General features: G+C 37.0%; 33 protein-coding genes and 1 pseudogene. 23 read left to right on the forward strand and 11 right to left on the reverse strand.

Features of this window, described 5'->3' with window-relative positions:
* Positions 1-43: 43 nt before the first annotated feature.
* From ACFSRZ_RS05385 to ACFSRZ_RS05395, 3 genes are all read right to left on the reverse strand, one after another.
* Positions 44-8,503, reverse strand: a complete 8,460-nt coding sequence (locus ACFSRZ_RS05385) for a YDG domain-containing protein (protein WP_379665505.1) — start codon at positions 8,501-8,503, stop codon at positions 44-46.
* 182 nt (positions 8,504-8,685) lie between these two features.
* Positions 8,686-9,255, reverse strand: coding sequence for a phage tail protein (locus ACFSRZ_RS05390; protein ID WP_379665506.1), 570 nt, complete (start codon positions 9,253-9,255; stop codon positions 8,686-8,688).
* Positions 9,256-9,281: 26 nt separating this feature from the next.
* Positions 9,282-9,851, reverse strand: a complete 570-nt coding sequence (locus ACFSRZ_RS05395; RefSeq protein ID WP_379665507.1) for a phage tail protein — start codon at positions 9,849-9,851, stop codon at positions 9,282-9,284.
* Positions 9,852-10,107: 256 nt separating this feature from the next.
* On the opposite strand from ACFSRZ_RS05395, the gene ACFSRZ_RS05400 reads away from it, so the two are divergent.
* From ACFSRZ_RS05400 to ACFSRZ_RS05415, 4 genes are read left to right on the forward strand one after another with little or no spacing between them, the layout of a single operon-like run.
* Positions 10,108-10,689 (forward strand): HupE/UreJ family protein, encoded by a 582-nt coding sequence (locus ACFSRZ_RS05400; protein ID WP_379665508.1) that lies wholly within the window; start codon positions 10,108-10,110, stop codon positions 10,687-10,689.
* A 45-nt stretch (positions 10,690-10,734) separates the two neighbouring features.
* Positions 10,735-11,166, forward strand: coding sequence for a deoxycytidylate deaminase (locus ACFSRZ_RS05405; protein ID WP_379665509.1), 432 nt, complete (start codon positions 10,735-10,737; stop codon positions 11,164-11,166).
* Entirely contained in the window at positions 11,153-12,727 is a 1,575-nt protein-coding gene (locus tag ACFSRZ_RS05410) for a S41 family peptidase (protein ID WP_379665510.1), read from the forward strand. The genes ACFSRZ_RS05405 and ACFSRZ_RS05410 overlap by 14 nt, the downstream gene beginning before the upstream one ends.
* 15 nt (positions 12,728-12,742) lie before the next feature.
* A complete protein-coding gene (locus ACFSRZ_RS05415) occupies positions 12,743-13,501 on the forward strand; it encodes a UDP-2,3-diacylglucosamine diphosphatase (RefSeq protein ID WP_379665511.1) in 759 nt (252 codons plus the stop codon).
* Here ACFSRZ_RS05415 and ACFSRZ_RS05420 read toward each other — a convergent pair.
* The 4 genes from ACFSRZ_RS05420 to ACFSRZ_RS05435 all read right to left on the reverse strand — a co-directional run bounded on the left by ACFSRZ_RS05420 (position 13,498) and on the right by ACFSRZ_RS05435 (position 19,331).
* Positions 13,498-14,775, reverse strand: a complete 1,278-nt coding sequence (locus ACFSRZ_RS05420; RefSeq protein WP_379665512.1) for a pyridoxal phosphate-dependent aminotransferase — start codon at positions 14,773-14,775, stop codon at positions 13,498-13,500. The genes ACFSRZ_RS05415 and ACFSRZ_RS05420 overlap by 4 nt on opposite strands.
* A gap of 70 nt (positions 14,776-14,845) precedes the next feature.
* On the reverse strand, positions 14,846-15,601 hold the full coding sequence (locus ACFSRZ_RS05425; protein ID WP_379665513.1) for a hypothetical protein: 756 nt from the start codon (positions 15,599-15,601) through the stop codon (positions 14,846-14,848).
* A 24-nt stretch (positions 15,602-15,625) separates the two neighbouring features.
* A complete protein-coding gene (locus tag ACFSRZ_RS05430; protein ID WP_379665514.1) occupies positions 15,626-16,447 on the reverse strand; it encodes a hypothetical protein in 822 nt (273 codons plus the stop codon).
* Positions 16,448-16,463: 16 nt separating this feature from the next.
* The gene (locus ACFSRZ_RS05435) at positions 16,464-19,331 is read right to left on the reverse strand and encodes a TonB-dependent receptor (protein WP_379665515.1); all 2,868 of its coding nucleotides are present in this window, start codon (positions 19,329-19,331) and stop codon (positions 16,464-16,466) included.
* Positions 19,332-19,632: 301 nt separating this feature from the next.
* Here ACFSRZ_RS05435 and ACFSRZ_RS05440 point away from each other — a divergent pair, with 301 nt between their 5' ends.
* From ACFSRZ_RS05440 to ACFSRZ_RS05510, 15 genes are all read left to right on the forward strand, one after another.
* Positions 19,633-20,622, forward strand: coding sequence for an AAA family ATPase (locus ACFSRZ_RS05440; RefSeq protein ID WP_379665516.1), 990 nt, complete (start codon positions 19,633-19,635; stop codon positions 20,620-20,622).
* 63 nt (positions 20,623-20,685) lie between these two features.
* The gene (locus tag ACFSRZ_RS05445) at positions 20,686-21,015 is read left to right on the forward strand and encodes a hypothetical protein (protein WP_379665517.1); all 330 of its coding nucleotides are present in this window, start codon (positions 20,686-20,688) and stop codon (positions 21,013-21,015) included.
* A 3-nt stretch (positions 21,016-21,018) separates the two neighbouring features.
* Positions 21,019-21,888, forward strand: a complete 870-nt coding sequence (locus ACFSRZ_RS05450) for a DUF58 domain-containing protein (RefSeq protein WP_379665518.1) — start codon at positions 21,019-21,021, stop codon at positions 21,886-21,888.
* Between the two features lie 4 nt (positions 21,889-21,892).
* Entirely contained in the window at positions 21,893-22,837 is a 945-nt protein-coding gene (locus tag ACFSRZ_RS05455; RefSeq protein WP_379665519.1) for a hypothetical protein, read from the forward strand.
* Positions 22,824-23,831, forward strand: coding sequence for a vWA domain-containing protein (locus ACFSRZ_RS05460; RefSeq protein WP_379665520.1), 1,008 nt, complete (start codon positions 22,824-22,826; stop codon positions 23,829-23,831). Before ACFSRZ_RS05455 ends, ACFSRZ_RS05460 begins: the two co-directional genes overlap by 14 nt.
* Entirely contained in the window at positions 23,831-24,871 is a 1,041-nt protein-coding gene (locus ACFSRZ_RS05465; RefSeq protein WP_379665521.1) for a VWA domain-containing protein, read from the forward strand. Before ACFSRZ_RS05460 ends, ACFSRZ_RS05465 begins: the two co-directional genes overlap by 1 nt.
* 10 nt (positions 24,872-24,881) lie before the next feature.
* The gene (locus ACFSRZ_RS05470; protein ID WP_379665522.1) at positions 24,882-25,682 is read left to right on the forward strand and encodes a tetratricopeptide repeat protein; all 801 of its coding nucleotides are present in this window, start codon (positions 24,882-24,884) and stop codon (positions 25,680-25,682) included.
* 32 nt (positions 25,683-25,714) lie between these two features.
* On the forward strand, positions 25,715-27,505 hold the full coding sequence (locus tag ACFSRZ_RS05475; protein WP_379665523.1) for a BatD family protein: 1,791 nt from the start codon (positions 25,715-25,717) through the stop codon (positions 27,503-27,505).
* 1 nt (position 27,506) lies between these two features.
* Complete coding sequence (locus ACFSRZ_RS05480; protein ID WP_379665524.1) at positions 27,507-28,265, forward strand: tetratricopeptide repeat protein; 759 nt, start codon at positions 27,507-27,509, stop codon at positions 28,263-28,265.
* Positions 28,266-28,324: 59 nt separating this feature from the next.
* Complete coding sequence (locus tag ACFSRZ_RS05485) at positions 28,325-28,630, forward strand: hypothetical protein (protein ID WP_379665525.1); 306 nt, start codon at positions 28,325-28,327, stop codon at positions 28,628-28,630.
* A 77-nt stretch (positions 28,631-28,707) separates the two neighbouring features.
* The gene (locus ACFSRZ_RS05490) at positions 28,708-30,288 is read left to right on the forward strand and encodes a SulP family inorganic anion transporter (protein ID WP_379665526.1); all 1,581 of its coding nucleotides are present in this window, start codon (positions 28,708-28,710) and stop codon (positions 30,286-30,288) included.
* Between the two features lie 11 nt (positions 30,289-30,299).
* On the forward strand, positions 30,300-31,103 hold the full coding sequence (locus ACFSRZ_RS05495) for a universal stress protein (RefSeq protein WP_379665527.1): 804 nt from the start codon (positions 30,300-30,302) through the stop codon (positions 31,101-31,103).
* A 36-nt stretch (positions 31,104-31,139) separates the two neighbouring features.
* Positions 31,140-31,766 carry a carbonic anhydrase family protein gene (locus ACFSRZ_RS05500; RefSeq protein ID WP_379665528.1) on the forward strand — a complete coding sequence of 209 codons (627 nt, stop codon included), beginning with the start codon at positions 31,140-31,142 and terminating at the stop codon, positions 31,764-31,766.
* A 12-nt stretch (positions 31,767-31,778) separates the two neighbouring features.
* The gene (locus tag ACFSRZ_RS05505) at positions 31,779-32,423 is read left to right on the forward strand and encodes a DUF2490 domain-containing protein (RefSeq protein WP_379665529.1); all 645 of its coding nucleotides are present in this window, start codon (positions 31,779-31,781) and stop codon (positions 32,421-32,423) included.
* A gap of 107 nt (positions 32,424-32,530) precedes the next feature.
* The gene (locus ACFSRZ_RS05510) at positions 32,531-34,402 is read left to right on the forward strand and encodes a SulP family inorganic anion transporter (protein ID WP_379665530.1); all 1,872 of its coding nucleotides are present in this window, start codon (positions 32,531-32,533) and stop codon (positions 34,400-34,402) included.
* Between the two features lie 3 nt (positions 34,403-34,405).
* Here the strand turns inward: ACFSRZ_RS05510 and ACFSRZ_RS05515 are convergent, their stop codons facing one another.
* Both ACFSRZ_RS05515 and ACFSRZ_RS05520 read right to left on the reverse strand, forming a co-directional pair.
* Complete coding sequence (locus ACFSRZ_RS05515; RefSeq protein ID WP_379665531.1) at positions 34,406-34,798, reverse strand: hypothetical protein; 393 nt, start codon at positions 34,796-34,798, stop codon at positions 34,406-34,408.
* A gap of 20 nt (positions 34,799-34,818) precedes the next feature.
* Positions 34,819-35,355 (reverse strand): CvpA family protein, encoded by a 537-nt coding sequence (locus tag ACFSRZ_RS05520; RefSeq protein WP_379665532.1) that lies wholly within the window; start codon positions 35,353-35,355, stop codon positions 34,819-34,821.
* A 75-nt stretch (positions 35,356-35,430) separates the two neighbouring features.
* Between ACFSRZ_RS05520 and ACFSRZ_RS05525 the strand changes: the two genes are divergently transcribed.
* From ACFSRZ_RS05525 to ACFSRZ_RS05540, 4 genes are all read left to right on the forward strand, one after another.
* Positions 35,431-36,687 carry a Y-family DNA polymerase gene (locus ACFSRZ_RS05525; protein ID WP_379665533.1) on the forward strand — a complete coding sequence of 419 codons (1,257 nt, stop codon included), beginning with the start codon at positions 35,431-35,433 and terminating at the stop codon, positions 36,685-36,687.
* 5 nt (positions 36,688-36,692) lie between these two features.
* Entirely contained in the window at positions 36,693-37,115 is a 423-nt protein-coding gene (locus ACFSRZ_RS05530; protein WP_379665534.1) for a LexA family protein, read from the forward strand.
* 14 nt (positions 37,116-37,129) lie between these two features.
* Positions 37,130-38,254 carry an aspartyl protease family protein gene (locus ACFSRZ_RS05535; RefSeq protein ID WP_379665535.1) on the forward strand — a complete coding sequence of 375 codons (1,125 nt, stop codon included), beginning with the start codon at positions 37,130-37,132 and terminating at the stop codon, positions 38,252-38,254.
* Between the two features lie 81 nt (positions 38,255-38,335).
* Positions 38,336-40,156 (forward strand): M61 family metallopeptidase, encoded by a 1,821-nt coding sequence (locus ACFSRZ_RS05540; protein WP_379665536.1) that lies wholly within the window; start codon positions 38,336-38,338, stop codon positions 40,154-40,156.
* A 798-nt stretch (positions 40,157-40,954) separates the two neighbouring features.
* Here ACFSRZ_RS05540 and ACFSRZ_RS05545 read toward each other — a convergent pair.
* Together ACFSRZ_RS05545 and ACFSRZ_RS05550 are read right to left on the reverse strand one after the other, a co-directional pair.
* On the reverse strand, positions 40,955-42,067 hold the full coding sequence (locus ACFSRZ_RS05545; protein WP_379665537.1) for a redoxin domain-containing protein: 1,113 nt from the start codon (positions 42,065-42,067) through the stop codon (positions 40,955-40,957).
* A 97-nt stretch (positions 42,068-42,164) separates the two neighbouring features.
* A pseudogene (locus tag ACFSRZ_RS05550) lies at positions 42,165-42,355 on the reverse strand (transposase); the annotation flags it as partial.

The following is a 42,355-nucleotide window of genomic DNA, read 5'->3' on the forward strand; positions in this document are numbered from 1 at the left end:
TCATGATTGTTCTCTTTGGGTGTTTGTGAATCATTTTGCTTTATTAATAATTAATGTATAACCATCCGCGGAGAGGTCTACCTCCATCTCCTAGATCTATTACATAGATATAAGGTCCAACAGGTAATCTGTTTTCTAATCCGCTATTGTTGATCTGATTCGACACTGCTTCCCAGTCATTTTGATATCCTTTCTTCTTAAACACAAGCTTACCGGATCTACTATACACACTTACCGTATTATTAGGGAAAGCTGTAATATTCTCAATCACCCATCCGTCGTTTACTCCATCTCCGTTTGGAGAGAATCCATAACTTCTGGTTTGTTCTATTGGAGCACGACATGAACTATTGTCTGTATCCAAACTATCAATAATTCCATCTCCGTCACAATCCTGATCAGAGTCAGATGTTCCGTCTCCATTTACATCATCATCACAGAAGTCTGCAATACCGTCGTTATCGCTATCTACTGTATCGATTGTAATTGTAAATGGTGCTGAAAGATCTCCGGTGTTTCCTGCAATATCTGTAGCTCTTGCTGTAATATTATAGGTTCCGTCTGCCAAGGTTGTTCCTGTGTAGTCGAACTCAAAGAATCCGTTATCTCCAGTAACAACTGTTCCCACTGAAATTGCTTCAACAAATACCTCTACAGTAGACAATGCTTCTGCTGTTCCAAAGATCTCTAAGGTATTATCTCCCGTTGTAGCTACCGTACCACTACATGTAAACTCAGAAATGTGAGTAACAGTTGGTGGGTTTGGCGGAATATTATCGTATTCGATCATAAATTGTGCAGCTTCATTCCCGTTAGTTGCTGCATCTTCTGCTACGTTTTCTGCGATATCTACTGTGATATCTCCAGCTGCTGTTGGCGTGATCATTACTGCATATACACTTGCACTTGTTGCTATAAAGTCACTTAGCGTTCCATTAACTATAGCAATATCAGCCATCTCAAATCCGGTTACATCTTCACTAAATACTATATCAAGAGTAAATGGTGCATTTACCGGGCTTGCTGCCGTTGTACTCATAGCAATCGTAGGTCTAGTTGCATCATACAATACAGAAAACTCATTAGAAACTTCGTTACCGTTTGTTGCTGCATCTTCTGCTACGTTTTCCGGAACTAATACAGTAACTCCTCCATCAGCTGTTGGTGTGATGGTTGCTGTATATACAGATCCTGTTCCTGCAAAGTCACTTGCTGTTGCATTTCCTAAGTCTAGATCTGCCATTTCAAATCCGGTTACATCTTCACTAAATGTGATCGTTACGCTAAATGATGTATTTGTTGGATCTGGCACACCTGAAGTGATTACAACAGTAGGTCTTGTACCGTCGTAGTCTATTTCAAATACATCTGATCCTTCGTTACCATTTGTTGCAGCATCTTGAGAAACATTCTCTAGAACCTCAACTGTAACTACACCGTCAGTTGCCGGAGTAATTGTAGCTGTATATACAGATCCTGTTCCTGCAAAGTCACTTGCTGTTCCGTTTACTGCTGTAATATCAGCTAATTCAAATCCGGTTACATCTTCACTAAATGTGAACGTTGCTGTGAAAGCTCCGTTGATCGGGTTTGCTGCTGTTGAAGTAATTGCAACTGTAGGTCTTGTAATATCATATTCTACAGAGTATTGAGTTGCTGCTTCGTTTCCATTAGTCGCTGCATCTTGTGCTACATTTTCTGCAACATCTATGTTTACTGCTCCATCCAATTCAGGAGTAATGAAAACTGTATATACAGAGGCACTAGTTGCGTTGAAACTACTTGGAGTTCCATTTTCTACTTCTATATCTGATATATCGAATCCTGTAACATCTTCATTAAACGTAATCGTTGCAGTAAATGATGCATTAGTTGGATCTGGTGCATCTGAAGTAATTACTACTGTAGGTCTTATATCATCAAATGAGATACTGAACTGTCCTGCCTGAATATTTGGGTTTCCGGCAATATCATTTGCAGATCCTGCATTAACATCTACTGTAATATTAGCATTCACATTAACTGTTGGAGTGATCAATGCTGAGTATTGACTTGCTGAAATCACCATAAAGTCACTAGCAGCACCATTTCCTACAACCAAGTCACTAATGTCAAACCCGGTTACATCCTCATTAAAGTTAAAGTCTACTGTAAAGGCTCCATTAGTTGGGTTTGCCGCAGTTGTAGACATTACAAGCAGAGGCGATGTTCCATCATAATTGATACTGAATATAGATTCTTCGTTGCTATTGTTTGCATTGTCTTCTACTGTATCATCTTCCAATGTAACAGATACTGCCCCATCTGTAGTTGGTGTAATTGTAGCTGTATATACAAGACTAGATACCATTGTGAAATCACTAATCGATGCATTAACCAATGTAAGGTCAGCAGCTTCAAAAGATGCTAGTTCTTCACTAAACGTAAATGTTAATGTAAACGGTCCGTTTGTAGGGTCAGCTGCACCAGTTGTCATTACCAAGGTAGGTCTTGTAATATCATAAGTGATTGTTACAGTATTTGACGCTTCGTTGTCGTTTGCGTTTGACGATTGATCTTGCAATACTCCTGCTGCAATACTCACATCTACATCACCATCAGTTGTTGGTGTAATCAAAATGCTATATGAAACTGCATTCAATTGATTGAATACACTTGCTGTTCCATTAGTCACTGTAATATCAGTAAGATCAAAATTAGTTACAGCTTCTGAGAACAAAATGTTTACCGTAAACGGAAGGTTTGTTGGTGAACTTGCTGTTGTACTCAAAGTTACTGTTGGTGCAGTAATATCTTCTGTAACAAAATTCCATGCTGTATTTCCTGTAATAGCATCGTTTCCTTGGTTTGATGAATTCTCAAACGCTCCTGCCGGTACTTCTACATAAATATTTGTTTCACTTGGCAAATCGCTACTTGGATCTATGGTAACTACATTGTTGTTGATAGTTACTTGAGATCCTGTTACATCTATTGATTCAATCGTACTGTCGTCTCTATCGTCCTTGATCAAGATGTTTCCAGTTCCTTTAAATACATTCTGGTTATAGGTCATGGTCAAGTTTGCTCCAATTACAACATCTACTGCATCATCTGCAGGTGTAGTTGCTGTTAATACCGGAGCATCATCATCATTAATGGTTACTGTAGCTCCGTCTGTGATATCAATATTACTCGCAGTTACTGTTGTTGGAACTAGATTGTCCATAGAAACAGTGAAGTTTTCAGTTTCTTCACCAATTGCATCGTTTCCAATGGTAATAGTTACTGTTTGTGTTTCTCCTGCATTTCCTGCAAACGTCTCCGTTCCAGAAGTTACTGCTGTATAGTCGCTTCCTGCTGTTGTAGCTGTATTGTCAGCTGTACTAACATCTACAGTAAATCCTCCATCTACAGCATTGTTTAGAGTTAGGGTAACTGTAGCTGATCCGTCAGATTCTCCAACAGTTACATCTTCAATTGTAACCGTAGCGGTATCATCATTATCGATTGTTACTGTTGCTCCGTCGGTAATATCAACAGATAGACCTGTTGCTGCCAAATTACTTTGACTTACAGTTACAGTCTCATTTGCTTCAACCTTGGTATCAGTCGTTGGAGTAACCGTAAAGGTTTGCGTTTCTCCTGCATTTCCTGTAAATGTCAATGTTTGACTAGTTACTGCTGTATAATCACTATCAGCTACCGTTGCTGTTCCGTCAGCTGTACTCACATCTACAGTAAACCCTCCTTGAACAGGATTGTCTAAAGTTGCAGTTAAAGTAATCGCTCCATCATTTTCATTTCCACTTACATCTTCAATCGTTACGGCAGCACTATCATTATTATTAATTGTATAGGTATGACTTGTGTTTGCTCCTAAAGTTGCGTTGGTAGGATTTGATAAGGTAACGATTACTGTTTCGTCAGCTTCCAAAATCATATCATCTACAATACTGGCAATTGTTATATTCCCACTATTGTTTCCACTATTAATGGTTAATGTTCCATCAGCCAATACAAAATCACTACCTCCAGTTGCTGTACCTGAAATTGCATAGTCAACCGTAATGGTAGTAGTAGCAGTAGCATTTAAGTCTACCTGCAAATTCGCACTACTTACACTTTCTGCACCATTGCTGCTTGTTGAATTGAAAGCTATTGTTGGTAAAGAAATATCTGCTGATAAAGTAGGTTGTGTTAAGCTATAGTTTCCAGAGTCTGTTCCTGAAATGGTATATCCGGTAGTTGAAATACTAATGTTTGTTCCCGGTCCTGCAGAAGCAAAAGTAAATACTGGTGAACCTCCAATACTTACATCATCCGCTCCAATCACTCCGCTTAACGTAGCGGTTCCTGAAGCTGTTGCCGCTGTGGTTCCGTCATATACTTTATCATCTCCTGTTAATCCTACAACCGTTAAGGTTGCTGTTGTAATATCTGCGGATAATGTGGGCTGTGTTAAGGTATAATTTCCAGAATCCGTTCCACTCAAACTAACTCCTGATGTGTTGATCGTAATTCCCGTTCCTACATTGGCACTGGCAAATGTAAAGACTGGTGTACCCGATAAGATTACATCATCGGCTCCTATAATTCCTGATATAACCGGTGTTCCTGTAGCTGTAGCTGCTGTGGTTCCGTCATATGCCTTGTTATCTCCTGTTAAGCCTACTACGGTTAAGGTAGCTGCTGTGATATCTGCTGATAAGGTAGGTTGTGTTAAGGTGTAATTTCCTGAATCCGTTCCACTAATGGTGTAACCTGTAGTATTGATCGTGATTCCTGTTCCTACATTCGCGCTTGCAAACGTAAATACCGGAGAACCTCCTAAACTCACATCATCCGCTCCAATGATACCGCTTAAGGTAGCCGTTCCTGTTGCTGTTGCCGCTGTGGTTCCATCATATACTTTGTCATTTCCTGTCAATCCTACAACCGTTAAACTTGCTGCTGTGATATCTGCTGATAAGGTAGGTTGTGTTAAGGTGTAATTTCCTGAATCCGTTCCACTAATAGTATAACCTGTGGTGTTGATCGTGATTCCTGTTCCTACATTCGCACTTGCAAACGTAAATACCGGTGAACCTCCGATGCTTACATCGTCTGCTCCAATCACTCCACTTAAGGTAGCAGTTCCTGTTGCAGTTCCTGCCGTAGTTCCATCATATACTTTGTCATTTCCTGTCAATCCAACAACCGTTAAGGTAGCTGCAGTGATGTCTGCAGATAATGTTGGTTGTGTTAAGGTATATTTTCCTGCATCGGCTCCACTTAATGTGAATCCTGATGTCGTAATCGTAATTCCTGTTCCTACATTGGCACTTGCAAAGGTATATACCGGAGATCCACTTAAACTTACATCATCTCCTCCGGAAACTCCACTTAAGGTAGCCGTTCCTGTTGCTGTTCCTGCTGTAGTTCCATCATACACTTTGTCATTTCCTGTTAATCCGGTAATGGTTACGGCTATTCCTGTAATATCTGCTGATAAAGTAGGTTGTGTTAAGCTATAGTTTCCTGAATCTGTTCCACTAATGGTGTAACCTGTAGTGTTGATCGTGATTCCTGTTCCTACATTCGCACTTGCAAACGTAAATACCGGTGAACCTCCTAAACTCACATCGTCCGCTCCAATCACTCCGCTTAAGGTAGCCGTTCCTGTTGCTGTTGCTGCTGTGGTTCCGTCATAAGCTTTGTCATTTCCTGTCAATCCAACAACCGTTAAGGTTGCTGCTGTGATATCTGCTGATAAGGTAGGTTGTGTTAAGGTGTAATTTCCTGAATCCGTTCCACTAATAGTATAACCTGTGGTATTGATCGTGATTCCTGTTCCTACATTCGCACTTGCAAACGTAAATACTGGTGAACCTCCAATACTTACATCATCTGCTCCAATCACTCCACTTAAGGTAGCAGTTCCTGTTGCAGTTCCTGCCGTAGTTCCATCATATACTTTGTCATTTCCTGTTAAGCCCACTACGGTTAAAGTAGCTGCAGTGATATCTGCTGATAACGTTGGTTGTGTTAAGGTATAATTGCCTGATTTCGTTCCGCTAATGGTGTAACCTGTGGTGTTGATCGTGATTCCTGTTCCTACATTCGCGCTTGCAAACGTAAATACCGGAGAACCTCCTAAACTCACATCATCCGCTCCAATCACTCCACTTAACGTAGCAGTTCCCGTTGCTGTTCCTGCGGTAGTTCCATCGTATACTTTATTGTTTCCTGTCAACCCTACAACAGTTAAAGTAGCTGCAGTGATATCTGCTGATAAGGTAGGTTGTGTTAAGGTGTAATTTCCTGAATCCGTTCCACTAATAGTATAACCTGTGGTGTTGATCGTGATTCCTGTTCCTACATTCGCACTTGCAAACGTAAATACCGGTGAACCTCCGATGCTTACATCGTCTGCTCCAATCACTCCACTTAAAGTAGCAGTTCCTGTTGCAGTTCCTGCCGTAGTTCCATCATATACTTTGTCATTTCCTGTCAATCCAACAACCGTTAAGGTTGCTGCAGTGATGTCTGCAGATAATGTTGGTTGTGTTAAGGTATATTTTCCTGCATCGGCTCCACTTAAAGTGAATCCTGATGTCGTAATGGTAATTCCTGTTCCTACATTGGCACTGGCAAATGTATATACCGGAGATCCACTTAAACTTACATCATCTCCTCCGGAAACTCCACTTAAGGTAGCCGTTCCTGTTGCGGTTCCTGCGGTAGTTCCGTCATATACTTTATTATTCCCTGTCAATCCGGTAATAGTTAACGGTATTGCAGTTGTTGTTACGTCTACTTTTGTAGGGCTGGTTTGAAGATTCGGGCTTCCTTCATCATCTTCTGCAGCCACATATACATCATATGCTGTTCCTCCTGTCAAACTTGTAACGCTAAAATCGTGAGTAAATCCTCCTGAATTGACGGCCTGATTGCCCGAGGTGACCTGTCCGGAGCCCCCACTTCCTGTTCCTGCTTTGACTTCTGCAGAGGTTGGTGCTGTCGCACCATCTGCGACGACGACGTAATAAATTGTTCCTGCTTCATCAATATCTGTACTTAAAGTAAAGCCGGTTTGTGTAACTGAAGAAGAGCTTGGTGTACTATTTTCAAATGCCGGAGGTGTTGTGTCTGAAGCAATAACTCCATTTCCGGTGAAATTAATTACAAAAGGATCATCGTTAGGGTCATCAGTATCAATACTAAGAGATCCAGCGGTAGCTCCTGCTCCTGCCGGTTCAAGACGTACATTAAAGGTCGTAGTTCCCGATGCTGAAGTTACAGTATTACCAGGCTGACTAGTTACCGAATATCCTGTTCCTGTTGGGCTTAAAGGAGTGGTTACTGCTAAGTCTGTAGCCCCTTGAAGGTTGGTGATCGTAAAAGTTACTGTTGAGTTACTACCTACGGTAACATCTCCAAAATCATAAGTACCTCCATTCAGAATAGGGGTTGCACTCTGTGTAATTGTCATGGTTTGCGACCTAGTTGCCTGAGTAGTACTTCCTCCTGTAGTTTCATAGGTTTCTACTCCTGAACAATCATTGTATGCATATACTATGAAGTGATAGGTAGTTGCGGGATTTAACCCTGTTATTGTAACACTCGGTGAGGCTGAGGTTCCAAAATAAATGGCCTGTTGCCCGGAGCCATTCCAACTTGTATCTGCTGTAGGTTCATCCCCGTCACTGGGCGCTGTAAAACTAGCCGAAGTATTCATGTAGATGGCATATCCATCTGCACCTCCTGCAGGTGCTGTAAAACTATTGAACGATAACGAAGTACTACTGGCTGGTCGCGTAACTATTATTGTCGTTACCTGAGCTGTAGGCGCTGTACAAGGTGGTGAAAAAGCACTTCCTGTAAAATTTGAAACGACACTACCACTATGTGTATAATCTCCAAAAACCCAGTTGGTTCCTGTATTATAGACTTGAGTTAAACAATCTCCTATGGTACTGTTACACGTAGTAAGACCTGTATATCTTCCTTCTCCTGAGAAAGATAAAATTTGGCTTGAAGATAATCCTGTTCCTGAACTATTAAAAGGAACTCCATCGCTTCCTTCAGTAGCTGTTAAAAAAGTTCCCGGTGAGGCTCTTGTTCCTGTAACGGCAACAAAATCTTCTGCTGAACCTAAATTAAATCCTGCATCTACCTCATCTACTGTTCCTAATGAGGCAGATTCTGTTGCTCCATCTGCATCATAAATGCTGATGACCGTTCCGGCAGAAATAGTACTTCCTGTATTGTTTTCCCATAAAAGATCTCCTTCTCCAGTTCCAAAACCGGTTCCATTCCACTCTTCGTCTATAAAACGAATTTGTGTTCCGTTGGGAGCATCATCTAAGAGGATAAAAGAAAATCCATCTTCTTCTCCTGAAGAACCATCATCAGCATGGTAAGCTACAATGGCGATATCACCTGCGGCATCAATGGAGCCGTTCTGGTCTTGCGCAAAAGTTTGATTGTAAAAAAATATCGTTAGGGCAAACGATACAATTACACGAGTAATTTTGTTCATAGTTTTGTTTGATTAGTATAACTGTCCTTTTCAAAATTCGAGGGCGGTTAAAATTAAGAAAAAAAGGGGTAACTCCTTTAGAACCACATTAAAGAATCTTAAAAAAATAGGTGTTTTTACCTATGAAACATAAAAAATGCCAGAAGGAAACTTCTGGCATTTTACACATATCTAATTAGTTTTTAGCTTCTTGACGGATAATACCCTTCCATAGCAATGATATAATTGATTGCTAAATATGGCTGAATATTTGTATGCCATTGGCTTCCACCAGTAGGTAAATTGGTAATTGAAGTACCTATTACAGGTGCTGTAGCTCCATAATATCCGTTTGGAGCAGATGTTGTATATAAATCATCTCCTGTATTTGCCAAAACTCCTGCTGCCGGACTTGTAGAATCTGCATCTCCATCTGTAGTATTTACAGGAATGTGAGCTGCACCTTCAACAACCGATGCCAAGTGTGTATGAGAAGGAATTTGAAGCTGAGTCAATGTTACTGTTTCAACTCCTCCTCTTTGTCCTAAGACATAGTTAGATAATCCAGGTCCGTGTCTCGGTCCTATGGCAACTCTACCTCGTAAATCAGGTAAAGCAAACGTAGTTCTTCCATCTCCTCCATAGGTTGTTCCTAATAAAGAGAACAACGCCGTATGGCTATTGATAGCTAATAGTTGTCCATCGCAATAAGCCCAACCCCTAGGGGCAAAGTTTCCTGCGAAAATCATAATCGATGCCAACATTGGATCCATAATGTAATAAATTTTAAGGTTAATAATTAACTTCTAGATGGGAAGAATCCAACTGTAGCAATGATGTAATTGATTGCTAAAAATGGCTGAATATTTGTATGCCATTGATTTCCTCCTGTCGGTAAATTTGTAACAGTAGTTCCTGTTACAGGAGCTCCTTCCGGATACGTTCCGTTTGGAGCAGATGTTGTATACAAATCATCTCCCGTATTTGCCAAAACTCCTGCTGCCGGACTTGTAGAATCTGCATCTCCATCTGTAGTATTTACAGGAATGTGAGCTGCACCCGGTGCTACACTTGCAAGGTGCGTGTGCGAAGGAATTTGAGTAATGTTTAACGTTACTGTTTCAACTCCTCCTCTTTGTCCTAAGACATAGTTAGATAATCCAGGTCCGTGTCTCGGTCCTATAGCTGCCCTACCTCGTAAATCTGGTAGGCCAAACGTGGTTCTTCCGTCTCCTCCATAGGTTGTTCCTAACAGAGAAAACAATGCTGAATTCTGATTAATAGACAATAGCTGTCCATCGCAAAAGAGCCAGCCCCTCGGAGCAAAGTTCCCAGCGAAAATCATAATTGATGCCATCATTGGATCCATAGTGTAAAGTATTTAAGGTTAATAAATAAAGTTTCCGTTTTTGTCTAAAATTTATCCCCTTCTCAGTGTGTTATTGCTCTTTTTTTTAATGCAAAAAAGTAGCAACAAGGCAAGGGATATCAAACTTAACTTTATGATCTATGGTTTTTTAGGAAGTAAATACGCAATCCACAAAACAGGTAGAAATACCTACAAATATATTTTCGAGTTTATTGTCGTTACTCTTTCATATATTTGATGCTATCAATTTTTCACCATGGATGATTTTATACTATATTTTAGATTAGGCCTAGAACATGTTCTTGATTTTAGTGCCTACGACCATATTTTATTTTTGATCGTTTTGGCTGTAGTTTTCAGCTTTAACCAATGGAAAAAGGCTGTTTGGCTTATTACTTTTTTTACCATTGGTCATACGCTAACACTGGCTTTGGCCGCTTATGGAGTCATCAACATACGAGTAGATATCATTGAGTTTTTAATTCCTGTTACCATCTTTATTACAGGGCTTGCCAATGTAGTTCGTGTTAACAAAGCCTCTACAGGTAAAGAAAAAATCAATTTGTTTCTCGCCTTGTTCTTCGGACTAGTACATGGTTTAGGGTTTTCCAATTATTTCCGTTTGATGATTGGTCAAGAAGAAGATAAACTCTTACCTTTATTAGAATTTGCTCTGGGAATTGAAGCTTCTCAGGTCATTATAGTTTTTGGAATTTTAATTATTGGCACACTCCTTCAAAATTTCTTCAGAGTTACCAAACGCGATTGGGTTTTGGTGGCTTCATCTATTGTTATTGGATTTACCATTCCAATGATGATCGAACGAGTTTTTTGGTAAATAATTAACGTTCTTGTTTTTTAAATCTCTGTATTTTTAGCTTTCATGAATTCTAAACAACTCAAATACGACAAAGCCTATCTGAGAATGGCTTATGAGTGGGGGAAATTATCGCACTGTGAACGTAAACAAGTAGGTGCATTGATCGTAAAGGGTAGAATGATCATCTCTGATGGTTTTAACGGTACACCCACAGGTTTTGACAATTGTTGTGAGGATGAAGAGGGACTTACCAAATGGGAAGTGCTACATGCCGAGGCAAATGCTATTTTAAAAGTAGCCGCCTCAACTCAGTCTTCAGAAGGAGCAACTTTATACATCACACTTTCTCCTTGCAGACAATGTAGTAAACTCATTCATCAGGCAGGAATTAAAAGAGTGGTTTACTCTAGATCTTACAGAGATACCAGCGGTTTAGAATTTTTAGAAAAAGCAGGTGTAGAACTTACGTATTTACCAATAGATGAACAAGAATAACATTCCCATATATCTATCTCTAGCAACCGTACTAGGTATCTTAATTGGTACTTTTTTTAGCGGAGGCTCTAGTGGATTATCTTTGAATAGCGGCTCTAAAAATGAAGCCAAGATCAAGCGTTTGATGGATTATATTGAACGCGATTATGTTGATGATGTTAATACCGACAATCTTTTAGATGAGGCTATTACTCAAATGCTGGGAAAACTAGACCCTCATTCTGTATACATTCCAAAAGAGAACTTGCAAGCTGTTCAGGAAAACATGCAAGGAAATTTTGTTGGGATTGGAGTTCAGTTTCGAATGATCAACGACTCCATCACTGTAATTCAACCGATGAAAGGTGGTCCTAGTATCAAAGCCGGTATCAAGGCAGGAGATCGCATCATTGCAGCTGATAAAGACACTCTTTCAGGGAAAAAACTAACAAGTAATGACATTCCTAAATTTTTAAAAGGTCAGTCCAACACCAATGTAAAACTTCAGGTGTATAGAAAAACCAATGATTCTTTGTTTACTGTAGACATTAAAAGAGGGAAGGTAAACATTAAGAGTGTTGATCTTTCTTATATGGTAAATAATCATATTGGGTACATCAAATTAGATCGTTTTGCCCGTAATACGTATCGAGAGTTCAAATCTGCGCTAACAGAGTTGAAAGATCAGGGAATGGAAGACCTTATCTTAGATCTACGTGGTAATGGCGGAGGTTTTGTAGATATTGCTACCCGAATTGTTGACGAGTTCTTAGAGGATGATAAACTCATTGTTTTCACTAAAAACAACAAAGGAAAAATTGACAAATCTTATGCCTCTGCAAGAGGAGATTTCGAAAAAGGAGGGTTGTACGTACTTATTGATGAAAACTCTGCTTCTGCTTCCGAAATTGTTGCCGGAGCTTTGCAAGACAACGACAAAGGAACCATTATTGGACGTCGTTCTTTCGGTAAAGGTTTGGTACAAATAGAAATGGATCTGGGTGATGGATCTGCTGTTCGTTTAACAACTGCCAGATATTATACCCCTACAGGAAGATCTATTCAAAAGCCTTATTCTAAAAACGGAGATGACAGCTACTATAAAGATTATCAAAAGAGAATTAAAAATGGTGAGCTGTTAAGTCAAGACAGCATTCCTGTTGTAGACTCACTACAATACACGACTCCTAAAGGGAAGGTTGTTTATGGTGGTGGTGGAATTATTCCCGATGTTTTTGTTGCAGTAGACACTACTGCTTATTTAAACAACTTTTACTTTAGAACAGCTAGCAATTTTGCTTTTGATTATGTAGACAAGAATCGAAAAGAGATCACAGAAAAATGGACTTTGGATAATTTTGTGGAGAATTTCGATAAAGACGATACTGTTTTTCAATCTTACTTAGCTAGAATAAAAGAAATCAATACATCAAATTCTTATCGCACTATAGAAACCTTACGCAGATACATAAAAGCCTCTATTGCAAACGAATTGTTTGGCGATGTTGGCTTCTACAGGATTATTCATACAAACGACAAAATGCTTCAAAAGGTTTTAGAATTGGATTCTAAAAAGGAATAGTGTTACTTTGTAGTAATGATTACAATTCAGACTTCTGAAAATAAGAAGATATACTTTGCCTCTGATCAACATTTAGGGGCACCTACTCCAGAAGCTAGTTTACCTAGAGAAAAAAAGTTTGTTTCTTGGTTAGACACCGTAAAAGAAGATGCCGAAGCTATTTTCTTATTGGGAGATCTCTTCGACTTTTGGTTCGAATACAAGACAGTAGTTCCAAAAGGGTTTGTACGTGTTTTAGGAAAACTTGCAGAGATTAGAGATTCCGGAATTCCCATTTACTTTTTTGTAGGAAACCACGATTTATGGATGCGTGATTATTTTGACAAAGAGCTAAACATTCCTGTCTATCATCAACCACAAGAATTTGAGATTAACGGAAAGCTTTTTTTAATTGGACATGGAGATGGTTTAGGCCCTGGAGACAAAGGCTACAAACGAATGAAAAAGGTTTTTACCTTTCCTCTTTTTCAGTGGATGTTTCGTTGGTTGCATCCGGATTGGGGTGTAAAATTAGGGCAATACCTTTCTGTTAAAAACAAATTGATCTCTGGAGATGAAGATGCTCAGTTCTTAGGAAATGATAACGAATGGCTGGTTCAATACTGTCACAGAAAACTCACACAAAAGCATTACGACTTTTTCATTTTTGGGCATAGACACCTTCCTTTAGATATCAGCCTAAATGACAAAAGCAAGTACATCAACCTTGGAGATTGGATCAAGTACTATACGTATGGTGAGTTCATGAAAACCTTTAAACTGAAAGAGTTTTAATCGGTTTTTAGCGCATTTACAAATTTTACCAACTGATATACTCCCTTGTACATGTTTGGGCATTCTTGCTTAAGAAAATCGATATTTACAGTTCCTTTTTCTCGATAAGCCATCATTGCTTTTGTTCCATCAAAATCTACAAAAGCCAAACGAAAGAACAGCTCATTTTCTTGAAACCCAAAATCGGATGCCGGTAACAAAGCCACTTGGTATTCTTCTAATAAATAAATTGCCAGCTCTTTACTTGTGCGTATTCCTAAAGCGTTGATCTGGTCTTGAAACTGATCAAACCCAATCATCATATAAAAAGCTCCTCTCGGGTTTGTACATGTAATACGATATGCTGTTAATTGCTGAAAGATAAATGAAGAAACTCCTGATAGGATAACAGAAGCTTCTGAAACGTATTTCTGTATATCTTCGGAATACTTATATGCTTTCACAGCAGCATATTGTACAGGTGATGCTACACAGCTAAAGGTTTCACTAAACAAAGAGCGATATACCTTAGTTAACGAAGCAAATTCCTTTGGCAAAACCATATAACCTAATCGGTATCCTCCTGCAGAAAACACCTTGCTTAACCCTCCAAAAACAATCGTTTTTTCCGGATAGTATGAAGAAATACTACAGGCGTGATCCTTGTCAAAATTGACCTGAGAGTAAATCTCATCAGACAACACAATAATTTCATGTTTCCTACAAGCCTCAGCTAGTTCTTTGTACTCTTCATCGGTATAAATAGCTCCCGTTGGATTGTTAGGTGAATTAAGGATCAAGATGTATTGCTCTTGCTTATCATGTTCCTGAATAAACTCTTCTAACCCTTGCGCAGTAAGTTTGAAATCATGCTCAATACTTGTTTCTAGGATTGAGTATGCTCCTCCTTTGGATTTGATTTGCGGAATGTAGCTTACCCAGCTTCCTTTCGGAATCAAAAAATGGCCTTCAAAAATAAGAATGGATTGATATAGTAATTCTTTACTTCCAGGTCCAATAAAAATCTGCTCTTTCTCTGCATTGATTCCTTGATTTTTTGATAAAAATTCAGATACCTGAGATCTTAATTCTTCAAGTCCGTCAACAGGCAAATAATGATTATTTGTTGCGTGGTCTTTGAGTTCGTTAACTATTTCGTCATGAATTGGAAAAGGCGATTGTCCAAACCCAAAATGATTGATTGTTTGTCCTTCTTTTCTCAACGCTTTTACCTTTTCGTTGATCTCCAAGGTTGCAGAAGGTTTTAAGCTAAAGATGTCTTTATTGATCTTCATTTTATATTTATGGTATTAAAAAAGAGGCTGGAAAACCAGCCTCTTTCTTTATTGTATACTTAATAATTTATTAAGCTGGGTCTTCTGTAAAGATTGAATATGAAATATTTCCGTCTCCATCAGTTGATTTCGTAAACCAAATCGCATTTCCATCAGCAGTTACGTTAATGTTGGTTGTTAACACTCCAATAGCAGTTAACATCTCAACAGTAACAGCTTCTGGTGCTGCAGCTCCGAAATACTGGAAGAAGATCGCATAGTTTCCATCAGGAAGCGGAGAACCTTCTAATACTTCTGTATTGGTTACTCCAAGACTTGTATCGATCCAAGCGAAAGTACTTCCCCAAGCAGCTGTCATTGGCTGTAATCCAACATCCAAATCTGAAGTTCCCGGCCACGTGATTGTAGCAACAAATGTTCCTTGCTTAGCAATCGTAGCTGAGTTACTACTTGATACTACTGCATTAATATCTTGAGCAGCTCCATTGATAATGGTAAATCCAGTTAATACAACTTCGTGAGAATTCTCATCTGCTGCAAATGTAATTGGAATGGTTGCTGTAGAAGTTCCTGTGTTTAACGTTAGAGCTTGCTCTACACCATCAACAGTATAGAAAAGTCTAGACAACTCTGGAATTACATCTGTAAAGTTAATTCCTAACTGATATACTGTTGTATCGTCTGGTACTGCAATAATACCTGTTCTATTTAACCCAATAACTAGGTCTCTCTCATTGCTTACTACCGGATCATCATCATCTATAGCACAACCTGTAAATGTGAACACCGCTAATACTAATAAGCTTAATTTATATATATGTTTCATGTTTTTTAGTTTAGTTAGTTTGGATTATATATTGATAAGATATCTAACACCTGTAGCGGTAGTTTCCTTCGTTACTTTAATCCAGATAAAATCTGTTAACTCTGATAAAAGAAGTTCACTCTGCCCGTCAGGGAAAGTAACTACTAAAGTACATGCTACTGAATATGGCGGAGTAACATTAAAGTTATCTACACCAATATAGTATTCTCCATCTCCTAAAGCACCTGGCATTGTCATTGTTTCAGGTTGACCGAACCAACTAAAATCGATGTTAGGGTTACCTCCAGCAAATCCTGGCTCATCTCTTAAATAAAGATCCAAATCTTCAGATCCTGCCCAATCTAATCTGATTGCTACATCTCCGGCAATTGTATCTACAATTAATGGTAATGTATCGAATACATTAGAAGTTCTAGAACTCCCATCATACGTTAGGTACAATGTAGGAGAACTAGGGTATTCTACATTTGCAATAGTAAATGTATTTACCTCACCTGCAGAATCATTTTGTCCATCATCAGTAAATGTAACTGTTACATCTGCCGAAGTACTTCCTGCAGAGATTACAACAGAGCTAAAGCTAGCCTCTGCCGATCCATCTGAAGAAGACATTGCAAAACTTACAGTAGCGTCTGCTGCCAAAGCTTCGCTTAACGTAACTGTATAGGTAACAGTTCCTCCGTCTTCTAGCAACAACATTCCGTCATTACTATCTGTAAATCCAATATTTACTTGATTAGAATCAGTAAAAGTTCCTGGATTTGTGATACTATCTACATCATCTTCGCCACATGAAAATATAAGTGCCAAAGAGAAGAAATAGATGATATATTTTAAATTTTTCATTTGTTTAATTTTTGAATTACAGTTTAAAGTTTAATCTTCCAAAGATCGTTCTACCATTGATTCCAAACTGAGAAGTAACACGTGGATAGATAAAGTTGTTTCCACTTGTTAAGTTAGATGGTGTCTCATCTGGGTAAACGTCAAAAATATTGCTCGATCCTACAGTAAGTGATAAGTTATCTGTAAGGTCGTATCCAAATGAAAGATCCGTAATTATCTTCGAACCAAACTCTTGGTGATCTCCATCAGGGTTAAATACTGATCCAAAGAATGAATTTCTTACAAATACATTCCATTTATCAGCCTGAAGTAAGTGTCCTAAGTTCGCTTTAACTCTTGGTTGAGCTAATTCTAAGAAATAAGATTCCCTCTCTCCAAAGTAAGTATCGATTTGACTCGCTAATTGTTGAGAAGCGTGAATGTCATCTACTCTGTTTGTTTTTGCATAAGAGAATGCAAAATCACTAGTTAATCTTAAGTCAGAGATATTTGCTCTGTGAGAGATCACAATATCAATTCCTTTTGTTTCGGTATCAATAGCATTTGCAAAGAAACGTGCTCTTGTAGCATTTGCTTGATCGAACAATGTCTGTAATTCACTAGCCGTGTCTGGTCTAGAGAAGTTTCCTGTTAACACTACTCTATCTTCGATTCCAGTATAGAATCCGTCAATAGTTAACGTTAAGTTTGCATCAGGGATTTTAGCTGTAAATCCTAAGCTTGCACTAAAAGATTCTTCCTCTTTTAATTGTGGAATTCCTAAAATGCTTGCAATTCTACTATCGTTAGAGAATGTTCCTACTTCATTTGGAATACCGTTGATGAAGTTTGTACTAGTAGCGTTAAAGTTTTGTTGGTGTAATGATGGTGCTCTAAATCCTGTACTTGCAGCAGCTCTAAAGTTTAAGTTCTCACTTAATTTTACTCTGGTTGCCAACTTCCAGTTTAATGTAGATCCAAAATCACTATAATTCTCATATCTAAGTGCTCCAGAAACTAACCAAGTCTCAGAAAGATCTGCTTCAACATCAGCATAGAATGCATAACTGTTTCTGTGTGCGTTTCTTTCGTTCTCTGGTCTAAATCCTGGGAATACTTGAATTCCTCCCGGTCTTGCATTTCCAAAGAAATCTACTACTTGAGTAGCTGCAGACCCATCCCAAATGTTTCCGTTAATATCATATGTTGCCCAAGACTCTTCTTGTCCTTGGAAAATGTTATAGTTCTCTAATCTGTACTCTGCTCCAAAAGCTACGTTTAATCCTTCGAAAGTGTCTTCAAAATATTGAGAGATATCTAAGTTAGTAGTGTTTTGTGCAAAAGAGAACCCTCCTGCATATGCAGTAAGCGGTGAGCTATTCAACAACGTTGCATTGTTTGAATTGCTGATTGTAAAGTCAAATGAGTTTTGACCCCAAGTGTTACTGAAATCGATATCCCAGTCACCTTGCTTTCCTCTAATTCCTACAGCTACAGACTTGTCTTTTACATCACTATTGATCTCAGGTAAGAAACCTCCCGGATACAATCCTGTGAATGCTCTTGATTGATCTGGTCTTCTGTAGAATCCTCCGGCATTACCTCTTCTATAGCTAATTCCTCCAAATGCATAGAACGCCATGTCTTCAGATAAAGGAATCTCCATGTTAGCGAAGAATTTTCCGTTTCTCAATTGAGATTGTCCTACTCTCATACTGAAATCGCTTCTTGTTAAGCTTCTAACACCTAATTCAGCATCTGTAGTATCAAAGTTTAAAATTGATTGTAAATCAGTAATAGAACCTGCGGCATTGATTTGGTTCTTTAAAGCAATGTCGAAGTGAGTAACTCCCTGTGCTAATAATTTAATTTCTCCTAAAGAATACCCAGTAATGTCAGACCCTAGTCCACTGTTCAATCCAATCCACTCGATAGAGTTTGCAGCGTTAAAGATAGATCCTGTAAATCCGTCTTTTCCTGCTCTAGATGAAGGAGCTCTTGTAGACAATTCACCAGTAAAGTTGATGAATCCTCCTTTGTCTCCAATTGGTAATCCGTAGTTTGCATTGATTTGGAAGTTTTCTCCATCAAGACCTCCGTCTTGATTGTTAGTTTCACTTCCCCAGTTAGATCCTGTATTAACAGCAATCTCAAATCCTTCTGTATCCTTTAATACAATATTGATTACACCGGCAATAGCATCACTACCATACTGTGCAGCAGCACCGTCTTTTAGTAATTCAATTCTTTTAATGGCAAATGCTGGAATCGCATTCATGTCAGTTCCTACACTACCACGTCCTACAGTACTGTTAACGTTTACCAAAGCAGAATTGTGTCTTCTTTTTCCGTTAACTAATACCAAAACTTGGTCTGGTCCTAAACCTCTTACAGATGCAGGATCGATATGGTCGGTTCCGTCAGAAATAGTTTGCGTGGTCGATGTAAATGAGGGGGCGACATAGTTTAATATGTCATTTACAGTAATCTGTGGTCCAGCGTTAACTAATTCAGAAACATCAATAATATCAATAGGAACCGGCGTATTGGCTACAGTCCTATTTTTATTTCTTGATCCAACCAGTACTACTTCGTCTAGAGCTACATTATCTTCTTCTAATACGATCGTTATATAGCTCGTATCCGTAACTCTTTTCTCAGTAGTTTTAAATCCTAATGATGATACAACAATTACAGTAGGTAATTTTTGTACATTTAATGAAAACTCACCATTCTCATCTGTGGTAGTTCCATTCGTAGTTCCTTTTTCCACGACATTCATAAAAGATAACCCTTCTCCGCTAGAATCTGTTACCTTTCCTTTTATTGTTTGAGCGCCTAAAGAAATTGCCCCCAAGAATAAAAATACAACCGTGAAAATTTTTAAAAAGTCATTGTGTTTCATATAAATATGGTTGATTGATTAAAGAACGAAAGTTACTTTTTTTTTTGAGAAAAACAAGAACTAATTACCTTATTATTACCAATTTGCCATCTTTTACATCCATTTGTTAATGTTTTATTACGAAACTTGCCTTTTTACATAATTAATGATAAATTTTCATTAAAGATTTCTAACAATCTCAAAGCTCAAAAATTTTGTGAATTTACCTCGAGGGAGGTTTAACCTATCTTTAACAATGTAAAAATTCCTATTATTGTAGCTTTGTTTTTCGATTTTAAACTGTTAAAACCTCGTAATTAAAATGGATGTAGACGTTAGAGTTATCAATGAAAAAATAGAAAGAGAGAGTGCTTTTGTAGATTTACTTACCTCTGAAATGAATAAAGTAATCGTGGGTCAAAAGCAAATGATAGAGCGACTACTGATTGGCCTGTTAGGAAATGGTCATATCTTACTTGAAGGAGTTCCAGGGTTGGCAAAAACCTTAGCCATTAATACACTTTCTAAAGCTGTACAAGGAACTTTTAGCAGGGTTCAATTTACACCGGATTTACTTCCTGCCGATGTTGTAGGAACAATGATCTACAATGTAAAAGAGAACGATTTTTCCATTAAGAAAGGACCTATTTTTGCCAACTTCGTTTTGGCAGATGAGATCAACCGTGCACCTGCTAAAGTACAATCGGCATTATTAGAAGCCATGCAGGAGCGTCAGATCACCATTGGAGACGAAACCTTTAAACTGGATGAGCCGTTCTTAGTAATGGCAACTCAAAACCCGGTAGAACAAGAAGGAACATATCCTTTACCGGAAGCTCAAGTAGACCGTTTTATGTTAAAAGCTGTGATCGATTATCCAAAATTAGAAGATGAGCAAACTATTATGCGTCAAAATCTAAATGGTGGGTTTTCTAGTGTAAACCCTGTGGTTTCTATCGATCAGATCTTAAAAGCAAGAGAGGCTGTTAACGAGGTTTACATGGATGAAAAAATTGAAAAATACATTCTTGATATCATCTTTGCTACTAGATATCCGGATAGATACAACTTAGCAAACCTTGCTCCTCTTATTAGTTTTGGTGCCTCTCCAAGGGGAAGTATCAATTTAGCGAAAGCTGCTAAATGTTATGCTTTCATTAAAAGAAGAGGGTATGTAATTCCTGAAGATGTAAGAGCCGTTGTTTATGACGTACTAAGACATAGAATTGGAATTACCTACGAAGCAGAAGCAGAAAATATTTCATCAATCGATATTATAAATTCCATCATCAATGAAATAGAAGTTCCATAGAACATATAGACATATCGTCAATTAAAAAAATTAATGTTGAATCCCCTTAAAACTTTAAATGCTATGAAATATAAATTGACAACGTACAAAACCTTAACCGGAAACAAAGAAATTTTAGAATTAACAGAAGATGCGTATGGACAGTGGATCATTTATCAAAACAAGAAACCTAAGTTTCATGTCAACTGTTTTGATTTTAAGAATGAATCCAATCAAATTTTGAACAGTTTATTGCTATCGCAGCAAAAAACCATCAAAGAAATCCTGAGCAGCATCAACAAAAAGAACAATACAAACCTATCAATTGAAAAAGCCCCTATGCTAGAGATTAAAGTTGATTCGAAGTTAAAAGAACTCAACTTAGAACCTTTACCACTTGAGTGGGTTAGTTAAGAAATGGATACCAAAGAGATACTAAAAAAAGTACGAAAAATTGAGATCAAAACCAGAAGACTGTCTGATCATATATTTGGAGGAGAATATCATTCTACCTTCAAAGGAAGAGGAATGACTTTTTCTGAAGTTCGTCAGTATCAATTTGGAGACGATGTAAGAACTATTGACTGGAACGTAACTGCTCGTTACAACGAACCTTATGTAAAGGTTTTTGAAGAAGAACGAGAACTCACCATGATGCTTATGGTAGATGTTTCCGGATCGGAGCTTTTTGGTACCACAGAACAATTCAAAAAAGATACGGTAACCGAGATCGCAGCTACTTTGGCATTTTCTGCGATACAGAATAACGATAAAGTAGGGTTGATTCTTTTCTCTGATGAAGTAGAGCTTTTTATTCCTCCTAAAAAAGGAAAAAGCCATGTACTTAGAATCATCAGAGACCTTATTGAATTTACTCCCAAAAGCAGAAAGACCAATATTGCCGAGGCCTTTAAGTTTTTAAGCAATGTTATGAAGAAGAAAGCTATTGTTTTTATGCTTTCTGATTTTATGGATGATGATTACGAAAGAACCTTGAAAATTGTTGGAAACAAGCATGATATTACCGGAATTCGAGTGTATGACAAGCACGATGAAGAGATTCCAAACTTAGGAATGGTTCCTATGCTAGATGCAGAAACCAATCAAGTACAACTCATCAACACTTCTTCTAAAACCGTAAGAAGAAATTACAAAGCAAATGCTTTGCGATTATCAGATTATTATCAATCTACTTTTAAAAGAAGTGGTGCCGGAACTATTAGCACACGAGTTGACGAAAGCTATGTGAAAAAATTACTAGGATATTTTAAACACAAAGGAAGTTAGGCAAATGAAGATACGAATCCTTTTATTTTTTTTATTTCTCAGTACAGTAACATTGGCTCAACAAGTAAAAGTTGAAGTTGATACTACCAACATTCGTATTGGAGAGCAGTTTCACTTCAAAATTTCTGTAAGTGATACTGCAAATGTGATTATTCCTAAACTCGAAAACCTAAAAGGTTTAGAAGTTGTAGAAGATTACAAAATAGATACGATCAAAAACAATCTGATCAAAAAATACTTGTTGACCGGTTTTGATAGCGGAGCTTATTACATTCCTTCTCAACAGATCTTTATCAGAAACAGAGCGCATATCACAGATTCTATCTTGATCAATGTTGCTACCGTGGCTATTGACACCACAAAACAGAAAATGTTTCCTATCAAAGCCATCAAAAGCGAGCCTTACACCTTTGATGATTTCTTACCGTATTTAATATGGGTAATTCTAGGAATTCTATTGATCGGAGGGTTGATCTATTACCTAAAAACACGTAAGAAAGAAGAAATATCTGAAGAAGAGATCATTGCTGCATTGCCTCCTTTTGAAGAAGCTATAGAACGATTACACAAACTAGACGAAAAGCTTCTTTGGCAGAATAATGAGGTGAAAAAATATTATAGTGAACTAACAGAGATCATCAGAAGCTATATAGAAAAAGAGTTGAAGATTCCTGCCCTAGAAAGCACTACGGATGAGCTTATAGATACTCTTGCCGATTTTAATGATGCAAAAACCATTGAAACCAGCAGAGACGCTATCAAAAAATTAAAAGAGTTATTACAGGAAGCTGATTTGGTGAAGTTTGCCAAGTCGAAACCACTATCTCACGAAATAGAGGAAGATAGAAAAGATGCGGAAAATGTATTAGAAAACCTTAAAGCAAAGCCTGTAATTGAAGAAGTAGAAACAGAGACAAAAACAGAAGAGAAAGAAGATGAATTGGAGTAATTTTGAGTTTCATAATCCTGAGTTCCTTTGGCTGTTAATAGCGATTCCGCTATTGGCTGTATGGTACTTTTTTGTCCGAAAAAAAGATGCAGCAGTCCTAACGATTCCAAGTGTAAAAGGATTTAACGCCGGAGGCTCGATCTTACCTAAATTAAAGCCGCTACTTTATGTGTTCAGACTCTTGGCTTTGGCATTTTTATTTGTGGCTTTAGCTCGTCCTCAAAATGTAGCTGTAAGTACTAAAATAAAGGCCAATAGAGGTATAGATATTGTAATGGCTATTGATGTTTCTGCCAGTATGTTGGCACGAGATTTGAAACCCAACAGATTAGAAGCTTTAAAAGGGGTTGCAACAAACTTTATAAACAGAAGACCTAATGACAGGATAGGAATTGTTGTATATGCCGGAGAAAGCTTTACACAAACTCCTATTACCAGTGATAAAGGAATTGTAAAAAGAACAATTTCTGGGATCAAATGGGGACAATTAGAAGGAGGAACTGCTATTGGTATGGGATTGGGTTCTGCTGTAAACAGGCTTAAAGAAAGCGAAGCAAAAAGCAAAGTAATCATCTTACTTACAGACGGAGTTAACAACTCCGGGTTTGTAGATCCTAAAACAGCAACCGAACTAGCCAAAGAACTGGAAATAAAAGTATACACCATTGGAATAGGAACTAATGGAATGGCCGATTTCCCATATAGCAAAGATCCTAGAACCGGTCAGTTACAATTCAGAAAGCAACAAGTAGAAATTGATGAAAAACTCTTACAATACATTGCTGATGAAACAGAAGGGCAATATTTTAGAGCTACCAATAACACCAAACTACAAGCAATCTATGATGAGATTGATAAGTTAGAAAAGACCAAGATCGAAGAATTTAAATACACCAATTTTGATGAAAAGTATCGAATCTTTGTCTTTTTTGCAGGCGGATTGTTATTGCTAGAATTTTTATTACGAAACACATTGTTTAGAAGCTTTATATAATGTACAAGATAGAAGAACCTATATATTTTTATTTTTTCGCTGCAGTTCCGGTAATTGTGGTTGTTTTTCTATTGGTATTATGGTGGAAAAAAAGAGCACAGCGCAAATTCTCCAACAAAGTACTACTTAAGAAACTGGCTCCAAATGTTTCAGTTTTCAAATCTGTGTTAAAGCTTCTCTTCTTTATTCTTGGGATATCCTTTCTTATTCTTGCTTTGGTAAATCCTAAAATAGGAACCAAGTTAAAAACCTTAAAAAGAGAAGGAGTAGATGTGGTTTTTGCCTTGGATGTATCTAAGAGTATGCTGGCCGAAGATATTGCTCCTAACCGCTTGGAAAAATCAAAACAGATTATTTCTAAGATCATTGATAAATTGGGAAGCGATCGTGTAGGAGTAATAATTTATGCAGGAAATTCTTATCCTCTGCTTCCAATCACAACAGACCATGCTGCTGCAAAAATGTTCTTACAAAATGCCAATCCCGATTTGGTATCAAGCCAAGGAACTGCCATCAACGAAGCTTTAAATCTGGCGAAGACCTATTATAACAATGATGAGCAAACCAATCGTTTTTTGATCATTATTTCTGATGGTGAAGATCATCAGGAAGAAACCAAACAAGTAGCACAAACCATCGCAGATGAGGGGGTAAAAGTGTATACAATTGGTGTTGGAACAGAAAAAGGAGGCCCTATTCCATTAAAGATCAACGGATCTTTGATCGGATATAAGAAAGACAGAAAAGGAGAAACCGTTATCACACAGCGCAAGCCGGATGTTTTACAAAGCATTGCCGATGCCGCCAACGGAAGTTATATTGATGGAAATAAAACAGATAAACCTGTAAAAACCATCGAAGATATTATTGGAAACGCTCAAAAAAGTGAATTTGAGACGAAGCAATTTTCAGATTATAAAGACCAGTTTCAATGGTTTTTAGGAATCGGTATTTTATTCTTGGTTTTAGACATCTTCTTATTAGACAAGAAGACCCGTTGGCTAAGAAAAGTAGACTTGTTTAACGAAGAAGACAAATAAATTCTGAATCATGAAGAATTTACAATACATCATCGCTTTTATCATGCTGCTAACAGCAGGAGTTTCCTTTGCACAAAAAGATTCGATCGCTTTGCAAAGAGATGCCAGAAAGTTTGTTAGAGAAGGTAACAAGCTGTACGAAAACAAAAACTATACAGATGCTTCTGTAGCTTATAAGAAAGCACTTGAAAAAAATGCTGCTTACAACAAAGCAACTTATAACATGGGAAATTCCTTATACCAAGGAAAAAATTACAAAGAAGCCATTCCACAATTCGAATTAGCAGCCAAAGCTGCCAAGGATAAGGCTTCCAAATCTGAAGCTTTTCACAATATCGGAAACGCTCATATGGAAGGTAAGAATTACCAAGGTGCTGTTGATGCGTACAAAAATGCGCTTCGCAACAATCCTAATGATGATGAAACCCGATACAATCTTGCTGTTGCTCAAAAACTGCTAGATAAGCAGAACAACAAAAACAAGAATAAGAACAAGGATAAAAACAAGCAGGACAAGAATAAGGATAAGAACAAGGATCAGAATAAAGATAAAAAAGACGGAGACGACAAGGACAAAAAAGATCCTAAAGACAAAAACGATAAAGGAGACCAAAATAAGGACAAGAAAAATCAAGATCCTAACAAAGACGACAAGAAGAAGAAAAAGAAAAAACCTCAGCAAGGAAAGATGTCTCCTGAGCAAATTAAGCAGCTTTTAGAGAGTTTGAATAACGAAGAAAAAAAGACTCAGAAAAAACTAAACGCTAAAAAAGCAAGAGGTAAAAAAGTTAAGCAGGAAAAAGATTGGTAAATTCTATATTTGCCACGAATTGAAAAACGTCCATGAGGCAAAGGATAAAATATATTGCTTTTATACTGTTCGCTCTTTTGAGTGTGTCTCTGCATGCCCAAGAAACTAAAAAACCCAACCCAGAACCTGAGCTTACCGCTAGCGTTAGTAAAAATAAGTTGGGAGTAAATCAAAGGTTACGCATAGAATTCAAGATCAATAAGCACGGAGCAGATCATTTTACTCCTCCTAATTTTCAGAATTTCAGAGTAATTAGCGGACCAATTCAATCCATTAGTCAATCGTATATCAATGGAAAGGCAAGCTATTCTCAGTCTTACACTTACATCATACAACCCAGAAAAAAAGGTGAGTTCTTAATTCCATCAGCAAGCATTCAATTGGGTAAAAAAACACTAAAATCAAAACCCGTTAAGGTGATTGTTTTAGACGCTGTGGAAATTCCTAAAGACCCTAACGATCCTAATTATATCGCTCAGCAAAATATTCATTTAGTAGCTGAGATCTCTAAATCCAGACCCTATGTTGGCGAAGGTGTTTATGTAGAATACAAACTCTATGTAAGTAAGAATATTAGCGTTAACGACTTTTCTGTTACCGAGTCGCCCCAATACAATGGTTTCTGGAATCAGGATATCAAAATTAATGGACTTAGAACGCATCTAGGAACTTACAATGGCGAGCAATATAGATATGTGGTATTAAAAAGAGCTCTATTGATTCCTACCAAGTCAGGACGATTAGCTATTGATCCCATGAAAATGGATATTGTTATTGGCGTTCCTACCGGAAGAGGCGATTTCTTTGGAAATCCTATTACCAGAAACATTACCAGAAGCTTTGCTTCTCCAAGAAAATTTGTAAATGCAAAAGAGTTACCCATTGAAGGAAAACCGGAAAGCTTTAATGGTGCTGTGGGTGATTTCGACTTTAAAGTTACCACAAGCAGAAGCGTGTTAAAATCTAACGAATCTGCTAGAGTTTCTGTAGAAGTAAACGGTATTGGTAACCTAAAGCTTTTTGAGCTTCCTGAAATTAAAACTCCTTCTGAATTGGAAGTATTTACTCCTGAACAAAAAGAAAGAGTTACAGTAGGTCCTACCGGAATTAAAGGTAGAATTACAAAAGAATATACAGTTGTTCCGGAATTCAAAGGAAAATACAAGATTCCAAATACAGAATTCTCCTATTTCAACCCAAAAGAGAAAAAATACGTTACCATAACTTCGGATGATCTGTTTGTAGATGTCTTAGAAGGAAAAGAGTTGGTTACTGATTCTGATAAGAATTCTGTTGCTAAAAAAGATGTGGTTTCTACAGGTGCCAGCTTTAGATACATTCAAACAAAAGCAACATTCTCACCTGCTAAAACAGTAGATTTCTTTAAGTCTAATTCTTATTATCTGTTACTTTTCCTTCCTTTGGTATTCATTCCAATAGGAATTGTTGTTGCCAAGAGAAGAGAAGCCAGAAGTAATGATGTGCTTGGAAATAAATTGAGAAAAGCTGATCGATTGGCGAAGAAATACCTATCGGAAGCTAAAAAGCAATTAGGGCAAAAAGAACAATTCTATATCGCATTGGAAAAGGCATTACACAACTACCTGAAAGCGAAGTTGCGTATAGAAACATCAGACATCAGCAAAGAAAAGATCACAGAACTCTTAGAAGATAAAAAAGTTGATAACGATTCTATCAGTTCGTTCATCGATGTTTTCAAGAGTTGTGATATGGCCAGATATTCTCCTGTTACCGTTGTAGAAATGAATCAGGATTACGAAAAGGCTAAACAAGTAATTACTCAAATCGACAAACAGCTATAATATGAAGAAGTTATTGATCTTGTTATTGTTTGTAGCTCAGAGTGTATTTTCACAATCTGCCGATGAGTTGTTTACTCAAGCCAACGAAAAGTATAAATCAGAGCAATATGAAGAAGCTATAAAGCTCTATGACCAGATCGAAAGTTTGGGCGTAGTTTCTTCAGAATTATATTACAACCTAGGAAATAGTTATTACAAGCTAAATAAAGTAGCTCCTTCTATATATAATTACGAAAAAGCACTCCTTTTAGATCCTTTGAACGAAGATGCTCAAAACAATTTAGTCTTTGCAAAGCGATTGACAATAGACAATATTGAAGAATTGCCAAAATCGGTTTTACAGAAGATCGACGAGTCCATTGTAAAGAAACTATCTTATAATCAATGGTCTATGATTTCAGTTGGGTTGTCTGTTTTAGGATCTTTGCTCTTTTTGCTATTCTATTTTGCTTACTCACCATCCAGAAAACGACTGTTTTTTGTTACCAGCATGATCAGTTTTTTATTGTTGATTACAACTTCCATTTTTGCATTTAAAGAGTATTCTTTTGCAAAAAATAATGTTGAAGCAATTGTATTCGCAGAAGAAACAGAAATTAAAAATGCACCTACTTTAAACAGTGAAAATGTGTTTACTTTACACGAAGGAACAAAGGTAAAAGTCTTAGACACAGTCGATAACTGGAGGAAAATCAAAATTGCAGACGGTAAAGTTGGATGGATCATTTCTAATGATCTTAAGTTGTTGAATAATTTTTAAAAAATATTTAACAATTTCCTCATGGCCATATCGTATCTTTGACTTTTTCAAAAGGAAATATGACCAAAAATATCGTTATTTTTTTCTTCTCTTTTATCCTAATGGCGTCTATCGTGGTTCCAACCTACGTTACGTTGATGGATGGGAAATGTGAAATAGCAGAAGTGGTTGATTTTGGAGACGAAGAAGAGAACAAAAAAGGAAAAGAAGCTGCCAAAGATTTGGAATTAAAGCTCTTTTACGAAAACGATAGTTCTCAGCTTTTTGTCGGCTTGGAAAAGAAAAAAAGAATCAGTTTTTACTCAAAAAACTACGTTTCTTATCAGAAGAAACTACTCTCACCTCCTCCCGAAGTGATTTCTTAAACTTTTCGGGATTTTATTATCAAACAATTTAATTACAACTGTTAGTTCAAACAACTAACATCACCTCTTTTTTTATCATGTTTAAAACTATAAAAAGTGATTTACCCGCTAGTATAGTGGTGTTTTTCGTGGCCTTACCTTTATGTTTAGGTATTGCCCTTGCAAGTGGAGCCCCTTTGTTTTCCGGATTAATTGCCGGTATCATAGGAGGTATTGTCGTAGGATCTTTAAGTGGATCTAAAATTGGGGTTAGTGGACCTGCAGCAGGATTGGCTGCCATCGTGTTGTCTGCTATCGCCACTTTAGGAAGTTACGAGAACTTCTTATTGGCTGTCGTTCTAGGAGGAATCATCCAATTACTTTTTGGAGTGATTCGTTTAGGGATTATTGGATACTATTTCCCTTCTTCAGTAATTAAGGGAATGTTAACCGGTATTGGAATCATTATCATTTTAAAACAGATTCCTCATTTCTTTGGATATGACGCAACTATCGAAGGAGATTTTACCTTCTTTGAAGTAGACGGAGGAAATACATTCTCAGAAATTTTAGAATCTTTTAACCACATCAGCTTAGGCCCAAGTATCATTGGTTTGATCAGTTTAGCCATCTTAATCCTTTGGGATCGAGTATTGACTAAAAAAGCAAAAATCTTCCAATTGATTCAAGGTCCTTTGGTTGCTGTAATTGCAGGGATCATCTTCTTTGTGTTTACTCAGTCTAACGAATCTTTAGGATTTAGAGCTACTCAATTGGTAAGTGTTCCTGTACCAGAAGATATCGATTCTTTCTTTGGTCAGTTTACCTTCCCAAATTTTGGTGTTTTAGGAAATCCTGATATTTGGATTGTAGCCTTTACCATTGCTTTGGTAGCTAGTTTAGAAACTCTTTTATGTGTGGAAGCAACTGACAAGTTGGATCCTGAGAAAAACGTAACTCCTACCAACAGAGAGTTATTGGCTCAAGGAACCGGAAACATCATTTCTGGAATGATCGGAGGGCTTCCTATTACTCAGGTAATTGTAAGAAGTTCTGCAAACATTCAATCGGGAGGAAAAAGTAAAATGTCTGCCATTGTTCACGGTTTCTTCTTATTAATTTCTGTGATGTTAATCCCTACGCTTTTAAATAAGATTCCTTTGGCTGTATTGGCTGCGGTTCTGTTTATTGTAGGATATAAATTGGCAAAACCGGCTTTGTTTAAGAAGATGTTCCTATTAGGATGGAAACAATGGATTCCATTCGTAACAACTGTTGGAGGAATTGTATTTATCGACCTATTAAAAGGATTGGCTCTTGGATTGGCTGTAGGAATTGTAGTGATCTTAATTAAAAGTTTCCAAAACTCTCACTTCTTACACATTGAAGACATGAGTAACGGAATTCACAAAATAAAAATGACTTTGGCTGAAGAAGTAACCTTCTTTAACAAAGGAGCTATTTTGAAAGAATTAGACAGCTTACCTAGAAATACACACTTAGAACTGGATGTAAGAAAAACAAGATATCTGGATAATGATATTATCGAGATTCTCGAAGATTTTTCTTTCAAAGCCAGAGAGCGAAGCATCGACATTAGGTTGATCTCAGAAAGAGGAATTGTAGAAAATCCTCCAAGTTTTATCGAATTTTTCAGATTGAGACCTAAGAATGCTTAACTCAAAAGATTATGAAAACAAATAATAACAAATACAAAATACTTGTGCTCTCTGATCTAAAAGGAGACACAACAAGCACCTTAAGAAGCTCAGTAAACCTCGCCAAGATGATTGGCGGGGATGTTGAGTTCTTTCACGTTAAAAGTCCAACAGAGATCGTAGAAAACGATAATCAGTTAGCTGCCAATCGTGCTGTTAATTTAGAATTTACTTCTACAAACAAGAAGATCAAGAATATGATGAACTTGTTCTCTAAAGATTACGGTACTGAAACCAACATCAATTTCAAATTTACCTTTGGAAATGTAAAGAACGAGATCGAAAAACGTATCGATGAGGTGCAACCGGACATTATTGTCTTAGGAAAGAAAAAAGTAAAGCCGTTAAAGTTTATCGGTGACAACATCACCCAATTTATCTTGAAAAAACACCAAGGTTCTGTGATGATTGTTTCTGATAAGAACGGATTGGATTCAACTGAAGAAATATCTTTAGGAATACTCAATGGAAATAAGCAATCTTTCAGCATGGATTTTGCTGAAAGCCTTTTAGAAAATGTAAAAGGTCCTTTGAACTCTTTTAACATTGTAAAAGGAACAGATGCTATTGAAAAAGTACAGATTCCTACAGGTCAAAAAGTGGTTGAATATGTATTTGACGAAAATGATAATTCCATCAAAAACCTGTCTCACTATTTATTAAAAAATAATATTAACTTGTTATGCATAAATAGAGAGAGTAGAAAGCGTATTGGTAAGTCAAATATAGATCAAGCTATCGGAAAACTGAATGTTTCTCTCTTGGTAGCAAATTAATACAAACTAAAATCAACATTCTTAATTATAAAAATTATGAAAGCACATACTAAAGAAACACAAGCAGCAATTACACCAGATGCTGCCATCAATCTTTTAAAAGAAGGAAATGCAAGATTTGTAGCGAACAAAGCTGTAGATAGAGATTTACAAGAGCAAGTTGCTGATACAAGCGGCGGGCAGTTTCCTTTTGCAACTATTTTACACTGTATCGATTCTAGAGTTTCTGCAGAATTGGTGTTTGACCAAGGAATCGGAGACGTATTCAGTATTCGTATCGCAGGTAACTTTGTAAACGAAGATATTTTAGGAAGTATGGAGTTTGCTAGTAAGTTGGCAGGAACAAAAGTAGTAGTAGTTTTAGGACATACTGCTTGTGGAGCTGTTAAAGGAGCTTGTGATGATGCAAAATTAGGAAACTTAACTACTTTGATTAGTAAATTAAAGCCGGCAGTAGCAGCAGTTGAGTCGCCAGCAGACCCAAGTGAGCGTACTTCTCAAAACATAGATTTCGTAAACAATGTAGCTGAGAAAAATGTATACATGACTATGGACAACATCCGTTCTCAAAGTGCTGTTTTGAAAGAAATGGAAGATAACGGAGAAATCAAGATCGTTGGTGCTATGTATGACATCAAAGACGGTTCTGTAACATTTTACTAGTAAAAAGCGTTTATGAAAAAAGTAGTATTCATACTGGCATTAGCCTTAGTTTCTTTTTCTGCTAAAGCTCAAGAAAGCGGACCTGGAAATTGGTTGATCTATATTGGAAGTAAGCAACTGAACGAAAAATGGAACTTACACCACGAGATTCAGTATAGAAATTACAATGCTATAGGTGATCTGGAACAACTGTTGATCAGAACCGGATTGGGATATAACATTGGCTCAAGAAGCAATGTCTTATTGGGTTATGGATATATCAACTCTGAGAATTTCACAGGAAATGGTGATGATCAAACTACTGTAGAAGAACATAGAATCTTCCAGCAGTTCATTACCAAGCAAAATATCGGAAGTGTTACTTTACAACACCGTTATCGTTTCGAGCAACGTTTTGTTGAGAGTGACTTTAAAACACGTTTCCGTTATTTCTTAAGTCTTAATATTCCGTTCAAGAAAGAATCGAAATACTATTTATCTGCTTACAATGAGATTTTCTTAAACGGAGAATCTAGAGTTTTTGATAGAAATCGAATCTACGGAGGTTTAGGTTACAAGCTTAGAAAAGGAGTTAAAATAGAGCTAGGTTATATGAGCCAGGTTTTTGAAACTTCGAGCCGAGATCAGATCAATATTATTACATTAGTCAACTTTTAACATTGACAAAATAACTGTTAAAAAAGCCGATGAGTCTATTCATCGGTTTTTTTTTGCGCTAAATTTCCCTATTTTAGGACTTTACATTTAAAAACCTTACAACAGGCATGAAGAATCTTTTTTCTAATCTCCGTGGAGATATTTTCGGTGGTGTTACCGCTGGGATCGTTGCTCTTCCATTAGCTTTGGCTTTTGGTGTATCATCCGGCTTAGGTCCGGATGCAGGACTTTATGGTGCTATTTTCATCAGTTTTTTTGCAGCTTTATTTGGAGGAACTCCAACTCAGATCTCAGGCCCTACTGCCCCTATGACGGCAGTAAGTATGGTGATCATTGCCGGAATTATTGCGGCAAACGACGGAGACGTGAACAAAGCCTTGCCCGCTATCTTATTGGTATTCTTACTTGCCGGATTGATACAGATTGTATTAGGTTTGGCCGGAATAGGAAAATACATTCGATACATACCCTATCCGGTAGTATCGGGGTTTATGACGGCTATTGGGGTTATCATTCTAATTACTCAAATAGCTCCTTCTTTAGGATACAATCCAAAAGATGATGTAGAGTTTGTAAATCAATTCAAGCCTGAAGCAGAAGAAAGAATTTTAGAGAACATTTTAAAAGAAGAAGCCGGTGAAGGTATTCTTGTACTGGAAGACTTTAAAGAAACGATTGACAGAGCCGAAAAAATTACCCAAGACGATATTCTAAGAGAATCTCAAACACTGGCCGCAAAAGAAGCCTCAGGCGTTCTGGGGTCAATTAAAGTATTGCCTAGAATGATTCGAAACATCAATTGGTTAGAACTAGGTCTTTCCTTGGTAACCATTTTTATCATTTTCGGTTTCAAACGGATCACAACCAAAATACCGAGTACATTGGTAGCCTTAGTCGTCGTTTCAGGAGGAGCTGTTGCCTTTGGTCTGGATTACAATCCTATTCGAGAGATCCCAAGTGGATTCCCATCACCTAACTTAGGTATTTTTAAATCCTTTAGTATATCTGCCATCTCACCTTACATATTTACCGCTATTGCACTGGCTTTCTTAGGGGCTATTGACTCGTTGTTGACCAGTGTGGTTGCCGACAATATGACCAAGACCAAACACAAACCTAATCAGGAATTGATCGGTCAGGGAATTGGTAACAGTATTGCTTCTGTCTTTGGAGGAATTCCGGGAGCCGGAGCAACAATTCGTACGGTTGTAAATATTAATGCCGGAGGTAAAACCAAATTATCGGGAATGATTGCCGGGGTAATGTTATTGGTAATCATGTTAGGGTTTAGCTCTGTAGCATCTAAAATTCCCGCTGCTGTATTGGCCGGAATCTTAGTAACTGTAGGTATCGGAGTTATGGACTACAAAGGATTGCGTGCAATTCCTAGTTTACCTAAGGACACCAAGATCAAAATATTCAAAGTAATTTCTATAAAACTAAGTTCTGAAGTAATGATTATGTTGGTAGTGCTTATTTTATCGAGTTTATGGGATTTGGTAAATGCTGTAGGTATTGGACTTGTAATTGCATCATTGGTCTTTATGAAGCGTATCGGAGATCTCACAGGTCAGCGATCCGATGTCAAACCGCTTACTGAAGAACCTTGGGCTGATGAAGTGGGCCTTACAGCAGAATTAAAAGAGAAAGTCTTTATCAAACATATAAAAGGACCTTTATTCTTTGGCTCTACGAGCGACTTCCAGCAATTGGCCAAGCAGATACCTAAATCTGCATCTACCATTGTGATTCGTATGGATCGTATGCAATATATCGATCAATCCGGTTTGTATACGTTGGAAGATATTATTGTAGATCTTAAGAAAGAAGATAAGAATGTACTCTTCGTTGATGTTCAGACTCAACCTAGATATATGATGGAGCGAATTGATATGATTCCTGATCTGATTGGTGAAGAGTGTATCTTCGACGATTTTAAGGGGTCTTTAGAATGGATGAAGGAGCATAAAGACTCGTAAAACCTATTCTTCTTTTTTAGGTTTTATTTTTGTCATTTTTCCTTCCCAAGTTCTTCCACCCATAGAAGATTTGTAGTAAACTCTGTCTCCTTTCACTTTGGTGATTTTGATATGGAGTTTACTACCTAATCGAAATGGAAAATCTGGTAGTGTTACATCTTGAATAATCAGATAGTATTCGCAATCTGATACCCACTTGATGTTTGACTTGATGTAATATTTCTTGTCTTGATGATATTCTACGTGCTTACCTTCTTCAAATTGTACCAATACATCTTGTTTTGCCAATTTATAGACAAAAGAATTGTTCTTTAAAATAGTGCAGTCCTGAACCTCTCCTGTTCCAAAAGAGGCAACAAAAAGTAACGGAATTAAAAACTTAGCAACGATTTTCATAGAATTAATACTACTGCAATTTACTGTTTTTGTAAAAAACTAACAGTGTGGTTTATCTCAGTTTCTTCAGATTCGATCTCTTTTACAATTGAAGGGAATATTGTAGGTACGATACTCTTTACCGGAGCGTACAAGATCGAATTATCAAGGGTCTCTTTTCCTACAAAAGGAATTGCTCCATTGATCCTAGCAAAGAAAACAAAAATAACGCTCAAAATCAAAATACTTTTCAATAATGCAAAAACACCCCCTAAAATTTTATTAACTAGGCCTAAAGCTGCAAAATCTGCCACTTTCGTTAACATCTTTCCTAGAGAAGAAATAGCAATTACAATGGCAATAAACGTAATGGCAAAGGCTGTGAGTGATATATAATTTTCGTCCCAATCTACACGTTCTTCCAATAAATCTGCTGCAAAATATGAAAAGTGGATTGCTCCGAAAACTCCTCCAACCAACGCTATCAAAGAAGCAACCTCTACAAAAAAACCTTTCATGAAACCTCTTACAAAAGCGTAAATAAGGAGTGCGGCTATGATAATATCAAAAACGTTCATGAAGATTTCTTATTTGTTCAAATATAAGTAACTCGTCCTTATTTTTGAATCTTTCTTGTTTGTATCTTTATAACGATGTTTGCTTTAGTAGATTGTAATAACTTTTATACTTCTTGTGAGCGGGTATTTGACCCGAACTTGCAAGGAAAGCCTGTTGCCATTCTAAGCAATAATGATGGCTGTGTGATCTCTCGCAGCGATGAGGCAAAATCTATTGGGCTTCCTATGGGTGCTCCTATTTTTAAGTGGGAACGTTTTTGCAAGCAGAACAATATTCGAATCTTGTCTTCTAACTATCCGTTGTATGGCGATATGAGTGCGCGTGTAATGCGTATCTTAGAACAGTTTACTCCCGATGTAGAAGTCTACAGTATAGACGAAGCCTTTTTGGAGTTTAGAGGCTTTGATAAGTACGATTTTGACGATTACGGGCATCAAATTCGCAATCGGATTTTGAAATGGACAGGAATTCCTACTTGTGTAGGCATAGCACCTACCAAGGCACTGAGTAAAATAGCCAATAAAGTAGCCCGAAAGTTTCCAAAAGAAACGGGAGGTGTATATGTAATCGATTCTGAAGAAAAACGAATCAAAGCTCTAAAATGGATCAAACTAGGTAGTGTTTGGGGTATTGGATATCGTTTGCAAAAACGATTGAATGCTAAAGGGTGTAAAACAGGTTACGATTTTACTCAGCTATCTGACAGTTGGGTGCGAAAAAACTTTTCCATCACAGAATGGAAACTCAAAAAAGACCTGCAAGGTGTTTCTAAATTAGAATTAGACGTTCGGGAAACCAAACGTGCTATTGCCACCACTCGTAGCTTTGAGTATACGTATTCTGATATTGAAAACATTAAAGAACGTATCTCTACTTTTGCTTCTAGTTGTGCCGAGAAGTTGCGTACTCAAGGATCTAGCTGTCATATGGTTGTTGTTATGCTAAGCAGCGATCGACATAAAAAGGATAGCGAGCAACATAGAGGGTCTAAAACCGTTGTTTTTCCTTATCCTACAGATTCTACGCTTACCATTACCAATGCAGCAGTAGAAGCCATCAAAACTATTTTTAAACCCGGTATCAAATACAAACGTGCGGGTGTAATTGTAACCGGTTTGGTTCCTACAGACAATCATCAATTGGATTTGTTTGTTGGAGAAAATCCCAAACACAAACCATTGATGCATACTATTGATCATCTGAATAAAAAGTTTAAAGCCGATAAGATCAAACTAGGCAATCAAGACCTGGAACGAACCTGGAAAATGCGTCAAGAACGCTTATCACCTAAATACACCACAAAAATTTCCGATATTATCACTGTAAAATAAAAACTATGTCCCTTCAATTTTTTACACCCAAAACCTCTGATAGCAATGGTGCTATTTTTATCGATACCGGAATTTCGGCCGGATTTCCTTCGCCTGCTGATGACTTTCGTGAAACCCGTATCTCTTTAGATGAAGAGCTTATTGTAAATAAAGAGGCTACCTTCTTTGCTCGAGTAAGCGGACAATCTATGATTGGTGCCGGACTGGACGATAATGATCTTTTGGTTATTGATCGTAGTTTAGAGCCGGAACACAACAAAATTGCCGTGTGTTTTTTGGATGGCGAGTTTACCGTAAAACGACTCAAAGTAAAAAATGGAGAGGTTTGGTTGCAACCTGAAAATCCGGATTATCCTATCATCAAGATCACTGAAGAAAACAATTTTGTGATCTGGGGAATTGTAACCAATGTGATCAAAAAAGTATAGACTACCTGAAACCTATGAAAAAACTTCTCTTCCTTTTTTGTGCTGTTCTTTTGCTTAACGCATCTTATGCGCAAAAAACGGAAGTATATCAAGACACCATTCCTTTTAGAAATGATCTGGGACTCATTATCATTCCCATCACATTTAACGGCGTAGAAAAACAGTTTGCTTTTGATACGGGTGCTGAATATTCGGTGGCTTATGGTTGGGCTAAAGAGGATCTAAAGAAAACCAACAAAACAATGACCATTCATTCGTCTAGTGGACGAAAAAGTAGAATGCGTTTTTACAGTAGTGGATTGATTGAATTGGGAAGTAGAAAAATTAGAAAGCATCGCATTTTAAATGCTCCTAAAAACGAGATTTTCTCCTGTCATAAAGTAGATGGTATTCTGGGTGTAGATATTATCAAAGCGCTCAATTGGACGATTGATTATAAAAACAAGATTCTGATCATGTATCCTGCCAATTACTTTCCAAAAAAAGTGAAAAAGATGTATCCTTTGGATTTTGATTTTCGCAATCAGCGCCCTTATGTGTACTTAGCACTGAAAAAAAATCGACTTCGGTTTTTATTGGATACCGGAGCCGGAGGAACATCTAATATCTCTAAGCGAAATTATAACTTAACGGATTTAGACAAGTACAAACAGATTACTTTTTACAGTGGTAGTTTTGATGTGAATGGCATTTTAACTTCTTCTAAACCTACGGTTTTTCAACTTCCAAAAAAGACTTCAAAGAAAGTACAACTCTCTCCTATTGTTTATTACGACAACCTAAAATCAACCAAGATTGGCAACAGCTTATGGAAAGATCAAGAGCTGTTTTTAAGTCTAAAAAACAAACGACTATACCTAGCTTCTTCAGAAATTAATGAGAGCTACAGTAGTTATTCTTGTTCTGTCATGTTTATAAAAGGAAAGATGCGCATAGTGCGAATTCAAGAAGGAAGTGATGTATGGAATTTAGGGGTTCGTCAAGGAGACGAAGTTCTATCTTTTAACGGTAAGCAATTTTCAGATTTTTGTTCTATGGATCAATATCGCAGAGCAGTCATCAACTCCGGAAAATCTTTTACCATACAACTGACCAGCGGAAAAACAGTAACGATTTCTAAAAAGCCGTTGTTAGATTAGGTTGCTTTCTAATCTCTGATTTTCTTTAACACAAATTCCTTTCTTTTTTCCTTAGCTTTGAGACTCATAAAAACTTTTTTCATGCGAGTTCACTCTATCAAATTGCTATTTCTTTTCGTATTGGTTTCATTTATTTCTTGTGATCAAAAAAATGATGCCGGTACTGCCGCTGTAGACTATGTTATTTCTTTTCCTAATGCCGTTCATCACGAAGCAGAAGTTAGTGTTACTTTTTCGGAAGTTCCTTCGGGAATATTTGCTTTTCGTATGAGTAGAACTTCACCGGGAAGGTATGCTTTGCACGAGTTTGCAAAAAACGTTTACAATGTAAAAGCTACCAATGGAAAAGGAGAGCTTTTAGATATCACTCGCCCTGACCCATATCAATGGGTGGTAGAGAGCAATGACGGAACGGTTAATGTTTCTTATACATTGTTTGCCAACAGAGGTGGCGGAACCTATGCTCAGGTAGATGAAACGCATGCGCACTTGAACATTCCGGCTACTTTTATGTTTGCGCCTTCTCAAGCAAATAGACCAATAAATGTTGTTTTTGATGTAAGGGAAGATTTGAACTGGAAAGTGGCTACGCAATTGAAAAAGGAAGGTGGTAACAGATTTTCGGCTCCCGACTTACAGTACTTTATGGACAGTCCTACAGAGATTAGCAATCACCAAATCCGTGCTTTTGATGTAGAATCGAACGGAAAGAATTATACAATCAATTTTGTATTGCACCACAACGGAACCAGCGCAGAGCTGGATGCTTATTTTGAAGATGTAAAAGCGATTGTATTACAACAGAAAGAGGTCTTTGGCGAATTGCCTGATTTTGATTTTGGAGAGTATTTCTTCTTGGGTTGTTACATTCCGAATGCTAGTGGTGATGGAATGGAACACAGAAACTCAACCATTTTGACCACAACTAGAAGTTTGGCTGATGGCGGAGCCATCGGAACGGTTTCGCATGAGTTTTTCCACGCTTGGAATGTAGAGCGTATCCGGCCAAAATCTTTAGAACCTTTTGACTTTGAGGAAGCGAATATGAGTGGCGAATTGTGGTTTGCTGAAGGTTTTACCAGTTATTATACGAGTTTGATCTTATGTCGTGCTGATGTACGTACGGTAGAGCAATACATTAACGGACTAAATGGTGGATTTAATTATGTATGGAACTCTCCGGGAACTCAGTTTTTCAACCCTATTGAAATGAGTTATCAAGCTCCTTTTGTGGATGCGGCTCGTTCTGTAGACCCTGTGAATCGTGGAAATACATTTATCTCTTATTACACTTACGGAAGTGTTCTTGGTTTGGCCTTGGACTTGGCTTTGCGTAATGAAGAAGGTAATCTCAACCTGGACGATTATATGAAGCTGGTTTGGAATACCTACGGGAAAGAAGAGATTCCGTATACCATAGACAATTTGCATCAGGCACTGAATACTTATGCAGGAAAAGATTTTGGTGACGCTTTTTTTAACAACTATATATACGACAGTAAAATGCCGGATTACCAACGTTTGTTTGCTTCTGTAGGTGTGGCATTGAGTCAGGATGGTAAGACACCGTATTTTGGTGCTCGCGTGTCTAGCTCTCATAGAATTAGCAACGAGCCTACCATTGGATCTCCTGCCTACAAAGCAGGATTGGACAGTGGAGATACTATTTTGTCTGTAAACGGAAAAAAGCTGGACGCCAATACTTCTTTTGGTAGTCTTTTATCTACGTTTAAAACTGATGATGAAATTACCTTAGCGATTAACCGACATGGCAATGAGAAGACTTTAAAAGTAACATTGGCAAAAGATCCGCGTTATACCATACAACCGTATGAAAAAGTTGGGTTAGAGTTAACTCAGGGTATTCTAGACAAACGAAATGCTTGGTTGGGGAGGAAGTAAGGTTTTAGAATTTATTTGGTGTTAATGTTTTATGCTTGGATTGCGCTATGATAAATCCAAGTTATCAGGGTATAAAGCAAAAAATATAAACAGTGTTAAAATAAGCTTTTTATACATTTTTTATAATTATTATTATCGCAGATATTATCACTATAATTGGTAAAATTTTATCTTCTGCATCTCTTCTCTTAGAAAACGCGCTAGAATCAATCGGTTTCTTTTTTAAAAAGTAACTCCAGTATCCGTACAAAAGGCCTAAGACGAGAAGCCCTATCCCAATTAAAAGATATTCATTCATTTTTTATTAAGGTTTAGTTCCCTTAGTTGGTGAGGGAATAAATTTAGGTATATTGTAGCTTACTAAGTATCAGATACTAGTTGAAGCAACAAAAGAATTGTGTATAATATTCCAATTATAATTATAGCTTTAGAAACTCTTTTTCCTTTTGTATTAACCCATGTTTCATACTCGGCCTTTCTACTTAAATTTAATTTACCTATACTAAGTAGGTAAATACTAATTATTAGAATATAGAAGGCCAATGGATATAAAAAATTCATTGTTTTTATTTTAAGTTGTGCGAGGTAATTTCCTTTCTCCTTTTCATTTTCTATATAAGAAATCCCCAGCTGGTGCGCCCTCGCGTTCCAATAAAAATAAAAAAACTACGCTAATTTCTTAACGTAGTTTTTATTTACTCTATATACACATCTTCTACTTTACCACACGAAACACTTCGGCAAGCTCAGTGCAAGCATTTCCCGTAAATACGGGACAAGCTGTGCGGGAGCGGAACATTACTCTCTCTCATTAAAAAGTTCTTTTAATTTTTGTTCCAATTTTTCCCCTCTTAAGTTTCTAGCTATAATTGTTCCTTCATTATCAATTAAAACATTACTAGGAAGCTCAGTAACTCCATAAGTAAAGGCAACATCTGATTCTAGTCCTTTAGTATCTATAACATTCTCCCATAATAAACCATCTTTTTTTACTGCATTTAACCAACTTCTTTTAAATACATCAATAGAAACACCAAAAATTTCAAAACCGTTTAAATGATATTTTTTATACAATGATATTAAGTGTGGATTAGACTTTCTACAAGGAGCACACCAAGAAGTCCAAAACTCTATTAAAGTAAAAGTTGCCTTCACATCTGATAACGAAATTTCTTTGTTATGAATGTTTTTAAGTTTTATATCAACGAACTTATCTCCAATATTTAAATCTCTACTAACTTCTATAAAATGACTAATCTCACTTCCAACTTTTGAGTTCTTAGTTTCAATGCTCATGTTAGAAAATAATTTTTCAATCATTTCTTTCCCATACGCTTCTTTAATTAAAATTTTCCAATCATTTAAAGTAGAACTACCTATCAAGGTATTTGGAAAATCTTCTATAAAGTCTATGGTAACATTCAGTTCATCTATTCTGGCTTTCTCTTTAAGCTTTAATAGAAACTCCCTCTGCTTATCTGACAATGACCTATCTTTTAACAAAACTTTTAGGCTGTCTTGAAAATCATCAAATTTGTCAACTCTCAATAAAAATTTTTCTTGAAGTTTTTGAGTTTTTGAACCTTTGATAATAGCTTGTTTTAAGTTTTCAGTTTCAGATATCAATTGGATTTTGCTGTTCTCCAGCCAAAAAGATTTAAACCCTTCCTTTCCTTCAACTATGATTTCTACATTAATAGGCTCTCTTATAGTTCCTGTAAATAAAAATCGCTCATTTTGAATACGAGCAGTGTCAATAATCTTATTATTAGATTGAAGTTGGACAATAGAATTATTTCTAGAATTCTTAACGACACCTATAATTTCATATACCTCTTTTCTCTGGATCTCTTTTTTACAAGAAATTAAAATAAAAAAAGATATTATTAAAAATGATATAACTTTTCTCATGTTTGACACTTTCTTCTATGACGAAAAATATTAAATACTGTCGCAGAAATTTTTGTGAGAAAACCCTGCTCCTGCACGAATCTTTCGTGTGGTTATTCTAACTTAATAACCTAAAAACAGTCACATCTTTTATCAATCCTTGTTCTCCAGAATAATCTAAAACACTACTATATACATAATCTTCAGGATGATAAACCAACCCTGCTTCTACAGGATTATTATGAATATAATCTATCTTCTCTTTAATTACTTTATTACTCCATAATTCAATGGGTTTATTATCATGTC

The sequence above is a fragment of the Pseudotenacibaculum haliotis genome (genome assembly GCF_042684245.1).
Taxonomy (GTDB): Bacteria; Bacteroidota; Bacteroidia; order Flavobacteriales; family Flavobacteriaceae; genus Polaribacter; species Polaribacter haliotis_A.

What these genes read in the sequence shown, in the direction of transcription:
- ACFSRZ_RS05385 (WP_379665505.1), bottom strand. Translation starts at nt 8,503, where the DNA reads ATGAACAAAATTACTCGTGTAATTGTATCGTTTGCCCTAACGATATTT.
- ACFSRZ_RS05390 (WP_379665506.1), bottom strand. Translation starts at nt 9,255, where the DNA reads ATGGATCCAATGTTGGCATCGATTATGATTTTCGCAGGAAACTTTGCC.
- ACFSRZ_RS05395 (WP_379665507.1), bottom strand. Translation starts at nt 9,851, where the DNA reads ATGGATCCAATGATGGCATCAATTATGATTTTCGCTGGGAACTTTGCT.
- ACFSRZ_RS05400 (WP_379665508.1), top strand. Translation starts at nt 10,108, where the DNA reads ATGGATGATTTTATACTATATTTTAGATTAGGCCTAGAACATGTTCTT.
- ACFSRZ_RS05405 (WP_379665509.1), top strand. Translation starts at nt 10,735, where the DNA reads ATGAATTCTAAACAACTCAAATACGACAAAGCCTATCTGAGAATGGCT.
- ACFSRZ_RS05410 (WP_379665510.1), top strand. Translation starts at nt 11,153, where the DNA reads ATGAACAAGAATAACATTCCCATATATCTATCTCTAGCAACCGTACTA.
- ACFSRZ_RS05415 (WP_379665511.1), top strand. Translation starts at nt 12,743, where the DNA reads ATGATTACAATTCAGACTTCTGAAAATAAGAAGATATACTTTGCCTCT.
- ACFSRZ_RS05420 (WP_379665512.1), bottom strand. Translation starts at nt 14,775, where the DNA reads ATGAAGATCAATAAAGACATCTTTAGCTTAAAACCTTCTGCAACCTTG.
- ACFSRZ_RS05425 (WP_379665513.1), bottom strand. Translation starts at nt 15,601, where the DNA reads ATGAAACATATATATAAATTAAGCTTATTAGTATTAGCGGTGTTCACA.
- ACFSRZ_RS05430 (WP_379665514.1), bottom strand. Translation starts at nt 16,447, where the DNA reads ATGAAAAATTTAAAATATATCATCTATTTCTTCTCTTTGGCACTTATA.
- ACFSRZ_RS05435 (WP_379665515.1), bottom strand. Translation starts at nt 19,331, where the DNA reads ATGAAACACAATGACTTTTTAAAAATTTTCACGGTTGTATTTTTATTC.
- ACFSRZ_RS05440 (WP_379665516.1), top strand. Translation starts at nt 19,633, where the DNA reads ATGGATGTAGACGTTAGAGTTATCAATGAAAAAATAGAAAGAGAGAGT.
- ACFSRZ_RS05445 (WP_379665517.1), top strand. Translation starts at nt 20,686, where the DNA reads ATGAAATATAAATTGACAACGTACAAAACCTTAACCGGAAACAAAGAA.
- ACFSRZ_RS05450 (WP_379665518.1), top strand. Translation starts at nt 21,019, where the DNA reads ATGGATACCAAAGAGATACTAAAAAAAGTACGAAAAATTGAGATCAAA.
- ACFSRZ_RS05455 (WP_379665519.1), top strand. Translation starts at nt 21,893, where the DNA reads ATGAAGATACGAATCCTTTTATTTTTTTTATTTCTCAGTACAGTAACA.
- ACFSRZ_RS05460 (WP_379665520.1), top strand. Translation starts at nt 22,824, where the DNA reads ATGAATTGGAGTAATTTTGAGTTTCATAATCCTGAGTTCCTTTGGCTG.
- ACFSRZ_RS05465 (WP_379665521.1), top strand. Translation starts at nt 23,831, where the DNA reads ATGTACAAGATAGAAGAACCTATATATTTTTATTTTTTCGCTGCAGTT.
- ACFSRZ_RS05470 (WP_379665522.1), top strand. Translation starts at nt 24,882, where the DNA reads ATGAAGAATTTACAATACATCATCGCTTTTATCATGCTGCTAACAGCA.
- ACFSRZ_RS05475 (WP_379665523.1), top strand. Translation starts at nt 25,715, where the DNA reads ATGAGGCAAAGGATAAAATATATTGCTTTTATACTGTTCGCTCTTTTG.
- ACFSRZ_RS05480 (WP_379665524.1), top strand. Translation starts at nt 27,507, where the DNA reads ATGAAGAAGTTATTGATCTTGTTATTGTTTGTAGCTCAGAGTGTATTT.
- ACFSRZ_RS05485 (WP_379665525.1), top strand. Translation starts at nt 28,325, where the DNA reads ATGACCAAAAATATCGTTATTTTTTTCTTCTCTTTTATCCTAATGGCG.
- ACFSRZ_RS05490 (WP_379665526.1), top strand. Translation starts at nt 28,708, where the DNA reads ATGTTTAAAACTATAAAAAGTGATTTACCCGCTAGTATAGTGGTGTTT.
- ACFSRZ_RS05495 (WP_379665527.1), top strand. Translation starts at nt 30,300, where the DNA reads ATGAAAACAAATAATAACAAATACAAAATACTTGTGCTCTCTGATCTA.
- ACFSRZ_RS05500 (WP_379665528.1), top strand. Translation starts at nt 31,140, where the DNA reads ATGAAAGCACATACTAAAGAAACACAAGCAGCAATTACACCAGATGCT.
- ACFSRZ_RS05505 (WP_379665529.1), top strand. Translation starts at nt 31,779, where the DNA reads ATGAAAAAAGTAGTATTCATACTGGCATTAGCCTTAGTTTCTTTTTCT.
- ACFSRZ_RS05510 (WP_379665530.1), top strand. Translation starts at nt 32,531, where the DNA reads ATGAAGAATCTTTTTTCTAATCTCCGTGGAGATATTTTCGGTGGTGTT.
- ACFSRZ_RS05515 (WP_379665531.1), bottom strand. Translation starts at nt 34,798, where the DNA reads ATGAAAATCGTTGCTAAGTTTTTAATTCCGTTACTTTTTGTTGCCTCT.
- ACFSRZ_RS05520 (WP_379665532.1), bottom strand. Translation starts at nt 35,355, where the DNA reads ATGAACGTTTTTGATATTATCATAGCCGCACTCCTTATTTACGCTTTT.
- ACFSRZ_RS05525 (WP_379665533.1), top strand. Translation starts at nt 35,431, where the DNA reads ATGTTTGCTTTAGTAGATTGTAATAACTTTTATACTTCTTGTGAGCGG.
- ACFSRZ_RS05530 (WP_379665534.1), top strand. Translation starts at nt 36,693, where the DNA reads ATGTCCCTTCAATTTTTTACACCCAAAACCTCTGATAGCAATGGTGCT.
- ACFSRZ_RS05535 (WP_379665535.1), top strand. Translation starts at nt 37,130, where the DNA reads ATGAAAAAACTTCTCTTCCTTTTTTGTGCTGTTCTTTTGCTTAACGCA.
- ACFSRZ_RS05540 (WP_379665536.1), top strand. Translation starts at nt 38,336, where the DNA reads ATGCGAGTTCACTCTATCAAATTGCTATTTCTTTTCGTATTGGTTTCA.
- ACFSRZ_RS05545 (WP_379665537.1), bottom strand. Translation starts at nt 42,067, where the DNA reads ATGAGAAAAGTTATATCATTTTTAATAATATCTTTTTTTATTTTAATT.